General features: G+C 72.9%; 50 protein-coding genes and 1 pseudogene (1 of these 51 only partly in view). 30 read left to right on the forward strand and 21 right to left on the reverse strand.

The window, feature by feature from the left end; all coding sequences use genetic code 11:
• Positions 1-89: 89 nt before the first annotated feature.
• On the reverse strand, positions 90-1745 hold the full coding sequence (locus tag ACIP82_RS10775) for a cytochrome bc complex cytochrome b subunit (RefSeq protein WP_400652868.1): 1656 nt from the start codon (positions 1743-1745) through the stop codon (positions 90-92).
• Positions 1746-2134: 389 nt separating this feature from the next.
• Here ACIP82_RS10775 and ACIP82_RS10780 point away from each other — a divergent pair, with 389 nt between their 5' ends.
• The 18 genes from ACIP82_RS10780 (at position 2135) to ACIP82_RS10865 (ending at position 19733) form a co-directional block, all read left to right on the forward strand.
• Positions 2135-2494 carry a hypothetical protein gene (locus ACIP82_RS10780; protein WP_363613663.1) on the forward strand — a complete coding sequence of 120 codons (360 nt, stop codon included), beginning with the start codon at positions 2135-2137 and terminating at the stop codon, positions 2492-2494.
• Between the two features lie 116 nt (positions 2495-2610).
• Complete coding sequence (locus tag ACIP82_RS10785; protein ID WP_400652870.1) at positions 2611-4053, forward strand: WGR domain-containing protein; 1443 nt, start codon at positions 2611-2613, stop codon at positions 4051-4053.
• 399 nt (positions 4054-4452) lie between these two features.
• The gene (locus ACIP82_RS10790) at positions 4453-5508 is read left to right on the forward strand and encodes a hydrogenase expression protein HypE (RefSeq protein WP_363613667.1); all 1056 of its coding nucleotides are present in this window, start codon (positions 4453-4455) and stop codon (positions 5506-5508) included.
• A 72-nt stretch (positions 5509-5580) separates the two neighbouring features.
• Complete coding sequence (locus ACIP82_RS10795; RefSeq protein WP_363613669.1) at positions 5581-7365, forward strand: nickel-dependent hydrogenase large subunit; 1785 nt, start codon at positions 5581-5583, stop codon at positions 7363-7365.
• Positions 7365-7856, forward strand: a complete 492-nt coding sequence (locus ACIP82_RS10800; RefSeq protein ID WP_400652872.1) for a hypothetical protein — start codon at positions 7365-7367, stop codon at positions 7854-7856. Before ACIP82_RS10795 ends, ACIP82_RS10800 begins: the two co-directional genes overlap by 1 nt.
• Entirely contained in the window at positions 7853-8503 is a 651-nt protein-coding gene (locus ACIP82_RS10805; protein ID WP_400652874.1) for a DUF5947 family protein, read from the forward strand. The genes ACIP82_RS10800 and ACIP82_RS10805 overlap by 4 nt, the downstream gene beginning before the upstream one ends.
• Positions 8500-9144, forward strand: a complete 645-nt coding sequence (locus ACIP82_RS10810; protein ID WP_363613673.1) for a DUF6084 family protein — start codon at positions 8500-8502, stop codon at positions 9142-9144. Before ACIP82_RS10805 ends, ACIP82_RS10810 begins: the two co-directional genes overlap by 4 nt.
• Positions 9141-10517, forward strand: a complete 1377-nt coding sequence (locus ACIP82_RS10815) for a hypothetical protein (protein ID WP_400652875.1) — start codon at positions 9141-9143, stop codon at positions 10515-10517. Before ACIP82_RS10810 ends, ACIP82_RS10815 begins: the two co-directional genes overlap by 4 nt.
• Complete coding sequence (locus ACIP82_RS10820) at positions 10514-11050, forward strand: hydrogenase maturation protease (RefSeq protein WP_400652877.1); 537 nt, start codon at positions 10514-10516, stop codon at positions 11048-11050. Before ACIP82_RS10815 ends, ACIP82_RS10820 begins: the two co-directional genes overlap by 4 nt.
• Positions 11044-11148 carry a DUF6893 family small protein gene (locus ACIP82_RS10825; RefSeq protein ID WP_400652878.1) on the forward strand — a complete coding sequence of 35 codons (105 nt, stop codon included), beginning with the start codon at positions 11044-11046 and terminating at the stop codon, positions 11146-11148. Before ACIP82_RS10820 ends, ACIP82_RS10825 begins: the two co-directional genes overlap by 7 nt.
• A gap of 123 nt (positions 11149-11271) precedes the next feature.
• The gene (gene hypA, locus ACIP82_RS10830; RefSeq protein ID WP_363613679.1) at positions 11272-11652 is read left to right on the forward strand and encodes a hydrogenase maturation nickel metallochaperone HypA; all 381 of its coding nucleotides are present in this window, start codon (positions 11272-11274) and stop codon (positions 11650-11652) included.
• Positions 11653-11657: 5 nt separating this feature from the next.
• Complete coding sequence (gene hypB, locus ACIP82_RS10835; RefSeq protein WP_400652881.1) at positions 11658-12473, forward strand: hydrogenase nickel incorporation protein HypB; 816 nt, start codon at positions 11658-11660, stop codon at positions 12471-12473.
• Positions 12474-12475: 2 nt separating this feature from the next.
• The gene (gene hypF, locus ACIP82_RS10840) at positions 12476-14794 is read left to right on the forward strand and encodes a carbamoyltransferase HypF (RefSeq protein WP_400653045.1); all 2319 of its coding nucleotides are present in this window, start codon (positions 12476-12478) and stop codon (positions 14792-14794) included.
• A gap of 14 nt (positions 14795-14808) precedes the next feature.
• Positions 14809-15135 (forward strand): HypC/HybG/HupF family hydrogenase formation chaperone, encoded by a 327-nt coding sequence (locus ACIP82_RS10845; protein ID WP_400652883.1) that lies wholly within the window; start codon positions 14809-14811, stop codon positions 15133-15135.
• Positions 15132-16256 (forward strand): hydrogenase formation protein HypD, encoded by a 1125-nt coding sequence (hypD, locus tag ACIP82_RS10850; RefSeq protein ID WP_400652885.1) that lies wholly within the window; start codon positions 15132-15134, stop codon positions 16254-16256. Before ACIP82_RS10845 ends, hypD begins: the two co-directional genes overlap by 4 nt.
• Before the next feature lie 82 nt (positions 16257-16338).
• Positions 16339-17436 carry a hydrogenase expression/formation protein HypE gene (gene hypE, locus ACIP82_RS10855; protein WP_400653047.1) on the forward strand — a complete coding sequence of 366 codons (1098 nt, stop codon included), beginning with the start codon at positions 16339-16341 and terminating at the stop codon, positions 17434-17436.
• Positions 17437-18177: 741 nt separating this feature from the next.
• A complete protein-coding gene (locus ACIP82_RS10860) occupies positions 18178-18834 on the forward strand; it encodes a transglycosylase family protein (protein ID WP_400652887.1) in 657 nt (218 codons plus the stop codon).
• Between the two features lie 266 nt (positions 18835-19100).
• On the forward strand, positions 19101-19733 hold the full coding sequence (locus tag ACIP82_RS10865; RefSeq protein ID WP_400653048.1) for an NAD(P)-dependent oxidoreductase: 633 nt from the start codon (positions 19101-19103) through the stop codon (positions 19731-19733).
• Between the two features lie 96 nt (positions 19734-19829).
• Here ACIP82_RS10865 and ACIP82_RS10870 read toward each other — a convergent pair whose 3' ends face one another.
• Positions 19830-20126 (reverse strand): hypothetical protein, encoded by a 297-nt coding sequence (locus tag ACIP82_RS10870; RefSeq protein ID WP_400652889.1) that lies wholly within the window; start codon positions 20124-20126, stop codon positions 19830-19832.
• 30 nt (positions 20127-20156) lie between these two features.
• Here ACIP82_RS10870 and ACIP82_RS10875 point away from each other — a divergent pair, with 30 nt between their 5' ends.
• Positions 20157-20636 (forward strand): TetR/AcrR family transcriptional regulator C-terminal domain-containing protein, encoded by a 480-nt coding sequence (locus tag ACIP82_RS10875; RefSeq protein ID WP_400652891.1) that lies wholly within the window; start codon positions 20157-20159, stop codon positions 20634-20636.
• A gap of 65 nt (positions 20637-20701) precedes the next feature.
• Here ACIP82_RS10875 and murQ read toward each other — a convergent pair whose 3' ends face one another.
• The 3 genes from murQ to ACIP82_RS10890 all read right to left on the reverse strand — a co-directional run bounded on the left by murQ (position 20702) and on the right by ACIP82_RS10890 (position 23238).
• Positions 20702-21637: an N-acetylmuramic acid 6-phosphate etherase gene (gene murQ / locus ACIP82_RS10880; RefSeq protein ID WP_400652892.1), complete on the reverse strand. Its 936-nt coding sequence runs from the start codon at positions 21635-21637 to the stop codon at positions 20702-20704.
• A gap of 163 nt (positions 21638-21800) precedes the next feature.
• Entirely contained in the window at positions 21801-22481 is a 681-nt protein-coding gene (locus ACIP82_RS10885; RefSeq protein ID WP_363613008.1) for a DUF6445 family protein, read from the reverse strand.
• Positions 22482-22593: 112 nt separating this feature from the next.
• On the reverse strand, positions 22594-23238 hold the full coding sequence (locus ACIP82_RS10890) for a TetR/AcrR family transcriptional regulator (RefSeq protein WP_363613006.1): 645 nt from the start codon (positions 23236-23238) through the stop codon (positions 22594-22596).
• Between the two features lie 122 nt (positions 23239-23360).
• Here ACIP82_RS10890 and mca point away from each other — a divergent pair, with 122 nt between their 5' ends.
• Positions 23361-24242 (forward strand): mycothiol conjugate amidase Mca, encoded by an 882-nt coding sequence (gene mca / locus ACIP82_RS10895; RefSeq protein ID WP_400652894.1) that lies wholly within the window; start codon positions 23361-23363, stop codon positions 24240-24242.
• 13 nt (positions 24243-24255) lie between these two features.
• Here the strand turns inward: mca and ACIP82_RS10900 are convergent, their stop codons facing one another.
• A complete protein-coding gene (locus ACIP82_RS10900; protein ID WP_400652895.1) occupies positions 24256-24381 on the reverse strand; it encodes a hypothetical protein in 126 nt (41 codons plus the stop codon).
• A 288-nt stretch (positions 24382-24669) separates the two neighbouring features.
• Here ACIP82_RS10900 and ACIP82_RS10905 point away from each other — a divergent pair, with 288 nt between their 5' ends.
• Entirely contained in the window at positions 24670-25212 is a 543-nt protein-coding gene (locus ACIP82_RS10905) for a PaaI family thioesterase (RefSeq protein WP_400652897.1), read from the forward strand.
• Positions 25213-25317: 105 nt separating this feature from the next.
• On the opposite strand, the gene ACIP82_RS10910 is transcribed toward ACIP82_RS10905, so the two are convergent.
• Together ACIP82_RS10910 and ACIP82_RS10915 are read right to left on the reverse strand one after the other, a co-directional pair.
• Positions 25318-26316 carry a YdcF family protein gene (locus ACIP82_RS10910; RefSeq protein WP_363612998.1) on the reverse strand — a complete coding sequence of 333 codons (999 nt, stop codon included), beginning with the start codon at positions 26314-26316 and terminating at the stop codon, positions 25318-25320.
• Positions 26317-26381: 65 nt separating this feature from the next.
• On the reverse strand, positions 26382-27656 hold the full coding sequence (locus ACIP82_RS10915) for an MFS transporter (RefSeq protein WP_400652899.1): 1275 nt from the start codon (positions 27654-27656) through the stop codon (positions 26382-26384).
• A gap of 91 nt (positions 27657-27747) precedes the next feature.
• Here ACIP82_RS10915 and ACIP82_RS10920 point away from each other — a divergent pair, with 91 nt between their 5' ends.
• Entirely contained in the window at positions 27748-28338 is a 591-nt protein-coding gene (locus ACIP82_RS10920; protein ID WP_363612994.1) for a MarR family transcriptional regulator, read from the forward strand.
• 56 nt (positions 28339-28394) lie between these two features.
• Here the strand turns inward: ACIP82_RS10920 and pip are convergent, their stop codons facing one another.
• The 3 genes from pip to ACIP82_RS10935 all read right to left on the reverse strand — a co-directional run bounded on the left by pip (position 28395) and on the right by ACIP82_RS10935 (position 30707).
• Positions 28395-29375, reverse strand: coding sequence for a prolyl aminopeptidase (gene pip, locus ACIP82_RS10925; RefSeq protein ID WP_400652902.1), 981 nt, complete (start codon positions 29373-29375; stop codon positions 28395-28397).
• Positions 29376-29482: 107 nt separating this feature from the next.
• Positions 29483-29965, reverse strand: a complete 483-nt coding sequence (locus tag ACIP82_RS10930; protein ID WP_400652903.1) for a hypothetical protein — start codon at positions 29963-29965, stop codon at positions 29483-29485.
• A gap of 61 nt (positions 29966-30026) precedes the next feature.
• Positions 30027-30707 carry a TetR/AcrR family transcriptional regulator C-terminal domain-containing protein gene (locus tag ACIP82_RS10935; RefSeq protein ID WP_363612988.1) on the reverse strand — a complete coding sequence of 227 codons (681 nt, stop codon included), beginning with the start codon at positions 30705-30707 and terminating at the stop codon, positions 30027-30029.
• 162 nt (positions 30708-30869) lie between these two features.
• Between ACIP82_RS10935 and ACIP82_RS10940 the strand changes: the two genes are divergently transcribed.
• Positions 30870-32411: an MFS transporter gene (locus ACIP82_RS10940; RefSeq protein ID WP_400652904.1), complete on the forward strand. Its 1542-nt coding sequence runs from the start codon at positions 30870-30872 to the stop codon at positions 32409-32411.
• A gap of 46 nt (positions 32412-32457) precedes the next feature.
• On the opposite strand, the gene ACIP82_RS10945 is transcribed toward ACIP82_RS10940, so the two are convergent.
• The 9 genes and pseudogenes from ACIP82_RS10945 to ACIP82_RS10985 all read right to left on the reverse strand — a co-directional run.
• Entirely contained in the window at positions 32458-33282 is an 825-nt protein-coding gene (locus ACIP82_RS10945) for a lysophospholipid acyltransferase family protein (RefSeq protein WP_400652905.1), read from the reverse strand.
• Positions 33279-34160, reverse strand: coding sequence for a GNAT family N-acetyltransferase (locus ACIP82_RS10950; RefSeq protein ID WP_400652907.1), 882 nt, complete (start codon positions 34158-34160; stop codon positions 33279-33281). The genes ACIP82_RS10945 and ACIP82_RS10950 overlap by 4 nt, the downstream gene beginning before the upstream one ends.
• Before the next feature lie 311 nt (positions 34161-34471).
• Positions 34472-35854, reverse strand: coding sequence for a serine hydrolase domain-containing protein (locus tag ACIP82_RS10955; RefSeq protein ID WP_400652909.1), 1383 nt, complete (start codon positions 35852-35854; stop codon positions 34472-34474).
• A gap of 267 nt (positions 35855-36121) precedes the next feature.
• Positions 36122-37468 (reverse strand): M1 family metallopeptidase, encoded by a 1347-nt coding sequence (locus tag ACIP82_RS10960; RefSeq protein ID WP_400652910.1) that lies wholly within the window; start codon positions 37466-37468, stop codon positions 36122-36124.
• 86 nt (positions 37469-37554) lie between these two features.
• Positions 37555-41433: a Pls/PosA family non-ribosomal peptide synthetase gene (locus ACIP82_RS10965; protein ID WP_400652912.1), complete on the reverse strand. Its 3879-nt coding sequence runs from the start codon at positions 41431-41433 to the stop codon at positions 37555-37557.
• Positions 41434-41826: 393 nt separating this feature from the next.
• Positions 41827-42693, reverse strand: coding sequence for an NmrA family NAD(P)-binding protein (locus tag ACIP82_RS10970; protein ID WP_400652914.1), 867 nt, complete (start codon positions 42691-42693; stop codon positions 41827-41829).
• A 77-nt stretch (positions 42694-42770) separates the two neighbouring features.
• Positions 42771-43250 carry a hypothetical protein gene (locus ACIP82_RS10975; protein ID WP_400652916.1) on the reverse strand — a complete coding sequence of 160 codons (480 nt, stop codon included), beginning with the start codon at positions 43248-43250 and terminating at the stop codon, positions 42771-42773.
• A 131-nt stretch (positions 43251-43381) separates the two neighbouring features.
• Positions 43382-43900: a MarR family transcriptional regulator gene (locus ACIP82_RS10980; protein WP_363612970.1), complete on the reverse strand. Its 519-nt coding sequence runs from the start codon at positions 43898-43900 to the stop codon at positions 43382-43384.
• A 137-nt stretch (positions 43901-44037) separates the two neighbouring features.
• Positions 44038-44454, reverse strand: a pseudogene (locus tag ACIP82_RS10985) (FAD-dependent monooxygenase); the annotation flags it as partial.
• Between the two features lie 48 nt (positions 44455-44502).
• Between ACIP82_RS10985 and ACIP82_RS10990 the strand changes: the two are divergent.
• From ACIP82_RS10990 to ACIP82_RS11005, 4 genes are all read left to right on the forward strand, one after another.
• Complete coding sequence (locus ACIP82_RS10990; protein WP_400652919.1) at positions 44503-45414, forward strand: class I SAM-dependent methyltransferase; 912 nt, start codon at positions 44503-44505, stop codon at positions 45412-45414.
• Complete coding sequence (locus ACIP82_RS10995) at positions 45411-45914, forward strand: hypothetical protein (protein WP_400652921.1); 504 nt, start codon at positions 45411-45413, stop codon at positions 45912-45914. The genes ACIP82_RS10990 and ACIP82_RS10995 overlap by 4 nt, the downstream gene beginning before the upstream one ends.
• 364 nt (positions 45915-46278) lie before the next feature.
• Positions 46279-47907 (forward strand): FAD-binding oxidoreductase, encoded by a 1629-nt coding sequence (locus tag ACIP82_RS11000; protein ID WP_400652923.1) that lies wholly within the window; start codon positions 46279-46281, stop codon positions 47905-47907.
• Between the two features lie 122 nt (positions 47908-48029).
• Positions 48030-48305: a hypothetical protein gene (locus tag ACIP82_RS11005; RefSeq protein ID WP_363612962.1), complete on the forward strand. Its 276-nt coding sequence runs from the start codon at positions 48030-48032 to the stop codon at positions 48303-48305.
• A gap of 271 nt (positions 48306-48576) precedes the next feature.
• Here the strand turns inward: ACIP82_RS11005 and ACIP82_RS11010 are convergent, their stop codons facing one another.
• Positions 48577-49287 (reverse strand): ABC transporter ATP-binding protein, encoded by a 711-nt coding sequence (locus tag ACIP82_RS11010; protein ID WP_400652925.1) that lies wholly within the window; start codon positions 49285-49287, stop codon positions 48577-48579.
• A 338-nt stretch (positions 49288-49625) separates the two neighbouring features.
• Here ACIP82_RS11010 and ACIP82_RS11015 point away from each other — a divergent pair, with 338 nt between their 5' ends.
• The 3 genes from ACIP82_RS11015 to ACIP82_RS11025 all read left to right on the forward strand — a co-directional run.
• Positions 49626-52892: an ABC transporter permease gene (locus ACIP82_RS11015; RefSeq protein ID WP_400652927.1), complete on the forward strand. Its 3267-nt coding sequence runs from the start codon at positions 49626-49628 to the stop codon at positions 52890-52892.
• Complete coding sequence (locus ACIP82_RS11020) at positions 52889-55792, forward strand: hypothetical protein (RefSeq protein WP_400652929.1); 2904 nt, start codon at positions 52889-52891, stop codon at positions 55790-55792. The genes ACIP82_RS11015 and ACIP82_RS11020 overlap by 4 nt, the downstream gene beginning before the upstream one ends.
• 100 nt (positions 55793-55892) lie before the next feature.
• Positions 55893-56681: the 5' portion of an ABC transporter ATP-binding protein gene (locus ACIP82_RS11025; protein ID WP_363612954.1), read on the forward strand. 216 nt of this gene lie beyond the right edge of the window; 789 of the gene's 1005 nt are visible here — the first part of the coding sequence; it begins with the start codon at positions 55893-55895; its stop codon lies beyond the right edge, outside the window.

A 56681-nucleotide genomic window follows, 5' to 3' on the forward strand; every position in this document is an offset into this window, starting at 1 on the left:
CCCGGCGGCGGCGGGGCGGGCCCCCCCCCCCCCGCGGGGGGGGGGGGGCCCCCCGGGCCCCCCCCCCCGGCCCCGGGGGCCGACGGCGATCAGTGGTGGCCGTGGCCGCTGCTGATCTCCTGGTGCTCCTCGGCGGTGGGCTTGGGGATCTGGCTGCCCTTGCCGTAGAAGCCGCGCGAGAGCTTCGCCCGGGTGCGCGCGAGCAGGCCGACCTTGCGGACCACCCCGTTCTCGTCCACCTCGGCCGGCAGGTCGACGGGCTCCGGCTGGTCGTGCGCGGTGAGGGTGTACAGCCGGCCCGGCGGGAGCGGGGTGTGCACCTCGACGTACTCGCCGTGCGGCAGTCGCTTGATGACGCCGCTCTCCCGGCCGTGCAGCACCTTCTCCTTGTCCCGGCGCTGGAGGCCGAGGCACCAGCGTTTGGTGATCACGAACACCACCACCGGTGCCACGAAGAAGCCGATCCGCACGGCGTTGGTGATCGCGTTGATCGACAGGTGGAAGTGGGTGGCGAGCAGGTCGTTGCCACCACCGGCCAGGAGGACCAGGTAGAGGCTGATCCAGGCCGCGCCGAAGCCCGTTCGGACGGGCGCGTTGCGCGGCCGGTCGGCGATGTGGTGCTCACGCTTGTCGCCGGTGACCCAGGCCTCCAGGAACGGGTAGCTCCAGATGACGAGCAGGACGGTCGGGAAGACCAGCAGCGGGACGAGTACCCCCATGTTCAGGGTGTGGCCGCCCCAGACGCCGATCTCCCAGCCCGGCATGATCCGGACCAGGCCCTCGGAGAAGCCCATGTACCAGTCCGGCTGGGCGTCGGTGGAGACCTGGTCCGGCCGGTACGGGCCGTACGCCCAGATCGGGTTGACGGTGGCGATCGCCGCCATCGCGGAGACGACGCCGAAGACCAGGAAGAAGAAGCCGCCGGCCTTGGCCATGTAGACCGGCATCAGCGGCATGCCGACCACGTTCTCCTGGGTGCGGCCGGGTCCGGCGAACTGGGTGTGCTTGTGATAGAAGACGAGCATCAGATGGGCTGCCAGCAGGCCCAGCATGATCCCGGGGATCAGCAGGATGTGCACGGTGAACAGTCGCGGCACGATGTCCGTACCCGGGAACTGCCCGCCGAACATGAACATCTGAAGGTAGGTGCCGACCAGCGGCACCGCCAGCACCGCGCCCTCCATGAACCGGATGCCGGTGCCGGAGAGCAGGTCGTCGGGCAGCGAGTAGCCCATGAAGCCGTCGAACATGCCGAGGATGAGCAGCAGTGCGCCGAAGATCCAGTTGATCTCGCGGGGCTTGCGGAACGCGCCGGTGAAGAAGACGCGCATCATGTGCACGAACATGCCGGCGACGAACACGATCGCGGCCCAGTGGTGGATCTGCCGCATCAGCAGACCGCCGCGGACCTCGAAGCTGATGTCGATCGTCGAGGCGTACGCCTCGGACATCTGGATGCCCCTGAGCGGGATGTACGACCCGTCGTAGATGGTCTCGGCCATGCTGGGCTTGAAGAAGAAGGTCAGCCAGACGCCCGTCAGGATGATGATGACGAAGGTGTACAGGCAGATCTCGCCCAGCATGAAGGACCAGTGGTCCGGGAAGATCTTGCGCAGGTTGGACCTGGACAGGGTGTAGATGCCCAGCCGTCCGTCGGTCCAGTCGGCGAGGGCCTCGGCCTTGTTCGCGGGTGCCGCGCGTGTGCTGGTGACCGGTCCCGGGCGCGACTGCTGGTCGGTTCTCACGACGGGCTCCCCGGCGTCCGCTGCGTGTCGCCCGGCAAGCCCACCTGCGGAGCTGCCGGCCGGCCAAGTGATGTGATCATGGGACCTCTCGATACGGGTTCGCCGGGTTCGCCGGCACGCGGGTCCGCCGACCCGCTGGCCCCGTTGCTCAAAGTGATGGATCGCTTACTCTGCCATGCTGTCGGCAGGGGGCCGACTGTGCACGTCCATCGGCGCGTCCGGCCGGTCGTGTCGGGGCGGAACGGGCGCGCCGACGGGGAGGGAACGGCCGGTGAACGCCCGCCCGCAGGGCCGGAAGTGGTGCGCCCGAGTGCTGTTGGCGGGGTGGTGAACCGTTTCGGCGCGCGCCGTGCGCCGGGCCGCCGACGTCCCCGGCCTACGCTGCGCCAATGGTGGATCACCGTGAACTCTTCGAGGACGTGACCGCGACCCTGGCCGGAGCCGGGTTCGACACCGCGCGGGGGCCTTCCGGCCTGAGGGTCGGCCACTGGCCGCAGGGCGTGGTCGTCGGCTGGCCCTCCCGGGAGGAGCCCGCCGCCGGGGAGGACCCTCCGGCGAGGCTGCCCGCCGAGGGCATCCGAGCGGCCGTCAGCGGGGCCGTCGCCGCGGTGCTGCGGGAGTCCGGCTACCGGGTGGCGGACGCCGGCGGCGACGCGGTGCTGGTGACGGCCGGCCCGGAACGGGCCGCCGCCGAGCCGGCGGACCCGCAGGGGGAGACCGCCTCCGGGCCCGAGCAGTGGTGGGGCTGAGGCCCGGCCGGCTGCCGGGGTGTCAGTGGCGGCGCCTAGATTGAGGGACTGTCGGCGGGCACCGCCCGCCGCGATCACCTCCACCGCTTCGCCGCCGCCCGGAAGGGGCCTTCGCCATGCCAGCTGCCTTCGTCGAAGAGCAGGTCACCTACCTGGAACTGTCCGAGGACTCGGGTGGCGCGCACAAGTTCTACGAGGTGCGGACGGCCGGTGCGGCCGTGACCGTCACCTACGGGCGGATAGGGGAGTCCGGGCAGACGAAGACGACCTCCTACCCGACGGCGGAGAAGGCGGCCGCCGCGGCCGCGAAGAAGCTCGGGGAAAAGGTTCGCAAGGGCTACGCCCCGGCCGTGCGCGGCGTGCGCCAGCGGCGGGCGGTCACCCGGCGGGCGATCGTCAGCAGTGGCTCCACGGCCCGTCAGGCGCCGGTGCTCTGGCGGTTCCGCTCGGGCGCGGCGGCGTTCGGGATCTTCGTCGGCGAGGAGCACGCCTGGGTCGGCAACGAGCGCGGCGACGTCTTCACGCTGACCCACGACGGCCAGGTCACCGGCCGTTACGGGCTTCCGGACGGCGTGAAGTGCATCGTCGCCGACGACTGGTGGATCTACGCGGGCTGCGACGACGGCAAGGTCTACGACCTGGGCGGAAAGGTGCCCCGGGTGGCCTACGAGATCGCCGAGGACGTCGACATCTACTGGCTGGACATCCACGACGGCGTGCTCGGTGTGGCCGACGCGCGCGGCGGGATCACCACGGTCGACCACGAGGACGAGTTCCAGTGGCGCCGCAAGGCCGACGGCCAGGCCGGCTGGATGGTGCGCTGCGACGCCGACGGCGTCTACCACGGGCACTCGCGGGGGGTCGCGCGCTACGCCGCGCGCGGCGGCGAGCCGCTCTGGCACACCGCGACGGAGGGCGGGGTGCTGTTCGGCTGGCAGGAGCGCGACGAGGTCTTCGCCGGCACCTCGCGCGGCTGGGTGCACCGGCTGAACAAGGCGGACGGCTCCGAGTCGGCCCGCTACCGCTGCGACGCCGCCGTGTTCTCCTGCGCCGCCTCGCCCGACGGCCGGTTCGTGTTCGCCGGGGACAACCACTCCTCGGTGTACTGCTTCGCGGCGGACGGCACCCGCCTCTGGAAGCTGGGAACGGGCTGCGGCTCGGCCTACAGCATGCAGTACCGCGACGAGCGGCTGTACATCGTCACCACCGATGGCTCGCTGGCCTGCCTGGACGCCTCCGAGCAGGCGGTCCGGGCGGCGGAGGACGGCCGGGTACCGCTGGCGGCGGAGGTCAACGGCTCGTCCTGGGCGGCCGTGACACCCGGCGCCGAGGTGGAGGTCGTCACGGCCGGCTCCGCGACCGGGATCGAGGTGGAGTGCGTGCAGGAGGGCGGCCGGCTGCGCGTCCGGGTGGTGTCGCCGGGGTTCGACGCGAGCCGGCGGGTGCAGTTCCCGAAGGACATCCGGGTGGCGGGGGCCCGCTACCTGGTCGCGGAGGTGCTGGCGTCGGGCGGCGGCGGCTTCTACCGCGTCCGCGGCGACATCAAGCGGCTTCTGTAGCCGCCGGGACCGCGTGGAGTCACGGTCGCCGCGGCGAACCGATCAGCGGGGTGCGCGCCGGCGCGGCGGGCACCACGGGCACCACGGGATCGCAGCCCGTGCCGTACGGGCCGCCGCCCGGGTGGAGGGAGCCGGGCGGCGGCCCCGCCGTCGGTTTTCCACCGAACGGACGCTGTCGCCCGGCCGGGGAAGGGACCGGCCGGGCGACAGCGTCCGTTCGGCGTCTCCCGGGGGTGTGGCCGGGCGAGGGCCCCGGAGGTCGACCCGAACGGCCGCCCCGGTCTGCCGCCTTCGGGGCGACCGGGTCGGCCCTGCGGAACGGCGGAGCCGCCGCAGGGCTGTTATGACTCTCGTGGGTGGCATTTGTGCCGCTCATCCCGTTTACGAGGAGGCATCCTCATGGGTGCTGCGACAACGAGCGCCACCGAGACCGACGTGGTGCACATTCTCTGGATCAACGCGGGGCTCAGCTGCGACGGCGACTCGGTCGCGCTGACCGCCGCGATGCAGCCGAGCATCGAGGAGATCGTCACCGGAGCCCTGCCCGGTCTGCCGAAGATCGCCGTGCACTGGCCGCTGATCGACTTCGAGTGCGGCCCGGTGCAGGGCGCGGACAACTTCGTCGAGTGGTTCTTCAAGGCCGACCGCGGTGAACTCGACCCGTTCGTGCTGGTCATCGAGGGGTCCATCCCCAACGAGACGATCAAGCCGGAGGGGTACTGGTGCGGCTTCGGCGACGACCCGGAGACCGGCCAGCCGATCACCACCAGCGAATGGCTGGACCGGCTCGCCCCGAAGGCCACGGCGGTCGTCGCCATCGGCACCTGTGCGACCTACGGCGGCATCCACGCCATGGCCGGCAACCCCACCGGCGCGATGGGCGTGCCCGACTACCTGGGCTGGGACTGGAAGTCCAAGGCTGGCCTGCCCATCGTCTGTGTGCCGGGCTGCCCCATCCAGCCCGACAACTTCGCCGAGACCCTGACCTACCTGCTCTACCAGCTGGCGGGCTCGGCGCCGATGATCCCGCTGGACGACAAGCTGCGCCCGACCTGGCTCTTCGGCGCCACCGTGCACGAGGGCTGCGACCGCGGCGGCTACTACGAGCAGGGCCAGTTCGCCACCGAGTACGGCGCGCCCGAGTGCCTGGTCCGGCTCGGCTGCTGGGGTCCGGTGGTCAAGTGCAACGTTCCCAAACGGGGCTGGATCAACGGCGTCGGCGGCTGTCCCAACGTGGGCGGCATCTGTATCGCCTGCACGATGCCGGGCTTCCCGGACAAGTTCATGCCGTTCATGGACCCGCCGCCCGGCTCCCACGTGTCGAGCAACGCCAGCTCCGCGTACGGCGCGGTGATCCGGCGGCTGCGCTCGATCACGGCGAACACGCTCGACAAGGAACCCAAGTGGCGCCACTCCGGCCGCCGGCTGACGACCGGCTACCGGGCCCCGTGGTGACCCGGCGGGCCGCGCCGAGGGCGCGGCCCGCCTTCGCTGACCTCCCCTACGCAGAAGGGCACGACAGACACGATGGCGACACCGACGACGAAGGCGGCCGGCGACGGCAGCGGCCTGGTGGAGATGTCCTGGGATCCGATCACCCGGATCGTGGGGAGCCTCGGCATCCACACGAAGATCGACTTCAAGCAGAAGCGGGTCGCCGAGTGCTACAGCACCTCGTCCGTGTTCCGCGGCTACAGCGTCTTCATGCGCGGCAAGGACCCGCGCGACGCGCACTTCATCACCAGCCGCATCTGCGGCATCTGCGGTGACAACCACGCCACCTGTTCGGTCTACACGCAGAACATGGCGTACGGGGTGAAGCCGCCGCACCTGGGGGAGTGGATCATCAACCTCGGCGAGGCTGCCGAGTACATGTTCGACCACAACATCTTCCAGGAGAACCTGGTCGGGGTGGACTACTGCGAGAAGATGGTCCGCGAGACCAACCCCGGCGTGCTGGAGCTCGCCGAACGCACCGAGGCGCCGCACGCGGGCGACCACGGCTACCGGACCATCGCCGACATCATGCGCTCGCTCAACCCGATCGAGGGCGACTTCTACCGCGAGGCGCTCCAGGTCAGCCGCTACACCCGCGAGATGTTCTGCCTGATGGAGGGCCGCCATGTGCACCCCTCCACGCTGTACCCCGGCGGCGTCGGCACGGTGGCCAGCGTGCAGCTGTTCACCGACTACCTGACCCGGCTGATGCGGTACGTCGAGTTCATGAAGAAGGTCGTCCCGCTCCACGACGACCTCTTCGACTTCTTCTACGAGGCCCTGCCCGGCTACGAGGAGGTCGGCCGGCGGCGCGTCCTGCTCGGCTGCTGGGGCAGCCTCAACGACCCCGAGCACTGCGACTTCACCTACCGCAACATGACGGACTGGGGCCGCAAGATGTTCGTCACCCCCGGCGTGGTGGTGGACGGCAAGCTGGTCACCAACGACCTCACCGAGATCAACCTCGGCATCCGGATCCTGCTCGGCAGCTCGTACTACCAGGACTGGCAGGGGCAGGAGCTGTTCGTCACCCACGACCCGCTCGGCAACCCGGTCGACCCCCGGCACCCGTGGAACCAGCACACCATCCCCGCCCCGCAGAAGCGCGACTTCGACGGCAAGTACAGCTGGGTGATGTCGCCGCGCTGGTTCGACGGCAAGGACCACCTCGCCCTGGACACCGGCGGCGGCCCGATCGCCCGGCTCTGGTCCACGGCGCTCTCCGGCCTCGTCGACATCGGCTACATCAAGGCCACCGGCCACAGCGTCAAGATCAACCTGCCCCGCTCGATGACCAAGCCCGAGGTCACCTTCGAGTGGAAGATCCCGCAGTGGTCCAACGCCATCGAGCGCAACCGGGCCCGCACCTACTTCCAGGCCTACGCGGCCGCCGCCGCCCTGCACTTCGCCGAACAGGGCCTGGCGGAGGTGCGCGCCGGGCGCAGCCAGACCTGGGAGCGGTTCGAGGTCCCGGACGAGTCCATCGGCTGCGGCTTCACCGAGGCGGTCCGCGGTGTGCTCTCGCACCACATGGTGATCCGCGACGGCAAGATCGCCAACTACCACCCGTACCCGCCGACCCCGTGGAACGCCAGCGTCCGCGACAGCTACGGCACCCCGGGTCCGTACGAGGACGCGGTGCAGAACACACCGATCTTCGAGGAGAACTCCCCGGAGAACTTCAAGGGCATCGACATCATGCGCGCCGTCCGCAGCTTCGACCCGTGTCTGCCGTGCGGCGTGCACATGTACGTCGGAGGCGGCCGCACGGTGCAGAAGATGCACGTCCCCACCGGTCTCAGCGGGCTCGCCTGATGACGGCGGAGCAGACCGGACAGCGGGTCCAGGAGGCCCTGGACACGCTGGCGGGCCGGGGCGAGGCCGCCGTGGCCGAGGACCTGGTCCGCGAGCTGATGGCCTTCTACGGCGAAGGGCTCGCCCGGATCGTCGCGCTGCTCCCGGCGGGCGCGCTGGAAGCGGTCCTCGACGATCCGGCGGCGGCCGGGCTGCTGGTCCTGCACGACCTCCACCCGGAGTCCGTGGAGGCGCGGATCGGGCGGGCGCTCGCCTCCGTGCCGGAGCACCCCGTCCGGCTGCTCGGCTTCGAGGCCGGGTCCGGCACCCTCCGGCTGCGCCGGGACGGCGACGGCGGGTGCGGCTGCGGCGGCACCGAACAGGCCGCGCGGGAGGCGATCGAGAGCGCGCTCGGATGCCACGTGCCCGAGGTCACGGCGGTCGAACTGGACCGTGCCCCCAAGCTGCTGCAGATCGGCGGCCGCCCGCCGGTCGGGGCGGAGGCCCGGTGAGCGCCACCCGCCAGGCCGCCCGCCCCGGCACGGCGCTGCTCCGCAGACTGCGTGAGCCGGCGCCCCCGCAGCCCGAGCGCTGCGCCTTCTGCGGCCTGCACCTGCCGTCCGGGCACCAGCACCTGGTGGACACCGAGGAACGCTCACTGGCCTGCGCCTGTACCGCCTGCGGAATGCTGTTCCGGCAGGCCGGCGCGGCCGGCGACCGGTACCGCGCGGTGCCGGACCGCTACCTCTCCGACCCCGGCCCCGGTCTGGACGAGGCCGCCTGGGTGACCCTGCGGATCCCCGTCAGCACCGCCTTCCTGTTCCGCAACGCGGTGCTGGACCGCCTGGTCGCGCTCTACCCCAGCCCGGCCGGCGCGACCGAGAGCGAACTCGACGAGGAGACCTGCCGGGCGGCGCTGACCGGCACCCGCCTGGCCGGGCTGCTGGAGCCCGACGTCGAGGCGCTGCTGCTGCGCCGGACCGGCGGACGGATCCAGTGCCTGCTGGTGCCGATCGACGTCTGCTACGAGCTGGTCGGGCGGATGCGGCTGCGCTGGCAGGGCTTCGACGGCGGGGCCGAGGCCCGCGCCGACCTCGACGCCTTCTTCCGGCGCGTGACCGGCCGCGCCAAGGCGCTGCCCGAGGAGGAGCCCGCGTGAGCGACCTCGGTTTCACCTGCACCGGGGTACGGGCCGACCCGTACGCGGCCGGGCCGACTCTGGTGTTCCGGCTGCGGATCACGGCGGCCGAGGGCCTTCGGGTGCACGCCCTCGCCCTGCGCTGCCAGCTGCGGATCGAACCGGGCCGGCGCGGCTACGGCGAGGCCGAGGGCGAGCGCCTGGCCGATCTGTTCGGCGAGCGCTCGCGCTGGGCGACCTCGATGCACCCCGTCCAGTTCGCCCACGTCCCCCTGATGGTCCCGGGCTTCACCGGCAGCACCGAGATCGACCTGCCGGTGCCCTGCACCTACGACCTGGACGTCGCCGCCGCCCGCTACCTGCGGGCGCTCGACGACGGGGAGATCCCCGTGCTGCTGCTCTTCTCCGGTACGGCCTTCGCCGGCCCGGGCGGATTCCAGGTCCTGCCGGTGCCCTGGGACCAGGAGGCCGCCGTGCGGCTGCCGGTCGCGGTCTGGCGGGACATGATCGAACAGCACTTCCCCGGCTGCGGCTGGCTGCGACTGCCGGGCGACCTGATCGATGCGCTGCTCGCCTACCGCTCCCGGCGTGCCCTGCCGTCCTGGGAGGCGACCGTCCGTGAGCTGCTGACCGCGGCCCGGATCGAGGAGGCGGTCCGGTGACGGTCATTCCGCCGGGCCTGGCGGCCCGCTTCACGGCCGCCCGGCAGATCGCCGACGCGGTCCTGCTGGAGGGCTACGTCCTCTACCCGTACCGGGCGTCGTCGGCCAAGAACCGGTTGCGCTGGCAGTTCGGCGTGCTCGTCCCGCCCGGGTACGGAAAGGACCGGGCCGAACACTCGTACCAGCGCACCGAGTGCCTGATGGAGCCGCGCGGCGGCGACCGCCTCGCGGTCGAGCTGCGGTTCCTGCGCGCCCAGCGCCGTACCGTTCAACAGACCACCGCCGACGGGTCGTTCGAGACGGTGGAGCGGCTGTCGCTGGCCGACCGGGTGCTGGTGCCGTGGGACGAGGGCGTCGAGGAGCGGATCGAACTCCTCCTGCCGGTCGACGAGTTGGCCGATGGCGAGGTGGTCCGGGCGTTCCGGCTGCCCGCGGGTGCGGACGAGGAGGCGGTCCGCGAGGACGGCCGCCAGGTCGGGCGGCTGCTGCGCCGCCGCGAACAGCTCGACGGCGTCCTGCGGCTGAGCACCCAGGAGGTGCCCGGCCCCTACCGGGCGGTGCGGCTGACGGCGGTGGTCGAGAACACGGCCGACTGGCGGCCGCCCGACGACACCGGCCGGGATGGCGCGCTGCCCCGCGCGCTGGTCTCGGCACACCTGCTGCTCGGGCTCGAACGCGGTTCCTTCCTCTCCGTCACCGACCCGCCCGAGTGGGCCAGGGCGGCCGTCGCCGAGTGCCGCAACGAGCACACCTGGCCGGTCCTGGTCGGCGGCGAGGGCCGTGACGACATCCTGCTCTCGTCGCCGATCATCCTGGAGGACCACCCCCAGGTGGCACCCGAGAGCCCGGGCGTGCTCTACGACGCGACCGAGATCGACGAGATCCTCGCCCTGCGCACGGCCGCCCTCACCGACCAGGAGAAGCGGGAGGCCCGGGGCACCGACGACCGGGCGGGCGCCGTGATCGACCTCGCCGACTCGATGCCCGCCGAGGTGCTGGAACGCCTGCACGGCACGGTCCGGGCGCTGCGCGAGGTCACCGCGCCCCCGGCCGGCCCCGACACGGACCGGCCCTGGTGGGATCCGGGAAACGACCCGGCCGTCGACCCGGACCACGACCAGGTGCTGGTCGACGGCCGGCAGGTCGGTGCGGGCAGCCGTGTCCTGCTGAAGCCCGGCCGCCGCCGCACCGACGCCCAGGACCTCTTCCTGCACGGCCGGACGGCGCTGGTGGAGGCGGTGCTGCACGACGTCGACGGCTCGGTACACCTGGCCGTCACCGTCGAGGGCGACCCGGGCGCCGATCTGTGGCGGGCCCAGGGCCGGTTCCGGTACTTCCAGCCCGACGAGGTCGAGCCACTGGAGGGAGCATGAGCGCGGACCGGGTCCTGGTCGCCGGGGTCGGCAACATCTTCCTCGGCGACGACGGCTTCGGCGTCGAGACCGTGGCCCGGCTGCGTGCCCGGCCGCTGCCCGAAGGGGTGGAGGTGGTGGACTTCGGCGTCCGCGGTGTCCACCTCGCCTACCAACTCCTGGACGGCTACCGGACGCTGGTCCTGGTGGACGCCACCGCCCGTGGTGGTCCGCCCGGCACCGTCTACCTGATCGAGGCGGACACCGGCCCGGTGGAGCCGGCGGACACGGCCCTGCTGGACGGGCACCGGATGGGGCCGGACGCCGTTCTCGCCCTGCTCGGCACCCTCAGTGCGGGCACCGGGGGCGCACCTCCGGGCCGGGTGCTCGTGGTCGGCTGCGAACCGCGGCTGCTGGAGGAGGGCATCGGTCTCAGCACCCCCGTCGCCGCCGCCGTGGACCGGGCCGTCGAACTGATCCTGCGTGTCCTCGCCGAGCCGGAACAGGGCCGCGAGGACACCCGTCAAGCGGAGAGAAAGGTCTCACCATGCTGAAGAACCTGATCGGAGCGGCCGTGCTGGCCGTCCTCGCGGCCGCGGTCTGGCAGAGCCTGCCCGACCTGAAGCGCTATCTGCGGATCAGCCGGATGTGAACGAACCGGCGCTGCTGCGAAAGGGGTAGCCCCACCGGCGGTGGCGGCGCGGCTGCGGGCCGGCGCCGCCACCGCGGCCTGTAATGGGAGCCGTTGCCCACCGGACCCGCAGGGACGAGGCCGATGCACGAGATGTCGATCGCGATGGCCGTCGTGGAGCAGGTGGCGGAAGCGGCCGGCGCCCACGGAGCCCACCGGGTGGCGGCCGTCCGGGTCCAGATCGGCGAACTGGCCGGCGTGGTACCCGAGGCACTCGGCTTCTGCTTCGAACTCGCCTGCGCCGAAACACCGGTGGAGGGGGCGGAGCTGCACATCGAGAGCGTCGCCGGACGGGCGGGGTGCGCGGGCTGCGATGCCCGATGGCTGACCGGGATGCCGCCGGACCTGTGCTGCCCCCGCTGCGGCGGAGCGCGGACGGAACTTCTGGCGGGGCGCGAGTTGCAGATTCTCGGGGTCGACTGGGCGGACACCCCGGTCCCTGCCCCGGCCGACCAGGAAGGCTGAAGCCGATGTGCCGCACGGCCGATCTCCGACAGGCGATCCTCGCCCGGAACGACGACGGCGCCCGCGAGTTGCGGGCGGAACTGACGGCGCGGGGCGCCGCAGCCGTCAACCTGCTCTCCAGCCCCGGAAGCGGGAAGACCGCCCTGCTGGAGGCGGAGCTCACACTCGCCCGCGAGCGGGGCGTACCGGTGGCAGCCCTCACCGCCGACCTCGCCACCGAGAACGACGCCGTCCGGCTGGCCCGTTCCGGGGTCCCCGTCAAACAGGTCCTGACCGACGGACTCTGCCACCTGGAGTCGGCGATGCTCCGGAGCCACCTCGCCGGCTGGCTGCCCGATCAGACCCGCCTGCTGTTCGTGGAGAACGTCGGCAACCTGGTCTGCCCGGCCTCGTACGACCTCGGAGAGACGCTGCGCGTCGTACTGGCCTCCGTCACCGAGGGGGAGGACAAGCCGCTGAAGTACCCGACGGCGTTCGGGCTCGCCAACCTGGTGGTGGTCACCAAGACGGACATCGCCGAGGCGGTGGAGTTCGACCAGGACGCCTTCCTGGCCAACGTGCGGCAGGTCAACCCCGGGGTGGAGGTGGTGTTCACCTCGGCCAGGACCGGCGCGGGCGTCGGCGCGCTGCTGGACCGGGCGCTGGCCGTGCTGGACGGCGCCGAGGTGCACCGGCCGGTGATGGCTCAGGCGTCGGCTCACGGGCACTCGCACGGGCACTCGCACGGGCCCGGGGGTGGGCATTCACACTCGCACGAGCACGTGGACGGCGGCGGGCTTCTGGCGATCCAGGTGTCCGACCCGGTGGGGGAGCAGTTTTGACGGTGCGTCACCCGGAGGCGTCCGAGCGGCGCCGGGTCGTGGTGCGTGGCGTCGTCCAAGGGGTCGGCTTCCGGCCGTTCGTCTTCTCGCTGGCCACCGGGCTCGGGCTCGCCGGGCACGTGACCAACACCGAGGACGGGGTGCTCGCCGAGATCGAGGGGCTGCCGACCGCCCTGGAGGCTTTCTGCCACCGGGTGGCGAGCGAGGCGCCGCCGCTGGCCGAGGTGGTGTCGGTACACCACGAGACCGTCCCCGCCTCGGGCGCGGAGGGGTTCACCATCTCCCCGTCGCGCAGTGCCGGGCGAGGTCGCACGTTCGTCCCGCCCGACGTCGCCACCTGCGCGGACTGTCTGGCAGAGCTGGGCGACCCGGCCAACCGCCGCCATCGGCACCCGTTCATCACCTGCACCAACTGCGGGCCGCGCTTCACCATCGTGACCGGGCTGCCGTACGACCGGGCCGCCACCACCATGGTCGGGTTCCCGATGTGCCCCGACTGCGCCCGCGAGTACGCCGACCCGGCCGACCGGCGCTTTCACGCCCAGCCGATCGCCTGCCACGCCTGCGGTCCGCGGCTGGCCCTGGTGCTGCCCGGCCGGGCCGACCTCGCCCGGGAGGAGGCACTGGTCCGGGCCAGGGAACTGCTCGCGGCGGGAGCGATCCTCGCCGTCAAGGGGCTCGGCGGCTACCATCTGGCCTGCGACGCGCGGAACGCCGGGTCGGTCGCCCGGCTGCGCCGCCGCAAGAACCGCGGCGACAAGCCCTTCGCGGTGATGGCCGGCGAACCGGACGACCTGGACGGGATGGTCCATCTCGACCAGGAAGAACGGGAGTTGCTCACCTCGGCCGTCCGGCCGATCGTCCTGCTGCGGCGCCGGAGCGGAGCCGTCGCCGAGATGGTGGAGAAAATCGCCCCGGGCAGCCCCGACCTCGGTGTCCTGCTGCCCTACACTCCGTTGCACCACCTGCTGCTCGGTCTGCCCGGCGATCCGGCCGGGCCCCGGCTGCTGGTGATGACCAGCGCCAACAGCTCCGGCGAGCCCATCGTGACCGGCGACCGTGAGGCCCTTGAGCGGCTCGCGCCGCTCGTGGACGGCTGGCTGACCCACGACCGGCCCATCCAGGTGCCGGTGGAGGATTCCGTCCTGCGGATCGTCGACGGGCAGCAGCTGCCGCTGCGCCGCTCACGGGGCATCGCCCCGCTGCCGGTTCCGCTGCCCGTCCCGGTCCGTCCGTCGCTCGCGGTCGGGGGCGACCTGAAGAACGTGTTCGCCGTCGCCGAGGGCGGCTACGCCTGGCTCTCCGGCCATGTCGGGGACATGGACGACCTCGGCACCCTGCGGGCCTTCGACCGGGCCGTCGGGCAGCTGAGCGGGCTGACCGCCGTCACGCCGGAGCTGCTGGTCGCGGACCGCCACCCCGGCTACCGCTCGGTCCAGCGGGCCTTGCGCGGCGCCGGGACCAGGCCGGTGGCGAGGGTGCAGCACCATCACGCGCATGTGGCGGCCGCGATGGCCGAACACGGACTGGACGGTTCCCGGCCCGTCATCGGCATCGCGTTCGACGGCACCGGATACGGGGACGACGGGGCGATCTGGGGCGGTGAGGCGTTGGTGGCCGACTACGACGGCTTCGAACGGTTCGGACACCTCGGCTACGCCCAACTCCCCGGCGGTGACGCGGCGGTGACGCGCCCCTACCGGATGGCGCTGGCCTGGCTGCGCCGGGCCGCACTGCCCTGGACGCCGGAACTGCCGTGCGTGCGCACCTGCCCGGCCGACGAACTGGTCGTACTGGAAAAGCAGCTGGAGTGCGGACTGAACTGTGTGCCGACCTCCAGCATGGGCCGTCTCTTCGACGCCGTCTCCTCGCTGGCCGGCGTCTGTCACCGGGCCGGGTACGAGGCGCAGGCGGCGATCGAGCTGGAGGCGGCGGCCGTCGCGTACGGCCCGGTGCGGGGAGGCGGCTACCGCTTCGCGGTGACGCCGGGGGAGGAACCGTCGCGCGCGGACCCGGCCCCGGTGCTGGCCGGCGTGGTGGACGACCTGTGCGCGGGCGCGCCGACCGGACTGATCGCGGCCCGGTTCCACGACGCGGTCGCGGAGCTCGTCCGGAGCTGGTGCGGCGAGGCGCGGGACCGGTACGGGATCGGGCTGGTGGTACTGACCGGCGGGGTGTTCGCCAACGCGGTGCTCGCCTCGGCCTGCGCCCGGGGCCTGCGCGATGACGGGTTCAGCGTGCTGCGGCACCGCAGGGTGCCGCCGAACGACGGAGGACTGGCCCTGGGCCAGCTGCTGGTGGCGGCGAGAGTCACCACCTGAGACGGAGGAAGCCCATGTGTCTGGCGGTACCCGGCAGGGTGATGGAGATCGAGGAGCGGGACGGTACCCGGATGGCCGTGGTGGACTTCGGCGGCGTGGTCAAGGAGGTGTGCCTGGAGTACCTGCCGGACCTTGAGGTGGGCGAGTACGCCATCGTCCACGTCGGGTTCGCGCTGCAGCGGCTGGATGAGGAGTCGGCCCGAAGGACGCTCGACCTTTTCACCGAACTCGGCCTGTTGCAGGAGGAGTTCGGTGACCCGTGGGAGGCGGCTGGTGGTGCGCCCGGGGCGTTCGACGCGGCCGGGCCGTCCCGGTCCGAGACGAAGGAGGAGTGGCGGTGAAGTACCTGGAGGAGTTCCAGAACCCGGAGCTGGCCAGGGGCCTGCTCGACGACATCAGAGCGGCGGTCACCAGGCCGTGGGCGCTGATGGAGGTCTGCGGCGGTCAGACGCACACCATCATCCGGCACGGCATCGACCAACTTCTTCCAGAAGGAGTGGAGTTGATCCATGGGCCGGGGTGCCCGGTCTGCGTCACACCGCTGGAGGTGATCGACAAGGCACTGGAGATCGCCGCCCGGCCCGAGGTCGTCTTCTGCTCCTTCGGGGACATGCTGCGGGTGCCGGGCACCGACCGTGACCTGTTCCGGGTCCGGAGCGAGGGCGGCGACGTCCGCATCGTGTACTCGCCGCTCGACGCGCTGCGGATCGCCCGGGAGAACCCGGACCGTCAGGTGGTGTTCTTCGGCATCGGCTTCGAAACCACCGCCCCGCCCAACGCCATGGCCGTCTACCAGGCCCGGCGGCAGGGGCTGCGGAACTTCTCCATGCTGGTCTCGCACGTCCGGGTGCCGCCCGCGATCGACGCCATCATGGCTTCGCCGGACTGCCGGGTCCAGGGCTTCCTCGCCGCGGGCCACGTCTGCAGCGTGATGGGCACCGACGAGTACCCCGCGCTGGCCGCCCGCCACCGGGTGCCGATCGTGGTGACGGGCTTCGAGCCGCTCGACATCCTGGAGGGGATCCGGCGCACGGTGCGGCAGTTGGAACGCGGTGAGCACACCGTCGACAACGCCTACCCCCGGGCCGTCCGCGCCGAGGGAAATCCGGCGGCCCGCGCGATGCTCGCGGACGTCTTCGAGGTCACCGACCGTGCGTGGCGCGGTATCGGCGTCATCCCGCAGAGCGGCTGGCGGCTCTCGTCGCGCTACCGCGAGTACGACGCCGAGTACCGCTTCGACGTTTCGGGGATCACCACCTGCGAGCCTGCGCAGTGCCGCAGCGGCGAGGTGCTGCAGGGGTTGCTCAGGCCGAACGAGTGCGAGGCCTTCGGCACGACCTGCACGCCGCGTACGCCGCTCGGCGCCACCATGGTCTCCAGCGAGGGGGCCTGCGCCGCGTACTACCTCTACCGCCGGCTCGGCACGCCGGCCGGCGCCCGGGAGGCGAGTCCCGTTGCCTGACACCGACCTTGACATCGACCTTGACCTTGGTCCGGGCCCCGACGGAGGGCTGGACGGCGGCACCTCGCCGGGCGGCGGTGCCATCACGCGCACGGCTGTCGTCGATTCGGACGGCGCCGGGGCGGATGCCGCGCCGGACTTCGCCGGGTGGACCTGTCCGGTGCCCTTGCGGGACCACCCGAGGGTGGTGATGGGCCACGGCGGCGGCGGTGCGCTCTCGGCGGAACTGGTCGAGAACGTGTTCGCGCCCGCCTTCGGAAGCCGGACGCTCGCGGCCCTCGGCGACTCCGCCGTCCTCACCCTCGGCGGGGCCAAACTCGCCTTCTCCACCGACTCGTTCGTGGTACGGCCGCTGTTCTTCCCCGGCGGCAGCATCGGGGACCTCGCCGTCAACGGGACGGTGAACGACCTCGCCATGAGCGGGGCCCGGGCGGCGTACCTCTCCTGCGGGTTCATCCTGGAGGAAGGCGTCGAGATGAGTGTGGTCGGGCGGGTCGCCGAAGCCCTCGGCGCGGCCGCCAGGGCCGCCGGGGTCGAGGTGGTGACGGGCGACACCAAGGTGGTGGAGGCTGGCCGGGGCGACGGCATCTACCTCAACACCGCCGGAATCGGCCTGATCCCGGCCGGGGTCGACATCCGGCCCCAACGGGCCGTGCCGGGCGATGTGGTGATCGTCAGCGGGGAGATCGGCCTGCACGGCGTGGCGATCATGAGCGTCCGGGAGGGCCTGGAGTTCGGGGTCGAGGTCACCAGCGACTGCGCCGCCCTGGGCGGTCTGGTCGAGACGATGCTCGCCGTCACACCCGACCTCCACGTGCTGCGTGACCCCACCCGGGGTGGGCTCGCCGCCGCGCTCAACGAGATCGCCACCGCGGCCGGGGTCGGGGTGGTGGTGCGGGAACGCTGCGTCCCGGTTCCCCCGCAGGTGGCCAACGCCTGCGCGATCCTCGGGCTCGACCCGATGTACGTCGCCAACGAGGGCAAGCTCGTCGCCTTCGTGCCGCGCGCACACGCCGACGCCGTCCTCGCGGCCATGCGGGCGCACCCGCTGGGCGCGGCGGCCGCGGTGATCGGTGAATGCGTGCCCGACCACGCCGGGATGGTCGTGGCCCGGACGGCCCTCGGGGGCACCCGGGTCGTCGACCTCCCGCTCGGGGAGCAGCTTCCGCGGATCTGCTGAGCCCCGGGGAGCTCCGGAAGCCCTGGGAACCCTGGGAGACCTGGGAGCCCGGGGGCTTCGGGAACCTGGGGAGCTTCGGGTGGCGGCGTGCCGATGCGGTCGTCGGCGCGCCGCTTCGGCGGGTGGCGCGGGGGTGCTTTGTGGTGGGCGGGTCAGGGGGCGGTCTGGGGGCGTGACCTGGCGCCGGGGGCGTGCGACAAGGCGGGCACGCGGCGGACGGTTCCGGTCGCGAGCAGGCGGTGCCGCGGGAGCGGCGGCGCTCCAGGACGTGGCTCAGGGCCTGGACGCGGTCGGCGCCGCCACCTGACCGGGACCGGCATCACCCGTCCTGATCGGTCACACGGTGGGGTGGGAAGCCCGGCGCGGATCCGGCTTCGGAGGCCTCGTCGGCGGCGTCCGACGGCGCTTCAGTCGCTCTGGCCGACCGGACAGGTCCGCTGCGAAGAACCCGTCCGGCGCACGGAGCACGACGGCCCGCGGGGAGGCGGGATTCTTTGCGGCACCGGCCCGTTCCACAGGGGCCGAGGGCTCCCGCGCCGGATGACTTGGCGCGGTGGGAGCGCCCCCCGGTAGCGGGTCGCGTCGGCCGGTCGACGGCCGGAGCCGGTCGGGTGGTACGTGACGGCTGTGCGGGTGACCTTGCGGCGGCGTCGAAGGCGACGCGCCGACAGCGGTGTGCGTCGGTAATGGGGCGTCGCTCGCGGGCGGCGCTTGTCATGTCGTCGAACCTGAGAGTCGCCCATGCCTTCCAACACTCGTCTGCGCCGCCTCGTCCCCGTTGCCTTGTGCACCCTGGCCGCGGCCTTCCCCGTCTCGGCGGCCCAGGCCGCGCCGCCGGGCGGGCCGGCCGGCGGCGACGGGGGCGGCCCGGTGGACTGGCACCGGCTGGCAGCGTGTGAGAGCGGGGGGAACTGGCGCATCAACACCGGCAACGGTTACTACGGGGGACTGCAGTTCGACCAGCCGACCTGGCGGGAGAACGGCGGCCTCGGCTACGCACCGCGGGCCGACCTCGCCGCCCCCGAGGAACAGATCGCCGTCGCCCAACGGCTGGCCGCGCGACGGGGCCTGACCCCGTGGCCGGTCTGCGGCGCCACGGCCGCGCGCCACCACGCACGGCCCCCGGTCCGCCCGGTCGTGCCGCCGCCCGTCGACGATGCCGTCCACGACCGGAGCGGGACCGTCGAGGAGGCTCCTCTCCCCGACGGGGACGCCACCGGTGCCTTGCCCGGACCGGGGGAGGTGTGGACGGTCGGTGAGGGCAACACGCTCGGAGCCATCGCCGAGCGGCTGGGCCTGCCGGGTGGCTGGCCAGCGCTGTACGAGCTGAACCGGCTGGTCATCGGTGCCGATCCGGACCTGATCGAGCCCGGTGAGCAGCTGCGAATTCCCGGCTGAGCCGCCGCGTCGGCTTCCGGCGGCGAGGCGGTGCGGGCCCTGGGCGGGCGCGCCGGTCGATCTGACGGGGCGTCTGCCGGGTCTCGTCCCATGAGTCGGAGGCGGGCGCCGGGGCGGGGCGATGCCCGGACAGCCACTGTCCGGGCATCGCCCCGCTCGTCGTTGACGAGACCGGGTGCAGGGGCGGCGCCGGGTTCAGGGGGTTCTCGCAGCCGGTTCCTGGCGCGCAGTAGGGTCCGTTCCGGGAAGGGGATCAGGTGGAACGGATGCGGGTCCTGCTGTTGGACGCGGCTCCGGGCGAGTTGCTCGACCGGGAGCTGGAGCGTCTGCTGGGCCACGGGCTGGCCGTCACGCTGAACCTCCGGCGGGTGGCCGACCGGGCCGGCGCGCGGGCCGCCTGGTCGGGCCGGGTGGACTTCGCCGACGTCGACGCCTTCGACGAGTCGGCGCTGATCGCCGAGACCGCCCGGGACGGACGTGGCTACCACGCGGTCAAGTCCCGCGCGGGCGTGCCGCTGCGGGCGGCCTTCCTCGCGGCGGCGACCGATCCCGTGCTGGACCACCGACTACGGGTGATCGGCCGGGCGGAGCTGGCACTGATGCGGCCGGGGTCGATCCTGCTGAACACCGCCCGGGGCGGGATCGTCGACGAGCAGGCGCTGGCCGACGCGCTGAGCGATCCGGCGCACCCGCTCGCGGCGGCGGCCGTCGACACCTTCGAACACGAGCACGCCGCCTTCGCCTCACCGCTCTTCGGCCTGCCGAACGCGCTGCTGACCCCGCATGTCGCCGGGATGACCAGGAGGAGCGCCATGGCCACGGCCGCGATCCGTTGTGCGGATCGCATCGCCGCCCTGCTCGCCGACCGCCCGGACGGTGTGCCTGTGGTGACCGGCTGACACCTGCGGTCCACCGGCGTGTCCCGGATGGTGATCGCACGGCGAGCGTGTCCCGGTGCGGGGTCGGGTGGACCGGCCGTCCGGCGTTGCGCTTCGCTACGGTGCCGCGCCGTCCGTGGCTTCGGCGCGGTCGTGCGCGGCGCGGACCGCCGAGGTGTGTGGATCGGTGCGACGGTCGTACCGCCAGAGGGCGGGCAGGGCGGCGGTGAGGACGCCGGTGGAGGCGACGCAGGCCAGGCCGCCGGAGCGGAGAGCGGTCCGGATCCCGTAGCGGGCGGCGAGGCCGCCGGCCCGGATGTCCCCGAGGGCGGGCCCGGCGGATCCGATGAGCGTCTCCAGCCCGGCCGCGCGGCCGCGCAGTTCGGTGTCCAGTCCCCGGCGCTGTACTGGCACTTCAAGAACAAGCGGGAACTGCTCGACCTGATGGCGGAAGCCATGCTGGCCGAGGCCCTGCCACCCGACCGCCGACCGGCTCCGGAGAACTGGCCGGACTGGATCGCCCAGGACGCGCGCGCCAAGCGCCGCGCCCTGCTCGCCTATCACGACGGCGCCCGGGTGCACGCCGGAACTCTGCCTACTGAGGACGAACTTCCGGCCGTCGAAGCCCAGTTGAGTGCTCTCTGTCGAGCGGGCCTGCGGCCGCGCAGTGCGCTGCGGCTGCTGCTCGCAGTCGACCGGTACATCATGGGCTGGGTCACGGAGGAGCAGGCGTGGCGGCAGGACGCCGATGAGCGGGCCCGCCCGCCGTTCCCGGACGAGGCGCTGCGTGACCTGCCACTGCTGCGGGAGGCGGCTGACGTCCTGCGGATGACCGACCATGACGCCGACTTCGAGTACGGGCTGCGCATCCTCATCGAGGGGTTCCGGGTGGAGGAGGGGCGTGCTGAAGGCGCGCTGGAGTGAGGGGCCTGTGGAGTGAGGTCCTCGGGGTAGGGGGTGGGGGTTTCGGGGGTGGCGGCAGTCCGGGGTCAGGCCTTGCGGGTGCTGAGTGCGAGCGCCTCGCGCAGTCGTCCGTCCGATGCGGCGAGCAACCGGGCGGCGGTCGGTGCGTCCACGTCGGCGAGGACGACCAGGACTGCGTCCTTCGCCCTGCCGTCGGTGGCGGTCAGCGCACGCCGGACGGTCTTCTCGTCGGCGCCGGTGGCCTGGGCGACGATCCGCTCCGCCCGATCGCGCAACTTCTCGTTGCCCGCCCGGAGGTCGACCATCAGATTTCCGTATGTCTTGCCGAGGCGGACCATGACGGCCGTGGACAGCAGATTCAGCACGAGCTTCTGCGCCGTGCCCGCCTTCAGCCGGGTCGAGCCCGCCAGTACCTCGGGCCCGACCTCCACTTCGATGCCCAGCGCGGCCGCGGCCACCAGTTCCGACCCCCGGGTGCAGGCCAGCCCGAGTGTCAGGGCCCCCGTCGTGCGGGCGTGCCGGACGGCCGCCACCACGTACGGCGTACGGCCTGATGCGGAGATGCCCACCACGGTGTCGTCCGGCGTCAGCTTGAGCTCTTCCAGGTCGGCGAGGGCGAGTTCCGGACGGTCCTCGGCGCCCTCGACGGCGGAGACCAGGGCCTGCGGGCCGCCGGCGAGCAGGCCGACCACCTGGCCGGGCGCGGTGTTGAAGGTCGGCGGGCATTCACTCGCGTCCAGCACGCCGATCCGTCCTGCCGTGCCCGCCCCCGCGTACACGAGTCGTCCGCCCCGGGTCATCCGGGTGACGACGGCGTCGACCGCGGCCGCGATCTGCTCCAGCTGTCCGGCCACGGCCTCGGGCACGCTGCGGTCCTCGCTGTTCATCAGCCGGACGAGATCGAGCGTGGCCATCAGATCGATCCCGGCCCACTCCGGCCGCACCGCCTCCGTCACCGGTAGGCATTCTCGCTTCGCTTCGGGCAGGGGTTCCGGATCCATGCAGGCAGCCTCCCCCGTGTGTCCTCCGCCAACCCGAGTGGTCGCCGAGGGGTGTGCCATCCGGCGCGCGCAGCTATAGAAGTGGGTGGGGCGGTAGAAGGCTGGACGTGAGGCTGCCTTTGGAATCGGGAGTGACGGCGTCCCCGGTGGCTCCCGGCGAGTGTCACGCCATCCAGAAGAAGACCGCTGTCATCCGCCGTTCCTCCAGAGCGGTGCCGTAGTAGGTGGTGGCGCTGTGGATGAGGTTGGCGTGGTAGAGGAGAAGGCGGTTGAAACGGTTGGGGACGCGGACGTCCTCGGTGAAGGCATCGACGGGGACGTGCCGGGTGCCGAGTGCCTCGACCAGGTTGTTGTGCGGAGGGTTGACGATGTTTCCGCCGAGGCGGCCGCCGGGGAACTGCTGACGGTAGAAACTGGTGCCGGCCTCCTTGGGGGCGTCGGGGCTGAGATAGAGGACGGCGGCGTAGCGGCACAGCACGCGGGAGTCGGTGTGCGGGCGGGACTCCGACTCGCCGGCGCCGACGAGTTGGACGCAGTTGTGGTTGAGGGTGCCGCCACCGGGGGCGCTCTGGACCCAGAGCCGGGGCGCGCCGGTGGCCTTGCGGACCAGCGCCTCGACACGGGCCAGCTCGCCCGGCTCCAGACCGGGCATGGTGCGCAGCCCGGGCCAGCTCTCGGGACGGTAGGGGTAGCCCTCGGTCCAGTCGCCGCGAGCGAGGCAGCGCTCCCGAACGGCGTCCGGGTCGGGCAGGACGTCGTCCAGGGTCCAGTAGTCCCGGCCGGGGGTGGGTTTGCGATAGGGCAGGACCGGTAGGGCCACTCGCCTGGTGGGCTGTTGGGGCATGGGCCGACCATAGGGGGCGGGGTCGCCAACATTCTGCCGTGAACAGGTCAACCTTTCGTCAACTGCTGCTCCTCTCCGGTGCCTTTCGGCCTCTGTGTGGGTTTCGCCGGCTTCAGGCCGGAGGTCTGATGGCGTACCGGCCGAGCGCGCTCTCCAGCTGGTCGAAGGCGCGGACGGCGGCCGGGCGGACCGCGGCAGCCACCGCGGCATGCTTCTCGCCGGCCAGGATGCGGCGGAAGACCTCGGCGAACAGTGCCCGGTGGACGGCGGCGAGCAGGCCGGCGGCGACACGGGCGGTGAAGTCGGCGGGTGGGGAGTCGGTGGCCGCGGCGAGGGCGGCGGCCAGGGCGTCCTCGCTCTGCTCGTGGATCTCGCGCAGCCGCGCGAGCAGGGTGGGGCTCTCGGTGATGGTGCGTGCGAACGACGGCCCGGAGAAGCCGAGGACGGGGTCGTGCCGGTCGATCGCGGCCAGGCACTCGCGGCGCAGCGAGGCCAGCGCCGACTCGCCCGGTGTGCGCTCGGTGACGGTTCGTGCGAGGCGGGCGGCCATCTCCTCGTGCAGGTCGAGGAGCAGGTCCTCCTTGCGTGGGAAGTGGTTGGTGACGGTCATTTTGGCCACCCCGGCGGCCGCCGCCACTTCGGCGATCGTCGTCCGGTCGAAGCCCCGCTCGATGAAGAGCCCGGTCGCGGCCCGGGAGATCGCGTCGCGCGTGCGGCGCTTGTTGAGCTCGCGCAGGTTGGGGGTGTCCTCGGTCATGGGGTGAGCGTAGCGCAAGGAGTCTGGGTCGAGCACAGAAATTATGCTTGACCCAACGAGTGGGCCGGACCTAAGTTCTATGACGTCTCGCCGTGCCATCACCTTTGAGAGAAGGAGCACCCATGGTCACCAAGCCCCCCGCACTCCGTCTGCTGAGCGTGCACGCCCACCCCGACGACGAATCCAGCAAGGGTGCGGCCACACTGGCCCGGTATGCCGCCGAGGGGGTGGACGTGCTGGTCGCCACCTGTACCGGTGGTGAGCGGGGAACCGTTCTCAATCCGGCGCTCGACCGTCCTGAGGTGCGCTCGGACCTCGCGCGGATCCGCCGCCGGGAGATGGCGGCCGCGCGCGAGATCCTCGGCGTGGAGCAGCGTTTCCTCGGCTTCACCGACTCGGGCCTTCCCGGCGCCGGAGAACGGCTGCCCGACGGGTGCTTCGCACGTCAGCCGGTCGCGGTCGCCGCGGAGCCGCTGGTCGCCCTGATCCGAGAGTTCCGCCCGCACGTGGTCGTCACCTATGACGAGACGGGCGGATACCCGCACCCCGACCACGTGATGGCCCACCGGGTCACCGTCGAGGCCCTCGGGGTGGCGGCCGATCCCGACCGCCATCCCGAGCTGGGGGAGCCCTGGCAGGTGGCCAAGCTCTACTACCACCTGGCGCTGTCCCGGGCCTGGTTCCAGACCCTGCACGACGCGATGACGGCGCGGGGCGTCGAGTCGGCCATGGGCGAGCTGCTCGCCGGGTGGCCCGACACCCCGCCCGCGCTCGCCATCACCACCCGGATCGCCTGCGCCGAGCAGTTCGCCGTACGGGACGCCGCGTTGCTCGCGCATGCCACCCAGATCGAGTCCGGCGCGGGATTCATGGCGCACCCGCGCGACATCGAGCGCGAGGTCTGGCCGACCGAAGACTACCACCTCGCGCGGAGTCTGGTGGCGAGTCGACTCCCCGAGACCGACCTGTTCGCAGGTCTGCGCCCCGGGGAGGCCGGCGGATGAGGGGCTTCAGCGGTCAGGGCCGCAGCCGCGAACGGTGCGTGGTGGTGCTGTCCTCGGGCGTGCCGGTGGCGCCGTGGACGGTGCGGCCGCAGGCGGTAAGGCCGGCACCACTGTTGGCGCCGCTGTCAGCACTGGCCATCGGCGAGGACGAAGTGGCCGGGGCCGGTGACTGCCCGCCAGGTGAGCGTGACCGAGTCGCTGCCGGCGGCGGTGGCGGTCAGCGTGGTGGGGCGCCGACAGAACAGCCATGGGGACTCCTGGTAGGGAGGAGTTCGATCGGATGCCGTGCCGCGTACGGGCGACGGGAGGTGCGTGACAGTCAGCCGCGCTCCGGCCACACGTCATGGCCGATGCCGCCATGGCGCGGCCACCACCGTGGTGTGGAATCGCACTTGAGTGCCGCAGGAGAACAGGGCAGGTTGATGGCATGACGACTTATGAGCTCGGTGACGAAGCGTCCCTGATGGACCAGCAGCCGCGCACGCGCACCCATCAGTGGTCGGCCGGTCCGCCGGTGTCCGCGTTCCCGCATCTCACGGGGGAGGAGATCCTGCGGGAGATGCTCGCGGGCCGGATCCAGGCGCCGGCGATCGGGAGCACCCTGGGCTTCCGTCTGGTCGAGGCGGGACCGGGTACGGCGGTGTTCGAGGGTGAGCTCGGTGACCACCTGTACAACCCGATGAACACCGTTCACGGCGGCTACCTCGCCACCCTGCTCGATTCGGCGCTCGGCTGCGCCGTGATGAGTCGGCTGCCCGCCGGTATCGGCTATACGACCACGCAGCTGAACGTCCATATGGTGCGTCCGCTGTTCGCCGATTCCGGGGCGCTGCGTTGTGAGGGTGTCGCCCTGCACGTCGGCCGGATGGTGGCGACCGCCGAGGCGCGGGTGACAGGCGTCAAGGACGGCAAACTGTACGCGCACGCCACCACCACCTGCGCGGTCCTGGCCCCGCGACCGGCCGCCTGACCCCACGGCCCGAGTGGTGATCGCAGGCGGGCTGTTGCCGCACAGGCCGAGACAGAAGGGCCCCGGTCGCCACGGGCGCGTCCGGGGCCAGGAAGGGCGAGGGCGTCAGAGTACGGCGAGCACCCCGCACAGTGCGAGGAAGCCGCAGATACCGAAGTTGACCAACCTGTGGGAGAGGAACACTGCGGCGAACTCGCGGATCGTCGCGCTCGGCCAGTAGTAGGCGGCCGTGGGCGAGCCGAACACCTGACCGTTCACACCGGACTTACGGGCGGTCAGCGCGGCACGGAAGGCGTGGAAGTTGTTGGTGACGATCACACAGCGGTACTCGGGGTTGGCCTGCTCCATGATCACCTTGCTGTACAGCAGGTTTTCCTCGGTGGTGCGTGAGCGGTCCTCGCGCTCGATGTGCTCCTCCGGAAAACCGCGCTCAAGGAGGTAGTCGGCCATCGCATGCGACTCCGGCAGCTTCTCGTCCGGGCCCTGCCCGCCTGAGGTGATCAGCACCGGGGGGTTGCCGCGGGCGGCCTGCCTCTCGTAGACGTCGCGTCCCCGGTTCAGCCGGCTGGCCAGGAGTGGCGGCACCCGGTCGCCGCCGATCAGGCCGGAGCCGAGCACCACCACGAAGTCCACGTCCCGGCGCGGCCGGTGACGTCCGTAGAGGAAGGCGTAGCCGACGAAGCAGACGAACAGGAAGGAGATGTATCCGACCACCAGCATGGCGGTGCCCGCGAGAATGCCCAGCCGATAGGAGCGGGTGAGCAGCGCCGCGCCGAGCAGCCCGATCACCGCCAGGATGCCGAGGCCCGCGAGGAGTGAGAGCAGGTTGGCCGGCCTCCTGCCCTCCTTGCGGATCATGGTCAGTCCATTGGTGATCAGAAAGCCGATCAGCGCCAGGGTGCCGATCGTCGGCAGCAGAACGATCGCGGCCGCTGCCAGCTCGACGATCAGAGTGGGGGCCTTGCGCAGTTCGGTGAGCAGGGCCAGAGCGAGGAGGGAGACGGCTATGCCGAGCAGGACGGCGTTGCTGAACTGGCGACGGTCGCGCAAGACCCCGAACCCGCACAAGACGAAGAACAGGGCAGCTGGAGCGTAGGCGATCATGCTCGTATCGTATGGGCCCCGCAGTCGACGGATGATCCCCCTGGGAAACGGACGCTCCCGGTCTCTCAACTCTCCCCGGCCTGCTCAGCCTTGCGGGACTCCCCGGTCTCCCCGGTTCCTCCGGTCTCCCCGGCGGGCGGCGGCTGCCCAGCTCGTCCGGCCCGGCGTACGCCCGGGACCGCTGCCGTACCCGCGCAGGCCAGCATCACCAGAGCGGCGGTGACCAGCAGTGGTCCGGTGCTGCCCCAGGCGTCGGCGGCCAGCGGGGCGAGCGTGTAGCCGAGTGGCGCGGCGGCCAGCGAGAGCAGCCAGTCGTAGGAAGTGACCCTGGCCAGGACCTGTGCGGGGAACTCCTGTTGAACCACCGTCTGCCAGACCGGGCTGAGGAAGCCGAGGCCGGCCATCGCGAGCGCGTACGCGGCGACGGTGGCCGGAGCCGGGGCGGCCGCCGCGAGGGCGAGCAGTGGCAGGGCGTAGAGGGCGAGACCCAGGTTGGCCAGCAGTACCGGGCGGCGCGGCCGGACCCGTCCGGCGAGCAGTGAACCGGCGAGCATCCCGATCGCCCCGGCCTGTGTCAGCGCGATCCAGACACCGTCCCCGCCCAGCCGCTCGGTGGCGATCAGCGGGCCGAGGGTGAGCAGGACCGCGGCGGCGCCGTTCCACGTGCCATGAGCGATCAGACTGGTCCAGTACCAGTCCCGGGAACGTAGTTCGACCCATCCCTCGGCGAGATCGGTGAGGAGCGAGCGACGCTCGGCCGGGGCGTGCCGGACGGTGATCCGGGCCAGGAGTGCGGCACTGACGACGAAGGAGACGCCGTCCAGGACGAACGCCCAGCCGGCGCCCGCCGTGTACACCAGTACACCGGCCAGTGCGGGGCCGCCGAGCCGCGCTGCGCTGCTGGCGGAGGCCAGCAGTGCGTTGGCCCGCATTCGGTGCGGGCCTTCGACGGTGGCCGCGACCAGGGGGGAGGCGGTCGGCATGGCGAACGCGGAGGCGACGCCGCCGAGTGCCTCGGCGACCGCGATGTGGGTCAGGCTCGGCTCCCCGCCGAGCAGTTCGACGCCGACGAAGAGCTGCGCGGCGGCCCGGACCAGGTCGGTGGCCAGGGCCACCACCCGCGGGTTGAAGCGGTCCCCGATCACGCCACCCAAGGGGAGCAGCAGCAGCCGCGGCACCATCGCGCAGCCCAGGACCAGGGCGAGCGCACCGGAGGAGCCGGTGGCCCGCGTGATGGCTATCGCGAGTGCGGCGGGGACGACGGCATCGCCGAGAGTGGAGATGGTCCGGCCGATGAAGAGCAGCCGAAAGCCACGGAGCCTCAGTGGGTGGTGGGTCACGCGAGCAATGTATTTCGGTGTCAAAAGTTCTGCAATGAAATATTCGGTGCCGAATATCTTGGTGGTGGTCGGCGATGCTTAGACTCGTGCCATGGAACACCCCGAGCGGCGACCGGATGAACCGCGTGACTGGACCGACGGTCACGTCGACCGCTGGCGGCCCGTCCTGCCCCACCTCGATCCCGACATCGAGGGAGCCGTCACCCGGATGAGCAAGCTCTCCCGGCACCTGGGACGCGTCCGGGAGGAGGGGGTCGCCGACTACGGCCTGCAGAAGCACGAGTTCGACACCCTCCATGTTCTCGCCGGTCGCGGTGGCCACGCCGCCCCGTCCGAACTGCGGGTCGACCTCAACCTGGCGCCCGCCTCGGTGACCGGCCGTCTGGAGGCCCTGGAACGCCGGGGGTTCGTGGTGCGCACGCCCTCCACCGAGGACCGCCGCCGGGTCGATGTCGGGCTGACCGAGGCCGGCCGGGCGGCCTGGCGGGAGGCCCTGGACGTCGTCGGCCGGGAGGAGCGCCGACTGCTCGGCGTCCTGGCGCCCGACGAGCGCCGACAGCTGTCCGACCTGCTGCGCCGGGTGCTCCTGGCGCAGGAAGCGTCCTCGGCCGAAGGCCGCCGGACGCGCCACCGTCGGGCCGGGCGGCACTCCTCCGGCCCCAACGTGGCGGACCAGGACTGATCAAGATCGCGCCGGGTCGCCCGGCGCTGCCGTCGGTGCGCGCCGTTGACAAGGCGTCACTGTTCGCGGCGGCCGGGTTCGGGTGTCGCGAACCGCTCGATCGCCTCGAAGATCGCCTGCCGCATGGCCGGGCTGCCGGTGTGGCCGGATTCCTGGATGACCGTCAACTCGGCGTCCGGCCAGGCCTTTGCCAGCGACCAGGCGGTGTACAGCGGGGAGCCGAGATCCAGCCGGCCGTGGATCAGCGCGCCCGGGATGCCGGCCAGCCTTCCGGCGTCGCGCAGGAGTTGGCCGTCCTTCAGGAAGGCGTCATGGGCGAAGTAGTGCGCGGTGATCCGGGTGAACGCCATCAGCGCGTCGTCGGGCCGGTCGGTGTACGCGTTCGGCTTGCCGAGTGACTCGTGCGCGATCACCGCGTCCTCCCAGGTCGCCCAGGACTTCGCGGCCTCGGACCGGACCGCGTCGTCCGGGCTGTTGAGCAGTCGGCTGTACGCGGCCACCAGGTTGCCGTCCTGTTCGCCGGGCGGCAGCGCGGCCCGGAACGCCTCCCAGGGACCGGGCAGCAGCCGGCCGACACCCCGGTACAGCCAGTCGATCTCTTCCGGGCGGGTCATGGTGACCCCGCAGATCACGATCTCCGACACCCGCTCGGGATGCGCCTGCGCGTACGCGAGGATCAGCGTCGAGCCCCATGAACCGCCGTACAGCAGCCAGCGGTCGATGCCCAGATGCTCGCGCAGCCGTTCCATGTCCGCGATGAGGTGCGCGGTGGTGTTGTGCGCCAGTCCGGTCGCCGGGTCGGCCGCGTGCGGCCTGCTCTGCCCGCATCCGCGCTGGTCGAACAGCACGAGGTGGTACCGCTCCGGATCGAAGTACCGCCGGTTGCCCGCGCTGAGCCCGGACCCGGGCCCGCCGTGGACCACCACGGCGGGCTTGCCCTCCGGGTTGCCGGACACCTCCCAGTGGATCTCGTTGCCGTCACCGACCTCCAGCAGCCCCTGTGCGTACGGTTGGCCGAGCGGATACAGGTCGGACATGGCGGAAGACCTCCGGGAGCGGGCGGCGGGACGCCCGTGAGGCTACCCGGGCCGCCCGAGATCCGTCGACGCCGAGGAGGGAGCGGAGCCCGGAGGCCGCGGCGTTCTCAGAGGCCGGAACCGAGGTCGAGCGCCGTGCCGAAGGAGGCGTAGCCGAGGCAGGCGAGCAGCCAGAGGCCGAGTCCGCCGGTGACGGCGGCGGAGCGGCGGCCGAGGCGGGTGCGCTGTTCCTTGGGGCGTCGGAGCCGGCGGATGCCGTGGGCCACGCCGAGTACGGCGAGCGCGGCGAAGGCACAGGACGCTGCGGGGCTGTGTCGGCGGGCCAGTTGGGCGAGAACGAAGACGGCGGCCAGGGAAGCGGTGGTGGCGACGCCCAGCACCACGGTGCCGACCGCCTCGATCGTCAACTCGCCGAGGAGGTGGAGACAGCCTTTCGCGGCCCCGGTGGCCAGTCCGGTCTGGCCGCCCTGCACGGGCGTCGGGTCGCCGGGCATCATGGGGCCGGCCGGCGGTTCGGCAGTCGGACGGGCCGACGGGTCGCCGGGCGAAGGGCCGGGCTGGGCAGTCCGCGCCGTGGAGTCCTCGTGCATGGCAGTCGCCCCCGTTTCCGCATCAACCCTCTTGGGCCCGGCGATCATACAGATGATCGGATCAGCGGTGGTCTGCCGGTGGCAGCAGGGTGGCGAGTCCGTCGAGGACGCGTTCGAGGCCGAACGCGAAGCGGGCGTCCATCGAGGGTTCGGTGAGGTCGTCGGCCAGGGCGACCAGGTTGGGAAAGGCGTCCGGCGGCAGTGCCCGGAAGCGGTTCGCAGCGGCGGCGGCGATGTCCCGGCGGCTCGTTCCCGTCGTCTCGTCGGCGGAGATCGGTGACTGTTCCTGGAGCACGAAGCCCTGGACGTAGGCGCCGAGCAGATAGGTGGCCAGGGCCGCGTCGGCGTTGGAGAAGCCGGCCTCGCGCAGCCGGTCCAACTGGTCCTCCAGCAGCCGCAGCAGGTTGGGGCCGGGGGCGAGGCGACCCGCGACGACCTTGGCGGCGTCGCGTCGGCTCAGCAGGAGTTGCCGGTAGCGCCGGCAGTACTCGCGGAACTGGCCGCGCCAGTCGCCCTCGCGCGGTGGCGGCTCGCCGCCGGCCATGATCGCGTCATTGAGGAGGTCGAGCAGTTCCTCCTTGTTGCGGACGTGCCAGTACAGCGAGGCCGCCTTGACGCCGACCTCGGCGGCGACCTTCCGCATGGACAGGCCCGCGAGGCCTTCCCGTTCCAGGACCCGCAGGGCCGCCTGGGCCAGGGTCTCCCTGGTCAGGCCGGGCTGGGTGTCGTTGTTCTCCGGCATGGATGTGTGTCGCCTCCCGCGGATCCGGAAATCCCGCTTGCAATCTAACACCGTTAGGGGCAGTCTGTGCGTGCCGGTCAGCCCCTAACGGTGTTAGGGGCCCATCTGAGGGAGAGGTTTCCGATGGAGGGGTCGAGCGCCCGACGCAAGAGGCTTGCGCTCTTGACGCTGTGCGTCACCATGTTCATGTCCATGCTGGACAACGTCATCGTCAACAACGCCCTGCCCCGGATCGGGCAGGACCTGGGGACCGGTATCAGCGGCCTTCAGTGGGTGGTCGAGGGCTACAGCCTCGTCTACGCGGGTCTGCTGCTCACCGGCGGCGCGCTCGGTGACCGGTACGGCCGTACCCGGGTCTTCCGGCTCGGCCTCGCCCTGTTCACCCTCGGCTCGGCGTGCGCGGCGCTCGCCGGGACGACCGGTGTGCTCATCGCCGCCCGCATGCTCCAGGGGGTGGGGGCCGCGCTGCTCACCCCGGGCAGCCTGGCGATCCTGGGGCACGTCTTCACCGACCAGCGGGAGCGCGCCCGGGCGATCGGTCTCTGGTCGGGCGTCTCCGCGCTCGGCCTGTCGGTCGGGCCGGTGGTCGGCGGGCCCATGGTCGAGGCGTTCGGCTGGGCCAGCGTGTTCTGGATCAACGTCCCGATCGGCGTGGGCGGGCTGCTGCTGGCGGGCCGGGTGCTGCCGGCCATCGCGCCGCGCGAGCGCCGCGTCGACCTCGCCGGGCTCGCGCTCTCCGCCGCCGGCCTGGGGGCGCTGGTCTACGCACTGATCGAAGGTCCGGCCCGGGGCTGGACCGACACCCGGGTGCTCGTCTGCGCGGTGGCGGCGGCGGTGCTGCTGGTCGCCTTCGTGCTCCTCGAACTGCGGGTGGCCGAGCCCATGCTGGAGCTCCGGCTGTTCCGTGACCGGGTGCTCGGCGGCGCCATGCTCAGCGGTTTCGTGGTCAGCTTCGGGATGTTCGGCGCGCTGTTCTTCCTGCCGCTGCTGATGCAGGACGTGCTGGGCTGGTCGCCGTCGGCCGCCGGCTATGCCGGGCTGCCGATGACCGCGATGATCGTCCTCGCGGCGCCGCTCTCCCAGCGGCTGACCACCCGTTACGGTCCCCGGCTTCCCGTGGCACTGGGCCTGACGCTGTGCGCCTTCGGCCTCGGCGGCCTCGCCCTGTACGGCGGGCAGGCCCGCTACCCCGAATACCTGTGGACCCTGTTCGCGATGGGTCTGGGCATGGGCCTGACGTTCACCCCCGTCTCCATCGCCGTCCTCCAGCGGGTCGAGCCGCCGCAGGCCGGCATGGCCTCCGCGACCATCAACACCCTGCGCGAGCTCGGCGGAGTGGTCGGCGTCGCGGTCCTGGGCGCCGTCCTGACCTACCGTCTGAACGGAGCCCTCACCGAGAACCTGGGCCGGCTCGGCATCCCGCCCGGCGCGGTCGGGCCGGCCGCCGACGCGCTGGCCGGTGCGGGCGGTGGGAGCGGTGTCCAGGGTTCCGGCGCGGCGGCCGAACTGCCGGGCCCGGTCCGGGCGGCAGTGGAGGGCGCCTTCGTCGAGGGCGTGCACCTCGCGGTGCTCTGCGGAGCGGCGGTGCTGGCCGTCACCGCCCTCCTGGTCACGGTCCTGCTCCGCCCGGCCGTCCGGCCCGCGGTGCCGGACCAGGGCGGTGAGCCGGCGTCGGCGCCGCTGACGGACGCCCGGCGCGGCTGACCGGCGCTCCTGACCCGCGCTATTGACCGGCGCGGCCGGGCGAGGCTCATCGAGCGGCGTCCTCCACGGCGGTCTGGGCGGAGCGGGCCAGTTCCCGGCGGGCCGCCCACCGGGGGTGCGACGCGGAGGGGGCCTGGGCGGGGGCGTGGATCGGAGGCAGGAAGTCCACCTCCGCCACCAGCCCGCGCACCGCGACCACCCGGGCGAGCGAGGTGAGCAGACCGTCCTCGCCGACGAAGGCGGGCGCGCTGGTCGGCCGTCCGTCCGCCAGCCGGTAGCGGATCGTCACCGGCTGGACGGGGGCGCCGACCTGGACCGCGGCCTGGAAGAGGGCCGGGCGGAACCGGCCGCTCTCCCTTCCGCACCAGGTGGAGCCCTCCGGGAAGACGATCACGGGGTGGCCGGCCCGCAGCTCCCCGGCGACCGTGTCGACGGTGGCCGGGAGGGTGCGCAGCCGGTCGCGGTCGAGGAAGACGGTGCCGCCCCGGGCGATCAGCGCCCCGAGAACGGGCCAGTGCCGTACCTCGGTCTTGGCCAGCGACCGGCCGGGCCGGCCGGTCGCGATCAGCGGAATGTCCAGCCAGGAGACGTGGTTGGCGACCACGAGCACCCCGCCCCCGGCGGCGGGTGCCGGCCCGGGCCGGAGGGTGACCCCGAGCGAGCCCAGCAGGGTGCGCGCCCAGAGCCGGACCAGCCGGTCGCGTGCCGCGCGGGGGAGGGCGCGCACCGGAGGGATGAGCGCCAGGCCCGTGACCAGGACGGCCAGGCAGGCGGTCAGCCGCAGCGCCCGCCGGGGGAGGGCGACCACCGGGCCCGGCTCGGCCAGGCACGCCTCCGGGGTGCAGGGCGCGGTGGGCAGCCAGACGCTCATGAGGCCGGGTGCGCGGGCCGGGTGGCGAGCCCGGAGAGGAAGTGCCGCAGGTAGCGCGGGTCGGTGCGTTCGAGCGACAGCAGCACGTAGAGGTCGGCGGTGGCGAAGTCCGGGTCGTGCGCGGGGGCGCCGCAGACCCAGGCGCCGAGCCGCAGGTAGCCGCGGAGCAGGGCCGGCAGCGGCGCCCGCTCGGCCCGTGGCACACCGGTCGCGTCCCAGGGGCGGTGCGGGGTCACGCGGTACTCCTCGGGGGCGAGGTGCTTGGCGCTGACGGTGTCCCAGACCCGGGCCGCGGTGGCACCGCCGTCGTCCAGCGATATCGAGCAGCAGCCGCCGACCCAGGTGTTGCCGGTGTCGGCGAGGTAACGGGCGATGCCGCCCCACATCAGGTTGATGACGGCGCCGTTGCCCCGGTGGTCGGGGTGGATGCAGGAGCGGCCCAGCTCCACCAGGCCGGGACGGAGCGGCGCGAGGCCGGCCAGGTCGAACTCGCCGTCGGAGTAGAGCCGGCCGGCCCGTCGCGCGGCCTCGGGGCGCAGCAGACGGTAGGTGCCGACCACGGCGCCGTCCTCGCCCTCGCGGACCAGCAGGTGGTCGCAGTACGCGTCGAACGGGTCGACGTCCAGGCCCGGAACCGGGCTGTGCAGCACGGCGCCGAGTTCGGCGGCGAACACCTGGTGGCGAAGCCGCTGGGCGGCGCGGACGTCGTCCTCGTCCCGGGCGAGGCCGACGGTGTACCCGGCGCCCGGCTGGGGCTGGGGCTGGGGCTTGGGCTGGGGCGGCTGGAGGGCGCCCGGTCGGACCGGGCGCGGGACGGGCGCGGCTGCGGCGTGGCCGGGGGCGACTGCGGACGGAGTGTACGTGGGGACGGTGGTCATGGCGCGGACCCTCCAGGGCAGTACGGACGGAGGTGCCACGGGTCGTCGTGGCACCGGGCCCGGCTCGCACGGCTGGACGGGCGCGGCGAGCCGGTATCCGTATGTTTTTCCGAGCCGGCTGGCGTTCACGTTGCGGTTCGGCGGAGGGTAGATGTGCAACTGCTGAATGGGGCCACCCGGTATCCGTAGGACACCTGACGGGCACCCGGGGGTTGCCGCCCGCTTCCCGGCGAGGGGTGGACAAGGGGGGGGCACTGGTGGTGCGGCGGGGGCGCGCGCCGCGTCACCAGTGCCCCTGCGGGCCTCGGGCGTCAGCCCGCGCGCCACCCCTGCGGGTCGACGCCGCCCGGAACGACGGGGGCGGGGCCGTACGGTTCGCGGGTGAGCACGAAGGAGCCCAGGTCCAGATGGCTCACCGAGCCGTCGGCGGCCCGCACCACGCGCAGTGTCTCGCCCGCGTAGTAGTTGTCGAGCCCCGTCCAGCTGCCGTCCGGCTCGGGGCGGAAGGACGAGCTCCGGCCGCCGCCGCCGGCGAGCGAGGCGAGCTCCAGGACGCGGTCGGCCTTGAGCCGCAGTGCGTGGGCGGTGGCGCCCCAGTACCACGGGCCGGTGAGCGCCAGCAGTTCCTCGTCCACGCTGGGCAACGGCCGCCAGGGCTCCGGCAGCCGCGGCTCGTGCTTCGCGGTGAGGGCGATCAACTCCGCGGCCACCAGCGGGGTGTTGGCGCCGCCGGTCGCGTTGCTCAGCGCCAGTGCGGCCAGGCCGTCCGCCTCGCTGATCCAGAGTCCGGCGGTGAACCCGGGCATCGAACCGGTGTGGCCGTACAGCACCCGGCCCTCGTGGCGGAACAGCTGCAGGCCGAGGCCGTAGGCGCCGGACCAGTCGGCGCTCTCCGGGCCGACGGCGGGCCGGCGCATCTCGGCCAGGGTGGCGGCGGCCAGCACCTTCTCGTCGCCGCCGGCCAGGAAGGCGGCCCAGCGGGCCAGGTCGGTGGCGGTGGACCAGAGCTGCCCGGCCGGGGCCATCAGACCGGTGTCGGTGAGCGGCTCGGGCAGCATGACGTCCGCCCAGGGGTGGACGGCGAAGCCGCCCGCGTGCGGGTGCTCGGGGAGCAGGGTGGTGCGGTCCATGCCGAGCGGCTCCAGCACCTCGTACCGCAGCACCTCGCCCCACGGCCTGCCGCGCAGCCGTTCCACCAGGGCGCCGAGCAGGGCGTAGCCGGGGTTGGAGTAGTGGTGGCGCCGGCCGGCCGGGTGCTTGAGCGGGGCGTCGGCCTCCAGGATGTCGTCCAGAGCCGGGCGCAGCGAGCCGTCGGTCCGCTCCCACCAGGGCCCGGGTGTCTCGGCGGCGAGACCGGCGGAGTGCGCCAGCAGCTGGGCGATGGTGGCCCCGCCCGCCGGGGTGCCGGGAAGATGGCGTTCGAGCGGGTCGGCCAGGTCGAGCAGGCCCTCGTCGCGCAGTCGCAGCACCAGCACGGCGACGAAGGCCTTGGTCAGCGAGCCGATCCGGTACTGCACCCCGGGAGTGGGGGCATGGCCGTCGATCATGCTGCGGGCGCCGCTCCAGACCAGTCGGCCGTCCCGGACCACCGCGGCGACCAGGGACGGTGTGCGGCCTTCGGCCTGCGCCACCGCGATCCGGTGCAGCAGGGCACGGCGGGTGGCGGGGAACAGCTCGTCAGGCTGGTCGGTCATCTGATCCTCTGAATTCCTCGGCGGCATCGGGTGGTTGTGAGCGCGGCCGACGCACCGCCGGTGAATCACCGGTATGCACCGCGGTGTCACGCGCGAGCCGGACGGCGCCCCCAACCTAGCCCGGTCATCGTCTCCGCTCCACCCCTTTTCACCGGTGCCGTCCTGGAATGTCGGCTGCCCGGACCCGGACCTGCCCCACCGTTCATCCGCCGGAGGGCAGTTGGCCCTGGACATCGGTCCAGGGCCCAACACGCCGCTTTCCCGGCGTCAGCCGACCGGGAGCGGTGGCAGCTCGGGGCGGTGGAGCCAGGCGTCGAGCAGAGGCCCCAGCGGGGCGTCCGTGTAGCGGGAGACGTGCGCGGTGAGGCCGGCGGTGCTGACGACACCGTGGCGGTTGAGGGTGGCCCAGTCCTTGAGCATGCGAAAGAAGGACGGGTCGCCGAGGGCCTGCCGCAGGGCGTGGACGGCGAGGCCGCCGCGCTGGTAGAGGCGGTCGTCGAACATCAGCTTCCGGCCGGGGCCGGCGAGCCGGAGGTCCTGCGGGAGCCCGGCCAGGAGGGTGTGCGCGGCGGCGGCGCGGGTGGCGGCGGTCGGGCCGCCGGCGTGCTCGGACCAGAGCCACTCCGCGTACTTGGCGAAGCCCTCGTTGAGCCAGATGTGGCTCCAGTCGGCGATGGTGAGGCTGTTGCCGAACCACTGGTGGGCCAGCTCGTGGGCGATCAGGCGCTCGCGGTCCCAGCCCCCGCCGAGGTGGTTGGTGCCGAAGGTGGCGACGCCCTGCGCCTCGACCGGGACGTCCAGCTCCTCGTCGGCGACGACCACCGCGTACTCGCCGAACGGGTACGGTCCGAAGACCTCCTCGAAGTACTCCATCATCCGCGGCTGCTGGTCGAAGCCCGCGCCGAACCCGTCCGCCAGCCGCTCCGGCAGGTAGCCGGTCTGCGGGACGGCGGGGCGCTCGGCGAACCGGACCGCCCGGTACTGGCCGATCGAGACGGTGACCAGGTAGGTCGAGGTCGGCTCGCTCTGCTCGTACACCCAGGTGGTGCTGGACGCCCGGGTCGTCCGGGTCAGCAGCCGGCCGCCGACCACCACGGTGTACGGGGACGGTGTGGTGATCGCTATCTGGTAGCCGGCCTTGTCGGCGGGCCGGTCGTTGCACGGGAACCAGGACGGCGCTCCGACGGGCTGGCTGGCCACCAGCGCGCCGTCGGTCAGCTCCTCCCAGCCGAGGCCGCCCCACGGGCTGCGCACCGGGCGGGGGTTGCCGGTGTAGTGCACCTCGACGGTGAACGCCGCACCGGCGGCGAGCGCCTTCGCCGGGCGGATCCGCAGCTTGCCGCCCCGGTGGGTGTACCGGGCGGCCCTGCCGTCGACCAGGACCCGGCCGATCCTGAACTCACCGAGGTCGAGCGCGAACTCGGCCAGGGCGACGCCCGCGACGGCGCTGAGCCGGGCGGTGCCGCCGAGTCGGTTGGGGCCGGGACGGTAGTCCAGGGCGAGTTCGTAGCGGTGGACCCGGTAGCGCGGATCCCCACTGTTGGGGAAGTAGGGGTCCGGGGCGGCGCTGGGGGCCGCCGGGGCGTGCTCGGGCTGCACGGGGCGGGGTTTCACCGGGTCGTGTGCTCCCTGTGAGATGGCGGACGTGGGGGGACGGGGGACGTGCGGGGTGTCGGGGACGCCGCCAGCGGGGCGGATGGTCATGGCGTGGTCTGCCACGCCTCGATCGGGTTGCCCAGCCACCGCGTGTCGGCGGGGACGGACTCGGCGCGCATCACCAGCGAGGCCGGGCCCAGCGTGCTGCGCGCGCCCACCGTGCTGCCGGGCAGCACGATGCCGCCCGGGCCCAGGGTGGCGCCCTCGCGGAGGATGACAGTATCCATCCGCATGATCCGGTCGTGGAAGAGGTGGGTCTGCACCACACAGCCCCGGTTGATGCTGACCCCGTCCCCGAGAGTGACCAGGTCGGCCTCCGGCAGCCAGTAGCTCTCGCACCAGACGCCCCGCCCGATGCCCGCGCCGAGCGCCCGCAGCCAGACGTTCAGCAGCGGTGTGCCGGGCACCGAGCCGACCAGCCATGGCACCGCCAGCACCTCGACGAAGGTGTCCGCGAGCTCGTTGCGCCACACGAAGCCGCTCCACAGCGGATGCTCCACCGCCCGGAACCGGCCGACCAGCAGCCACTTCGCCGCCACCGCGACCAGGCAGGCCACCCCGCCGGCCGCCAGCAGCACCAGACCGGAGAGCAGCGCGGCCACCGCCGGCGACCAGCCGTCGGCCAGCCAGGACAGCGTTGCCAGCGTCAGCGCGCCGAGCGCCCCGGACGCCAGCACCGGCAGCAGCCGGGCCACCTCGACCAGCCCGCGCGCCCAGAGCAGCCGGGCCGGCGGCTCGTAGGTGAGGCTCTGGTCGGCCTCGTCGGCCGAGCGCGGCAGGCGCATCGGCGGCATGCCCAGGTACGAGCCGCCCTTCTTCGCCTTCTTCGGCGTCGCCGACAGGACGCCCACCAGGCCGCGGGCCGGCACGGCCCGCCCGGGCGCGGTCATCCCCGAGTTGCCGAGGAAGGCGCGCTCGCCGACCTTCGCCTCGCCGAGCCGCACCCAGCCGCCGCCCAGCTCGTACGGGGCGATCAGGGTGTCGTCGGCCAGGAACGCGCCGTCCCCGACCGTGGTCAGGCTGGGCAGGGCCAGCACCGTGGACACCTCGGCGCCCCGGCCGACCTTCATCCCGAGCGCCCGCAGCCAGAACGGGGTGATCAGACCGGCGTACAGCGGGAACAGGATCTCGCGGGCCTGGTCCATCAGCTGCGTGACCGTCCAGGCCTGCCAGCCGACCCGGCCGTGCAGCGGGTGCACCCCGGGCGTCAGGCCGATGCTCAGCAGCCGTACCGCCGCCACCAGCTGCGCCGCGTAAAGCAGGCCGTACGCCAGGGTGGCGGGCAGCAGGGCGAGCAGGGCGCCGCCGAGCGCGGTGCCGAGGCCGCCGCCGGGGTGGACGAAGCGGGCGAGCACCGCGAGCGCGGCCAGCGCGGGCAGCACCGGCTGCAGGCTGAGCGCCGTGCCGCTGACCCCGTAGAGCACGGCCCAGCGGACCTGGCGCGCCGGGCGTTCCTTGGGCCAGGCCCGTTCGGCACGGCCCAGTTTGACGGCGGGTGCGCCGCCCCAGCGCTGGCCGGTCGGGACCTGTGCGGTCACGCTGGAGCCGGCCACCACCTGGGCGCGCTTGCCGACCCTGGCACCGGGGAGCAGCGTCGAGCGCGTCCCGACCACGGCGCCGGAGCCGACCTTGATCTGGCCGACCTCCAGACGGTCGCCGTCCAGCCAGTAGCCGCAGAGGTCCACCTCGGCCTCCACCGCACAGCCCCGGCCCAGCTTGAGCATGCCGGTGATCGGCGGCAGCGAGTGCAGGTCCACCTCCGGGCCGACCCTGGCGCCGAGCGCCCGCGCGTAGCGCACCAGCCAGGCCCCGGAGAGCCCGGTGGCGCCGCTCATCTCGGCGAGCCGTTCGGCCGTCCAGAGCCGCAGATGGGTGCCGCCGCCGCGCGGATAGCTGCCCGGTCGCAGACCGCGCAGCAGCAGCCGGGCGCCGCCGGCCGCGATCGCCAGCCGGCCCGCCGGGGTGTACAGGGCGAGTGCGCCCGCGCCCACCGCCCACCAGGACGCGGTCGGCGCCCACGGGTAGTCGCCGAGGTGGGTGAGGACGTTGCCGAGCGCCAGCAGCGCGACCGTCCAGCGCAGTCCGACCACGGTGAACAGCGGGATCAGCAGGAGCAGCTGGAGCAGTTTGGCCCTGGTCGGCACCAGGGCGATGGTGCGGGTCTCGCCGCTGTCGGCCGCCGTGCGCTCCAGGTGGCGGGCGAGCTTGCGCAGCGTCGGCTGCTGGTAGATGTCCAGCACCGCGGCGCTCGGGTAGCGGGCGCGCAGCAGGGTGGTGAGCCGGGCCGCTGCCAGACTGCCGCCGCCGATGGCGAAGAAGTCGTCGCGCGGGCCGCTCACCGGCACGCCCAGGATCTCGCTCCACTGCTCGGCCAGCCAGGCCTCGGTGCCGTACAGCTGCTCGGTCGGCCCGGCGGTCTCCAGGCCGGGCAGCGGCCAGGGCAGGGCGTTGCGGTCGACCTTGCCGGAGGTACGGGTGGGCAGCGAGTCGACGGGCGCGAGGAGCGGCACCAGGGCGGCCGGGAGCTCGGCGCGCAGCCGTTCGACGGCCTGTTCGCGGTCCCAGCCGTCCTTGGTGACCAGGTAGCCGACGAGCAGCTGGTTGCCGCCGCGCGCGGTGCGGACGGCGGCCGCCGCCCCGGCCACGCCGGGCAGGGCCTGGAGTGCCGCGTCGACCTCGCCCAGTTCGATCCGGCGGCCGCCGAGCTTGATCTGCTCGTCGGTGCGGCCGAGGAAGAGCAGGCCCGCCGGATCGGCCTGGACGAGGTCGCCGCTGCGGTAGGCGCGGTCCCAGCCGAGCGAGGGCAGCGGTGCGTACTTCTCGGTGTCCTTGACCGGGTCCAGGTAGCGGGCCAGGCCGACGCCGCCGATCACCAGCTGGCCGGTGCCGCCCGGCGTGACCGGGGTGCCCGCCTCGTCGACCACGGCGAGGTCCCAGCCGTCCAGCGGCAGGCCGATCCGGACCGGACCCTCGCCCGTCAGCAGCGCCGCGCAGGCCACCACGGTGGCCTCGGTCGGGCCGTAGGTGTTCCAGACCTCGCGGCCCTCGGTGACCAGGCGCTGCACCAGCTCGGGCGGGCAGGCCTCGCCGCCGAAGATCAGCAGCCGGACCTCGTTCAGCGCCTCGGCGGGCCAGAGCGCGGCCAGGGTCGGGACGGTGGAGACCACGGTGATCTCCTGCTCGGCGAGCCAGGGGCCGAGGTCGGCGCCGCTGCGGACCTGGGAGCGGGGGACGGGCACCAGGCAGGCGCCGTAGCGCCAGGCGAGCCACATCTCCTCGCAGGAGGCGTCGAAGGCGACGGAGAGGCCGGCCATCACGCGGTCGCCGGGGCCGATCGGCTCGTCCTGGAGGAACAGCGCGGCCTCGGCGTCCACGAAGGCGGCGGCGTTTCGGTGGGTGACGGCGACGCCCTTGGGGCGGCCGGTGGAGCCCGAGGTGAAGATGATCCAGGCGTCGTCGGAGGGGTCCGGACGGCCGGGGCCGACGGGCTGCCGGTGCTCTCCGGTCACGGTCAGCGCGCGTTCGGCGCCGAGCACGGCGGCGACCGCGGCCTCCTCGAAGACCAGCTGTGCGCGTTCGTCCGGGTCCTCGGCGTCGACGGGCACGTAGGCGGCGCCGGCGGCCAGGACGGCGAGGATGGAGACGTAGAGGTCGTTGGTGCCGGACGGGACGCGGACGCCGACCCGGTCGCCCGGGCCGACCCCGGCGGCGGCCAGCCGCCGGCGCACTTGCTCGACCTCGGCGGCGAGCGCGCGGTAGCTGAGCACGGTGTGACCGTCGTCCAGGGCCGGCTCGTTCGGGTGGGCGCGGACGGTGGCGTCGAGGACGTCGACCAGGGTGCGCGGGGCGGCGGCCGGGCGGCCGGGGAAAAGGGCCTGCGGTACCGGTGGGTGCTGGTTCGTCCGGCTCGGTTCAGCGGTCATGGCAGTCCGTGCGCTCCTTGTCCTCGCCCCGTCCCGACCGATGTCCGGTCCCTGGGGGCGGTGGGGGCACTCGTCTGACGGGTGACCCCACTCCGGGGCCGGAACGGGCAACCCGACCGATGCTAGTCCTGGGTGGTGAGGGCCGTACTGCCTGACACTCCACCCAACTTGCTCTGGAATGACTGAATCTGACTGTTTGTCAGTCAATAACTGAGCCTCCGTTGAGTCGACATGACGGCTTATCAGTAGAATTGACGGATCGTCAGTTCAGTTTTTCGGCAGTGATCCACGCCACACCGGATTCGCGCTCCCTCCGGGTGGCGGGCCCGCCTTCCGGGGCCGTGCTCGGATCTGTCCGGCCGTTCGTCGGGCCCGCCGTGGTGTGCGGAGGGGTCAGTGGAACCGGTCCAGGTGCTCGCGGAGGAACGCCTCCAGGGTGCGCGGGGCGCGGCCGGTCAGCCGGGTGGCGATGTCGTCGGGGACCTCCGGCCTGGCCGCCGCGAGCTGCTGGATCTCCACGACATGGGCGGCCAGCCAGTCCGGCATGCCGGCCCGCTGGACGAGGTGCGCGTGCAGCTCCCCGGGTGCCAGGTCGAGATAGCGCACCGGCCGGCCGAGCAGCTGGCTCAGCAGCCCGGCGAGTTCCGGGTGGCTGTACGCCCGCCCGCCGGTCAGGTGGTACGTCCCGCCGGCGATCTCCGGCCGGGTGAGTGCGGCGGCGGCCACGTCGCCGATGTCCCGGCAGTCGACGTAGTTGCACGGGGCGTCGCCCATCGCGCCGTGCATCAGGCCGGCCGCCGCTATGCCGGGTGCCAGGAGCAGCAGCTTCTGCATGAAGGCGTACGGACGCAGGATCGTCGCCGTGACGCCCGAGGCCCGCAGGTGTTCCTCGATCCGGTGGTGGCCCCGCGAGACGGCGACGGGGGAGTCCGGCTCGGCGGCGGGCGCGGAGATCTTGACGATGTGCTGCACGCCGCCGGCCACGGCCAGGTCGATGGCCCGCAGTTCGTGTTCGACCTGCTGGGGCCCGTTCGCCATGGTGAGGAACAGCTGGCGGGCGCCCTTGAAGGCCTCGCGCAGGGAGCCCTGGTCCCCGGCGTCGGCGAACACCGGCTCGACCAGTCGGCGGGTGTGGTCGGTGAGGTCGGCCGCGAGGCGGCCCGGGTCGCGGCCGAGTGCGCGGCTCGGCACGCCGAGTTCGGCGAGACTCCGGAGTGCGGCGCCGCCGGTGGCGCCGGTGGCGCCCATGATGACGATCATGTCGTCTGCCTTTCGAGTGGGGCTGAAATGGATCCGGATCGGATCCGGAAGGGGCCCGGAGGGTGCGGTCGGTGGGGTCAGTGCTGCCGGCGGCGGTGTGCGCGGGTGCCGCGCCAGCGCCAGGTGATCATGGTGGCGGCGATCGCCGCCGACACCGGCAGGTCGAAGCGGAGCCGCCCGGGCCACGGGCTTGCGGCCAGGGCCGGGATCCCGGGCAGCCAGTGCGCGCCGGACCAGCCGAGCAGCAGTCCGAGCGCCGCGGCGCCGAGCCCGAACCCGGCCGCCAGCAGGATGCGCGGCACCCGCACGGTCCAGGAGCGTGCCGGGCGGCGGCGCAGTCGCGAGCCGACCAGGGCCGCGACCGCGGCCGAGGTGCCGGCGATGGTGGTGCCGGCCGCGATCATCAGCTCCGGTCGGCGGGTCGCGATCCCGCCGATCCCGGCCATCACGGCGGGCATGGCGTAGGCGACCAGGACCTCGCGCCAGAGCACGAAGGGGGGTGGTGTGCCGGGGGCTTCGGCGGGGCTTTCGGTGAGCGTGTCCTGCCGTCGGGGCATGGGGGTCTCCTCGCCAGGTGATTAGGTGGCTAAGTATTGGTGTTTAGGTGGCTAACTATTGGGGCGTGAGAAGGACGGGCCGCCTGTCGTGCGCAAGGCGGCCCGCCGGGTCGGGTCGGGCCGGGTCGGCGTCAGTCGGCGGTCAGGGCGTTCATGCCCTCGACCAGCCGGGCCAGCAGGCCGAGAAAGACCGTGCGCTCCTCGACCGAGAGCCCGCCGACCATGGCCTGCATCCGCTCGAAGTGCTCCGGTGCCATGTCCCGCAGGCGCTGGGCGCCGCGGGTCGTCAGCATCACCACGTTGCCCCGGCCGTCATCGGTGGACGGTCGGCGGGCGACCAGGCCCTCGCGTTCGAGTCCGTCGACCAGCCCGGTCACGGTCGCCCGCGAGACGCCGAGACTGGCCGCCAGCTGGGAGGGTGACTTCTCTCCGTTGTGGTCCTCCAGGTCGGCCAGCAGCCGGTAGCGGCCGGTGGACAGGCCGAAGCGGGAGAAGTGTGCCTCTCCGGCCTGGCCGAGCCGGGCGCCCGCCGCCATCAGCCGCACCGCGACCAGTACCGCCTGCGGGTCGGCCGTCAGGCCGTAGCGGGCGATCTGTCGTCGTGCCTGGTCGAGCGTGGGTGCGCCGCTTTCGGCCGGGTGCTGCTCCATGGGAGTAATATGGCGCCTAATCAGTTGATCGGTCAAGCCTGGGCGATGGGTGTCGTTCGAAGCCGCTGTGGTCCGCCCCGGCAAGGGCGGACCACAGCGGCTCCGGTGCAGTCCCAAGGGGGGCCTGTCCGTGCTCGTCAGGCGCGGGTCGTGCTCGGGATGATCCGCGGCGGTGTCCAGTCGGCGTGCCGCAGAACCGTACGGATCATCACGCCGGGTGGGGTGAACCGGATCGCCGCGTTGCGCGCGGCGACGGTCAGCGGATGGGCGAGCTGCTGTCCCGTCCGGCCCGCCCGGCGCGCGTCGCGGGCCACCGTTCGGCTGCGCGGGCGCCGCTCGGCGTCGTAACGCGCGAGAGCCGCCTCCACCGTCGGCGCCGAGCCGAGCGCGGCGGCCAGGGTCACCGCGTCCTCCAGTGCCTGGCACGCGCCCTGGCCGAGGTGGGGCGTCATGGCGTGTGCCGCGTCGCCGAGCAGCGCGACCCGGCCCACCGCGAACGAGGGCAGCGGCGTGACCAGTTCGTTGACGTCGTGGTGCAGGACAGCCTCCGGGCGGGCGGTGCCCGCTGCGCGGTGCTTCGAGGAGGGGCGTACCGTACCGCCGTGCAACTGATCGAGATCTCCGACCTGATCGTCGCCCACGACCCGCGCACCCGCGAGCGGCTGCCCGTCCGGCGTGCCGATGTCGTCGAGCGGCTGCGGCGAACCGGGCAGCACCGCGCGGCCAGGATCGCCGAGGGCCTGCCCGCGGCCGGCGGAATCCTCGACCCGGCCGCCGTCGACCGCCGACTGGTGGCCGTCCACACCGAACTCCAGCGCCTCAGCGAGGAACTGCGCCTCGGCGACCGGCTCGCCGCCCTGCTGCGCCCGCTGCTCGACGCCGTCCGCCAGACCCGGCCGGGACTGGTACGGATCGTCGACATCGGCTGCGGCCTCGGCTACCTCGTCCGGTGGATCGCCGCCACCGGCGTCCTCGGACCGGACGTCGAACTGCTCGGCGTCGACCTCAACGCCGCCCTGGTCGCCGAGGCCGAACGGCTCGCCCGCGCCGAACACCTGCCCTGCCGCTTCGTCCACGGTGACGCCTTCCAACTCGACGAACCCGGCACGGTGTACGTCTCCACCGGGCTGCTCCACCACTTCCGCGACGCCGACCTCGACGCCTTCTTCGCCGCCCAGGGCCGGCCCGGTACGGTCGCCTTCTGCCACTACGACATCGCCGCCACCGGCCTCGCCCCGATCGGCGCCTGGGTGTTCCACCGAGCCCGCATGCGCGACCCCCTCGGACGCCACGACGGCGTGGCGTCCGCCCGCCGCGCCCATGACGACGCCACCCTGCTGCGTGCCGCCGCCCACGCCCGAGGCCTCGTCCCGCTGCTCTACGAGCCGCGCGGCCACAGCAACCCGTTCTGCACGACCCTGCGTCCGGTGCTCGGCGTGCTTCCCGAACTCGTCGCCCCACTGAGCGCCGCCCTGGAGTGGGACGCCCGCCGCCTCGTCGGAGCCGCCGGGTGAGTGCCGTCCTGCTTCTCCTCCTCGGCCTCCTCGACGCGGCCTTCGCCGGCTTCCGCGCCTCCAGCGGGCGCGACGGCCGGATCCGCCGTGCCGCCGGCAACCGCCGGGCCGCCCTGCGCGGTCTCGCTCACGGCACGCCCGGCCTGCTCGCGGCGGCCGCCGTCGCCGGGGCGGTCCTGCTCGGGTCGGACGACCCGGCGGCCCGCTACCGCGAACTCGACGAGGCGGGCCTGCGAATGCTCGTGGTCTACGGGCCGTACAGCGCCCTGGTCCTGGGCAGCCTGGCCTGCTACCTGGTCGGACCGTTCCGGCTCAGCACCCTTGCCATGATCATCGGTCTTGGCCCGCTCACCCTGTTGCGCCCGCCGGTCGTCGTCGCCGGTGCGGTGGCGGCCGCCTGGCAGAGCCTTCCGGCGGCCGTGGTCGCTCTCACGGCGGGCGTCGCCGTTCTTCTGGTGGAGCCCGTCGTCCACCGCCGCTGGTACACCGAGCCGCTCTGACGGTCACTCCGGCGCCGTGTCCGGTCTCGGTTCTGACGTCCGAGCGGCGTCGAGCCTGCGGCGGGTACGGGGGCGGGGCTGGATTCGGGGCCTGCCCGGTGGTGTCTGTGGTGCCCAGGGGGTGGTCGGGTCGGCGGGTATGACGCCGCATGGCTTCCTCCTCGGTGGCTGGTCCCGAGCTTCTGCTCGACCGGGTGACGGGACATTAAGCGGTGCCACTGACAATGCGGCGGGGAAGGCGCTTCGGAAGATTCCAAGAAAAGGACGTACTGTCACATTAATTCGTATAGGGATTCCCTTGCTCAAACGCCCGTGCTAGCGTGCGGCCGTCAGCTTCTCAGAGTCGAGAAAGTGGGGTCCTGGCATGGGGCAAGAGTTCTCCCGTCGTGGATTCCTCGGCAGCGCCGGAATGGCCACGGTCGGGGTTTCCGGCGCCTCGCTGGGCCTGGCGGACGTCACCGCCGCCGCCGAGGTGGCGGCGGTGCCCGAGGGGCAGTCCGTGCTGCCGGACGACTCTCGCTACCAGACGCTCAGTCAGGGCTTCAACCAGCGCTGGGGCAGCCGGCCCGCCTACATCCGGCTGGTGGGAAACGAGACGGACGCGGTGGCGGAGCTGAGGGCGGCGCTCGACAGCGGTCTGCGGCCGACGATCCGGGGCGGCGGGCACTGTTACGAGGGGTTCGTCGACAATGACAAGGGCGTCATTCTCGACCTCAGCACCATGCGCGGCGTCCACGCGGCGAGGGACAAGTTCGGCAGGCCGAGTTACTGCGTGGAGGGCGGTGCCACCAACTGGGACATCTACACCACCCTCTTCCGCAAGCACGGTGTCACGCTGCCCGCCGGCTCGTGCTACTCGGTCGGTGCCGGCGGCCACATCTGCGGGGGCGGGTACGGGGTCCTGTCCCGGCGGCACGGGTTGACGGTCGACCACCTGGTCCAGGTCGACGTGGTGACCGTCCGGGGCGGCACGGTCGAGGTGGCCAGGGCCCACCGGGACGACGGCGAGGGCTCGCCGGAGAAGGATCTCTTCTGGGCGCACACCGGAGGTGGTGGCGGGAACTTCGGGGTGGTCCTGCGCTACCACTTTGCCCGGAACATCCCAAGGCCGCCGCCGAGGGTCTGGCTGAGCAGCGTCGCCTGGCCCTGGGAGGACTTGGTGAACCGCCCTGAGGATTTCCGCACACTGCTGGACAACTTCGGCGCGTTCCTGATGGAGCACAGTGGAAAGGAGGAGCAGGTCTATCAGGGGTTGTTCTCCATTCTCATGCTCACCCACCGGTCGAACGGGAACGTCGTTCTGTTCAGCCAGTGGGACGAGGACGATCCGGCGCCATTGGAGGAATTCCTGGCCGCCATGGAAAGGGGGATCAGGACCAGATCGGTCGTTCAGACCCACGTCGCCGGAGGACTTTTCCTGCCCTATCCGGACAAGCGCCGTCAGATGCCGTGGTTCCAGGCCACCATGACGCTCAACTCATCCGGTGACAACCAACGAGGCAAGTACAAGTCGGCCTACCATCGACGACCCTTCACCACTGCCCAGATCGGGGCCTTCTGGGCAGGTCTGACGAGGGACGTCCCGGGCGGCGACCTCGGGCGGACGCTGGTGCAGATCGACTCCTACGGCTGCAAGGTGAACGACCGGCTGCCTGCGGACACCGCCGTGCCGCAGCGGGACTCGATCATGAAGCTGCAGTACCAGACGTACTGGACGGACCCGGCCCATGACGCCGCCCACCTGGGCTACCTCAGGGGCCTTTACCGGGACGTCTACCGGGAGACCGGTGGCATCCCGGAGATCGGTGCCGACACCGATGGTGCCTATGTCAACTACCCGGACGTCGATCTCGGCCTGGCCGGCCAGGCCGACCCCGCCTACCAGCGCCTCTACTACAAGGAGAACTACGCCCGGCTGCAGCGGACCAAGAAGATCTGGGACGAGGGGGAGGTGTTCCATCACGCGCAGTCGATCACGCTGCCGAAGCCCTGACCGTCCGCATACTTCGCTGGGGCTGGGGCTGGGGCCGGGGCCGGGGCCGGGAGTCCGGGCTGGGGCGGCGCATCCGGTACGGCCGGGATGCGGACACTGCCGCCGGGGCGCAGGGTCGAGGTATGAGCGGAGTGATCGTGCTGGTCGAGCTGGAGTCGGCCACGGAGGTGCTGGACGCGGGAGAGGTCGACGTGGGTGCCCGGGTGCGCTGGGTGCACGCGGCGCCCTCCGATCCGGATGTACCGGAGGACCCGGGGCCACTCACATTCTGCGGAATCGACACCGGTGACCTCGAACGGGAGCCGTACCGGCCGACCGGACCGGGCCGGCCCTGGTACCCGCCGTCGCAGCGGACTCGGCGGTGCCGGGCGTGCGAGGCGGCACTCAGGGCCCGCTGACCGCGGCCCGCCCGACCGCGACCGAATCTGCGGTGTGGTGCGGCAGGGCAGGGCGCGGCACGACGCAGTACGGCCGTGGCCCGTCCTCCGGACCGACCCGACCGACTGGGTCGACCGACCGACCGGGCCGGCCGGACAGGCCAGGGCCGAAGTGACCTCCCGGGGGGCCGCTCCGCGCGGGGTTGGGCTGCGACGGTGGGGCACGCTCCTACCGGGCCGGGCCGGGCCGCGGCAGCCGAGGCCGCTCGGTGTCTCCGGCGTGGTCACGCGATCAGGAGGCCCCCTCGATGAGTCGGCCGTCGCGGAGCTCGACCACCCGGTCGGCCAGCTCGATCAGGTTCTGGTCGTGGGTCGCGACCAGCACGGTGACGCCCTCGCTGCGGACGACCGCGCGCAGCAGCTGCATGATCGAGCGGCCGGTCTCGGAGTCCAGCTGCCCGGTGGGCTCGTCCGCGATGATCAGGTCCGGTTCGTTGGCGAGCGCGCGGGCGATGGCGACGCGCTGCTGCTGCCCGCCGGACAGCTCGCCCGGGCGCTGGTTGGCGTGGTCCGCGAGGCCGACCAGCGCCAGCAGGGTGTGGGCGCGCTCCTCGCGCTGCGCGGCCGGGATCTTGCGCAACCGCATCGGCACCCCGACGTTCTCGGCGGCGGTGAGTACCGGGAGCAGGCCGAAGGACTGGAACACGAACCCGATCCGGTCCCGGCGCAGCGCGAGCCTTCCGTCTTCGTCCAGGCCGGCCATGTCGGTGCCGTCCAGGCTGATGGTGCCGCTGGTCGGGGTGTCCAGCCCGCCGACCAGGTTGAGCAGGGTGGTCTTGCCCGAGCCCGACCGCCCCTTCAGGGCGGTGAGTTCGCCGCGCCCGATGGTGCACGAGACGCCACGCAGCGCGTGCACGGTTCGCTCCCCGGTGCCGAAACTGTGCCAGAGGTCGGTGACGGTCACCATGGGAGCGGTGACGGTGCCGACCGGTTGCTGCGTCATACGGCGGCCCCCTGGATGTGTTCCTCGGCTCTGCGGTCCGAGGTGTGGTGTGAGGTGTGATGCCTGGATGGTTTCAGGCGTATTGCATGATGTGTCCATGGCGTATTGACGGTGTGTCATGCGGGCTGACGTCGTCAATGCCGAGAATTTGCTCACTACTTACATGTTTCGCGCAAGTCCCTTCCGTTCTTGCAGTGAATCTGACAGCATCGTCCGCTATCCGGTGATCAAGCGCCGGTGATCACTGCCTCGGTGCGTGACAGGCATTCATCCCTGGCCGGAATCTGTCCGGAACAGGCAGCCGCGCGGAACCGGGACGAACCAGGGGGAGGAACGGGATGCTCGGCTTTGTCGTGCGCCGTCTGCGCGGGCGACTGTCGTTGGCCGCCGCTGTCCTGGTCACCATGCTGATCACCACGGCGGTGCTCACCGCGCTGGTGGCGTTCAACAGCACGGTCGGCGAAGCGGGCCTGCGCCAGGCGCTGCAAGGGGCCGGCCGCAACAGGGCCAACGTGCTGGTCACCAGCGAACACGGCCTCGACGGGCGGGCCAAGGACGACGAGGCGATCGGCGTCTACGGCGGCAGGCTCTTCGGCGACTTCCCGGTCCACACCGAGAGCCTCACCCGCAGCCGCTCGTACGGACTCCCGAGCAACGGCACCCCCCGGCCGGCCGACACCGCCGGGACACCGTCGGGCACCGGTGGCCAGCCGGACCTCACCCTGTTCGCCAACCTCGACCACGAGCACGTCCGGCTGGTCGCCGGCAGCTGGCCCGCCGCCGGGCAGGGGAATGTCCAGGCGGCCGTCCCGCAGACCGCGCTGGCCCGGCTCGGCCTCACCGCCGACGCCCTGCCCGCCGAGGTCCGGCTCGACGACCGCTTCGGCGGCCCGCCGCTCACCGTCCGTGTCACCGGCGTCTACCGCGCCACCGACACCGCCGACCCGTACTGGGGGCTCGATCCTCTGGGCGGGCGTGAGATCCAGGCGGGCGGCTTCACCACCTACGGTCCGCTGCTGGTCGACGACAGCGCCTTCACTGCCGCCGGCGTCGTGCAGGACGGCCGCAGCTGGCTGCTCAGCCCGGACCTCGCCGGCATCAGCGCTTCCGAAGCTGCCGCCCTCCGTGACCGGGCCACTCTCCTCGCCGACCAGTACAAGGGCACCACCGGCCTCCAGATCAAGAGCGAACTACCCACTCTGCTGACTGAATTGGAGTCCAGCGCCCTCGTCGCCCGCTCCACTCTGATGATCGGTGCCCTGCAGCTGAGCGTGCTCGCGGCCGCGGTTCTCCTTCTGGTCGTCCATCTGATGGCAACCCGGCAGGAGAGCGAGAACGCCCTGCTGGCGGCCCGCGGTGCCTCCAGCGTCCGTCTCAGTGTCTTCACCGCCACCGAGTCGCTGCTGCTCGCCCTGCCCGCAGCGCTGCTCGCGCCCCTGTTCGCTCCGCTCCTGCTGCGCGCCCTCGCCAGCTACGGGCCGCTCGCCCGGGTACCCCTCGACACCGGCGTGAGCCCTGCGCTCTGGCCGCTCGCGGCCGCCTGCGCCCTCGCCTGCGTCCTGCTCACCATCACACCCACCCTGTTGCGCGGCGCCGGCCGCGCAGTGCTGCGCCGCGCGGGACGGCGCCAGACGGCCGTCACCAACGCGGTCCGCTCCGGCGCCGACCTCGCGCTGCTCGTCCTGGCGGGCCTCGCCTACCAGCAGCTCAGCCAGTACAGCGGCGGGCTGTCGACGGACGCCTCGGGCCGACTCGGTCTCGACCCCGTCCTGATCGCCGCCCCCACCCTGGCCCTCTGCGCCGGCACCCTGCTGGTACTGCGGCTGCTGCCGTTCGCCGCCCGGCTCGGCAGCCGACTGGCCGCCCGTGGTCGCGGTCTGGCACCAGCCCTGGTCGGCTGGCAGCTGGCCCGCCGCCCCGGCCGGGCCACCGGCCCCGTCCTGTTGCTGGTGCTGTCCGTCTCCACCGGTGTGCTGGCGCTCGGCCAGCACAGCACCTGGTCCGCCTCCCAGCACGACCAGGCCTCCCTCGCCACCGCCGGCGGCCTGCGGATATCCGCCTCGGAGACGGCCCCGATGGGACAGGGCGGCCGTTACGGCTCCCTGCCCGGAGGCGACCGGCTGATACCCGTGACCCGCGAGGAGCGGAGGCTGCCCGACGGCAGCACCGGGCACCTGCTCGCCCTGGACGCCGCCGGGTTCGCCGACCGCGTCCCGGTCCGTTCCGACCTGCTCGACGGGAAGAGCCGCCAGGAGGTGTTCGCCCCGCTCGCCCAGCCCGCGCCCACCGGGCCACAGGCCGGTCTGCCGCTGCCCGGCCACCCGCTGCGTATCGAGGCCGACATCAACATCAGCCCGAGCAAGCCGTCGGACGAACACCCGCAGCTCTGGGCGCTGATCCGCGACCGCTTCGGCAGCACCTACCGCATCATGCTGTCCGGCGTTCCCGCCGACGGCGACGCCAAGGTCACCGCGGACCTCACCGCGCTCACCGACGCCCCGCTCGGCTCCGCCGCAGCGCCGCTCACCCTGTCCGGCGTGGTCGTCGGGTTCGACGCGCAGTACGGCGGTGCGCTCCACGGCAAGCTGACCGTCCGCCGGATCGCCGTCGCCGACACCGCGACCGGCCCGGCCACGGTGGTTCCCGTACCGGCCGACCTGACCTGGAGCGCCAGCGCCTTCGTCCAGGACGGCCCTCCCCTCTCCGCCGTCCTGCCCACGGAGACCGGCGGCCAGCAGCTGTTCAAGCTCGAGTACGTGCCGGGCAGCCTGTCCGCCCGCAGCCAGCGCGTCACCGTCGTTCCCGCCGGTGCCCCCGCTCCGGTGGAGGTCCCAGGCGTCGCCACCCACGCCTATCTGGCCGCCGTCGGCTCGGCCGTCGGCGAAACCATCCGCGTTCCCCTCGGCAGCGCCGACCTGCCGGTCAAGATCACCGCCGCGGTCGAGGCGCTGCCCGTGGCGGGCACAACGGCGCTTGCCGTCGACCTCGCCACCGCCGGCCGCTTCCTCGCCGCCGGGGGCAAGGAACTGCCGGGACCCACCGAGTGGTGGCTGCCCGCCACCGGCCCGGACGACCGGACACCTGGCGAGGCCGCCGCCGTGCTGCGGACCACCCCCGGTGCACAGAACCTGCAGCTGCGGGACGAGGTGGCCGACGATCTGCTCAGCGACCCGCTCAGCGCCGCCCCGCAGAGCGCGCTCGCCGCCATCGCCCTGGTCACCGCCGTCCTCGCCTCGATCGGCTACGCCGCCGCCTCGGCCGCCTCCGCCCGCGAGCGCTCCGGCGAGTTCGCGGTGCTGCTCGCCATCGGCACACCCCGGCGGTGGCTGCGACGGACGGCCGCCGCCGAACAGGCCCTGCTGGTGGGACTCGGAAGCGTCGTCGGCCTCGGCCTCGGCGCCCTGATCGTCCAGCTGATCGTCCCGCTCGTGGTGCTCACCCCCGCGGCCCGCAGGCCGGTGCCCGAAGTCCTGGTCGACCTGCCGTTCGGCTGGGCCGTGCTGCTCGCGGGCGCGATCACCGCCGTTCCCCTGTTGTCGGCCTTCGTCAGCGGACGCCGTCGTCGAGACGTGGCCGCCCGGCTGCGGCACGTGGAGGAGATGTGACCAGCCCGGCCGGTACCGGCGCGCCCGCCCCCGCCGACGCCCACCCGAAGACCGACTACCGCCCCGCGCCCTGGGTGCGCACCCGGCTGCGTTCGGCGCCGCTCGCCGCACTGCTCATGGCGGCGCTCGCCTTCGGCACCGTTTTTCTGGCCGTCGCGTTCCCACGAGTGCTCGACCGGGGGAACGACGACGCGCTGCGCGAGTTGCTGCGCAGCCGCGGCCCGGGCTGGACCAGCATGGTCGCCACCTCGAACCACCGTTTCGGCACGGCGGACCTCGACCAGGTGGCGGTGAAGCTGGCCGCCCGCACGGGAAAGACGTTTCACTACGAGTCGAGCGGCCTGGTCTACGGCGTGCGCAGCAACACGACACGCCCGCTGGTCAATCCCGGACTCGCCAAGATCGACGAGGCGGCGACCAAGCTCAACCTGCTCTATCTGAACGGCCTCACCGAGCACGCCACCCTGGCGTCGGGCCGATGGCCCGGCGGGGGCACCGAGACCGGACCGGTCCCGATCGCACTCAGCACCAACGCCGCCGCCACGATCGGCGCCAAGCTCGGCGACATCCTCGAGACCGGCGGCCCCGAGGAACCCCAGGCCGAGCTGGTCGGCCTGTACACCCCCAACGACCTGCACGACCCCTACTGGACCGATCTGTCCTGCGCCGAAGCCGCCTGCCTGTCCACCAAGGGCGGCTGGCAGACCGCCGGTGTCGTCGGCGGTGACGCTCTGTCCCGGATCGAGGTGTGGGGGTACGGAGCGGTGGACTTCTGGCGGATGCCCGTCGACACCGCCGCCCTGCGCGCCGATCTGCTGCCCGAGACCAACGCGGAGGTCGCCTCCTTCCTGGCCGGCCCCACCGGCGTGGGGCTGGCCGTCTACACCGGCCGACAGGACCTGGCCATCAACTCCACGTTGCCCCAGCTGTTCAAGCAGGCCACCGCCCAGCAGGCCGCCGCCGCTCCGGTCGCCGCGATCGGCCCGGCCGGCCTGGCCGGAGTCGCCGCCGTGGTGCTCTGCCTGGCCGCCGCTCTCACCGCCGACCGGCGCGCCGCCGAACTACGGCTGCTCCAGGCCCGCGGCGGATCGCGCGGAGGTGTGCTGCTGCGCCTGCTCGGTGAGGGCGCGGTGGTCCTCCTGCCCGCCGCGGCGGTCGCGACGGCGCTCGCCCTCGTACTGTTTCCCACCCCGCGCTGGACCGGCGCCGTCCTCGCGGGCCTCGCCACCACCCTGCTCGCCCTGCTGAGCTTCCCGGTCCGCGCGTCCGTGCTCTGGTCCGCGCCGCGTGCCCTCGGAGGACGGCGCCGGCTGGTCGCCGAGTCCGCCGTCCTGGCCGTCACCGTCGCGGCCGTGCTGGCGGTCCGGCGACACGGGGTCGCCCCGCCCGGGGAGGGCCTGGACCCGCTGCTGGTCGCCGCTCCGCTCCTGCTCGCCCTGACCGGCGGACTGCTGCTCGCCCGGCTCCAGCCGCTGCTGGTCGGAGCGCTCGCCCGGCTGGCCGGCCGTCGCCCCGGGCTCGTCGGATTCCTCGGTCTGGCCCGCGCCGCCCGTGGCACCGGCGGCCGCACGGGCCCCCCGATGCTGCCGCTGCTCGCGCTGCTGCTCGCGGTCACCACCGCGGGCTTCGGGGCCACCGTGCTGGACACGATCGACAGCGGACGGCTGCGTTCCGCCCGGATCGCCACCGGCGGCGACGCCTCCCTCGCCGTACCGATCGGCGTCAACCTGTCGCCCGGCTTCCTTGCGGCGGCGGCCGCGCTGCCCGGAGTGCGGACGGCCGTGCCCGCCTACACCGAGTCCGAGGGATTCCTCCTCGGTACCGGTGACGGGTCCACCCGGACCACCGTGGTGGTCGTCGAGCCCGAGGCGTACGCCGAGCTGTCCCGCACCGTCGGGCGCGGCGAGTTCGACCCGGCCGTGCTCGCGGGCGGAACCGGCGGCGCCGACTCGCCCGTTCCGGCCCTCTTCAGCACCGAACTCGCGAAGAAGGGCATGGACGGTAACCACCGTCTGCGCCTGCCCAACGGTGGCGAACTCGTCACCACCGCGGCAGGAACGGTCGACGGCACGCCCGCGCTCCCGGGCCTGGGCCGACGGTTCGTCGTGCTGCCGGCCGGACCGGCGGTCGCACGGGTTCCCGAACTCGGCCACCTGAATGTCTGGCTCGCCACGGGCGACGTGGACGAGCGGCAGCTGAAGGGACTGGTGCGCACGCTGGCGGCCTCGATCAAGGAGGGCGCCGCGGCCGCGGCGGACTGGTCCCAGGCGGTGGCGCCTGCCTCGTTGCCCACCTCCGGTTCTGCCAAGCCGTCGGTGCCCGCGTCGTCCGCGCCGGCCCCGGCGTCCACGTCGGCGTCCTCCGCGTCCGCCCCGGCCCCCGCGAGCGCCGACCCCGACGCCGTACCCAACGGCTACCTGGTGAAGACCAGCGCGACCGTGGCCGCCGAACTCGCCGCCGACCCGCTCCAGCGCTCGGCGAGCCGGCTGTTCTGGGTCGCCGTGATCGGCGCCGCCGCCTTCGCCCTCCTCGCCGTGCTGCTGACGCTGCTTCGCGCCGCCCCCGAACGCGTCGCCCTGCTCGCCAGGCTGCGCACCATGGGCCTGCGGCCCCGGCAGGGTCTGGCGTTGATCGTCGCCGAGACACTGCCGCAGACCCTGGTCGCCGCCTTCGGCGGCGGACTGGTCGCCCTGGCCGCGGTCGCCCTGCTCGGGTCGGCGTTCGATCTGTCGGTGCTGATCGGCGCGGACGTCCCGGTCGGCCTGCGGCTCACCGTGATGCCCGTTCTGGTGCAGACACTCGGCCTGGCCGCCCTGGTGTCCGTCGGCGTACTGGCCGAGGCGTTCGTCTCCGGCCGGCGCCAGATCACCACCGAACTGCGGGCGGGGGACCAGCGGTGACCACCACCCCGGAGACGCCATACCCGGACGGTACGGGAATCAGCTCGCGGCAACCGCGACCAGGAGCGCGCCCAGGCGCAGCGGTGACAGGAGACCAGTGGTGAACAGCGCCCCCCAGACCCGGCCGGACGGCCAGACCCCCACCTTTCAGGAGCTCCAGGACCAGGCACGCGCCGCCGCGGCACCGAAGGCGTACGGCGCGGGCGCGGCCATCGTCTGCGACCGTCTGGTCCGTATCTTCAGCGCCGAGGGAATCGAGGTGCAGGCGCTCCAGGGGCTGGAGCTGACCATCCGGCAGGGCGACCTGGTGGCTCTGGTCGGTGCCTCCGGCAGCGGCAAGTCGACCCTGCTCACCATTCTGGCCGGGCTCGACGTCCCGACCGCCGGCAGCGCGGCCGTGGCCGGCTGCGAGCTGCTGGACATGTCCCCCCGTGAACGCCTGCGCTACCGCCGTGAGGTGGTCGGCTTCATCTGGCAGCAGACCGCCCGCAACCTGATGCCCTTCCTCACCGCCGCCGAGAACGTCGCGCTGCCGATGCAGCTGCGCGGCCGCCGGGGCGGGCCGGGCGGGGCGAAGCAGCAGGCCGCCCGGGTGGCGGAGCTGCTGGAGGCGCTGGAGATCGGCCAGCTCGCCCACCGCCGCCCCGCCGAGCTCTCCGGCGGACAGCAGCAGCGGGTCGCCATCGCCGTGGCGATGGCCAACAACCCGCCCGTCCTGCTCGCCGACGAGCCGACCGGCGAGCTCGACTCGGAGACCGCGGCCACCATCTTCGAGGCGTTCCGCACCGTCAACCGTGAACTCGGCACCACCGTCGTCATCGTCACCCACGACCCGATGGTGGCGGGTGAGGTGCGTCGCACGGTCGCCATCCGGGACGGCCGGACCAGC

This window comes from Kitasatospora sp. NPDC088548, from assembly GCF_044753005.1.
Lineage (GTDB): Bacteria > Actinomycetota > Actinomycetes > Streptomycetales > Streptomycetaceae > Kitasatospora.

Bases quoted from the DNA above. Each gene is read 5' to 3' on its own strand.
- ACIP82_RS10780 (WP_363613663.1), top strand. From the start codon at position 2,135: ATGGTGGATCACCGTGAACTCTTCGAGGACGTGACCGCGACCCTGGCC.
- ACIP82_RS10785 (WP_400652870.1), top strand. From the start codon at position 2,611: ATGCCAGCTGCCTTCGTCGAAGAGCAGGTCACCTACCTGGAACTGTCC.
- ACIP82_RS10790 (WP_363613667.1), top strand. From the start codon at position 4,453: ATGGGTGCTGCGACAACGAGCGCCACCGAGACCGACGTGGTGCACATT.
- ACIP82_RS10795 (WP_363613669.1), top strand. From the start codon at position 5,581: ATGGCGACACCGACGACGAAGGCGGCCGGCGACGGCAGCGGCCTGGTG.
- ACIP82_RS10800 (WP_400652872.1), top strand. From the start codon at position 7,365: ATGACGGCGGAGCAGACCGGACAGCGGGTCCAGGAGGCCCTGGACACG.
- ACIP82_RS10820 (WP_400652877.1), top strand. From the start codon at position 10,514: ATGAGCGCGGACCGGGTCCTGGTCGCCGGGGTCGGCAACATCTTCCTC.
- ACIP82_RS10825 (WP_400652878.1), top strand. From the start codon at position 11,044: ATGCTGAAGAACCTGATCGGAGCGGCCGTGCTGGCCGTCCTCGCGGCC.
- hypA (WP_363613679.1), top strand. From the start codon at position 11,272: ATGCACGAGATGTCGATCGCGATGGCCGTCGTGGAGCAGGTGGCGGAA.
- hypB (WP_400652881.1), top strand. From the start codon at position 11,658: ATGTGCCGCACGGCCGATCTCCGACAGGCGATCCTCGCCCGGAACGAC.
- ACIP82_RS10845 (WP_400652883.1), top strand. From the start codon at position 14,809: ATGTGTCTGGCGGTACCCGGCAGGGTGATGGAGATCGAGGAGCGGGAC.
- ACIP82_RS10860 (WP_400652887.1), top strand. From the start codon at position 18,178: ATGCCTTCCAACACTCGTCTGCGCCGCCTCGTCCCCGTTGCCTTGTGC.
- ACIP82_RS10865 (WP_400653048.1), top strand. From the start codon at position 19,101: ATGCGGGTCCTGCTGTTGGACGCGGCTCCGGGCGAGTTGCTCGACCGG.
- ACIP82_RS10875 (WP_400652891.1), top strand. From the start codon at position 20,157: ATGGCGGAAGCCATGCTGGCCGAGGCCCTGCCACCCGACCGCCGACCG.
- murQ (WP_400652892.1), bottom strand. From the start codon at position 21,637: ATGGATCCGGAACCCCTGCCCGAAGCGAAGCGAGAATGCCTACCGGTG.
- ACIP82_RS10885 (WP_363613008.1), bottom strand. From the start codon at position 22,481: ATGCCCCAACAGCCCACCAGGCGAGTGGCCCTACCGGTCCTGCCCTAT.
- ACIP82_RS10890 (WP_363613006.1), bottom strand. From the start codon at position 23,238: ATGACCGAGGACACCCCCAACCTGCGCGAGCTCAACAAGCGCCGCACG.
- mca (WP_400652894.1), top strand. From the start codon at position 23,361: ATGGTCACCAAGCCCCCCGCACTCCGTCTGCTGAGCGTGCACGCCCAC.
- ACIP82_RS10900 (WP_400652895.1), bottom strand. From the start codon at position 24,381: ATGGCCAGTGCTGACAGCGGCGCCAACAGTGGTGCCGGCCTTACCGCC.
- ACIP82_RS10905 (WP_400652897.1), top strand. From the start codon at position 24,670: ATGACGACTTATGAGCTCGGTGACGAAGCGTCCCTGATGGACCAGCAG.
- ACIP82_RS10910 (WP_363612998.1), bottom strand. From the start codon at position 26,316: ATGATCGCCTACGCTCCAGCTGCCCTGTTCTTCGTCTTGTGCGGGTTC.
- ACIP82_RS10920 (WP_363612994.1), top strand. From the start codon at position 27,748: ATGGAACACCCCGAGCGGCGACCGGATGAACCGCGTGACTGGACCGAC.
- pip (WP_400652902.1), bottom strand. From the start codon at position 29,375: ATGTCCGACCTGTATCCGCTCGGCCAACCGTACGCACAGGGGCTGCTG.
- ACIP82_RS10930 (WP_400652903.1), bottom strand. From the start codon at position 29,965: ATGCACGAGGACTCCACGGCGCGGACTGCCCAGCCCGGCCCTTCGCCC.
- ACIP82_RS10935 (WP_363612988.1), bottom strand. From the start codon at position 30,707: ATGCCGGAGAACAACGACACCCAGCCCGGCCTGACCAGGGAGACCCTG.
- ACIP82_RS10945 (WP_400652905.1), bottom strand. From the start codon at position 33,282: ATGAGCGTCTGGCTGCCCACCGCGCCCTGCACCCCGGAGGCGTGCCTG.
- ACIP82_RS10950 (WP_400652907.1), bottom strand. From the start codon at position 34,160: ATGACCACCGTCCCCACGTACACTCCGTCCGCAGTCGCCCCCGGCCAC.
- ACIP82_RS10955 (WP_400652909.1), bottom strand. From the start codon at position 35,854: ATGACCGACCAGCCTGACGAGCTGTTCCCCGCCACCCGCCGTGCCCTG.
- ACIP82_RS10965 (WP_400652912.1), bottom strand. From the start codon at position 41,433: ATGACCGCTGAACCGAGCCGGACGAACCAGCACCCACCGGTACCGCAG.
- ACIP82_RS10970 (WP_400652914.1), bottom strand. From the start codon at position 42,693: ATGATCGTCATCATGGGCGCCACCGGCGCCACCGGCGGCGCCGCACTC.
- ACIP82_RS10975 (WP_400652916.1), bottom strand. From the start codon at position 43,250: ATGCCCCGACGGCAGGACACGCTCACCGAAAGCCCCGCCGAAGCCCCC.
- ACIP82_RS10980 (WP_363612970.1), bottom strand. From the start codon at position 43,900: ATGGAGCAGCACCCGGCCGAAAGCGGCGCACCCACGCTCGACCAGGCA.
- ACIP82_RS11000 (WP_400652923.1), top strand. From the start codon at position 46,279: ATGGGGCAAGAGTTCTCCCGTCGTGGATTCCTCGGCAGCGCCGGAATG.
- ACIP82_RS11005 (WP_363612962.1), top strand. From the start codon at position 48,030: ATGAGCGGAGTGATCGTGCTGGTCGAGCTGGAGTCGGCCACGGAGGTG.
- ACIP82_RS11010 (WP_400652925.1), bottom strand. From the start codon at position 49,287: ATGACGCAGCAACCGGTCGGCACCGTCACCGCTCCCATGGTGACCGTC.
- ACIP82_RS11015 (WP_400652927.1), top strand. From the start codon at position 49,626: ATGCTCGGCTTTGTCGTGCGCCGTCTGCGCGGGCGACTGTCGTTGGCC.